Annotated in this window: 50 protein-coding genes (1 of these 50 running past the window's edge); 14 read left to right on the forward strand and 36 right to left on the reverse strand. The window is 67.8% G+C overall.

Features of this window, described 5'->3' with window-relative positions; translation table 11 throughout:
- The 3 genes from ACQKLX_RS08210 to ACQKLX_RS08220 form a co-directional block, all read right to left on the reverse strand.
- Nucleotides 1-255: the 5' portion of an ABC transporter permease gene (locus ACQKLX_RS08210; RefSeq protein WP_427361080.1), read on the reverse strand. It extends 843 nt beyond the left edge of the window; 255 of the gene's 1,098 nt are visible here — the first part of the coding sequence; its start codon is at nt 253-255; its stop codon lies beyond the left edge, outside the window.
- Nucleotides 252-1,784, reverse strand: coding sequence for an ABC transporter ATP-binding protein (locus ACQKLX_RS08215; protein ID WP_427361081.1), 1,533 nt, complete (start codon nt 1,782-1,784; stop codon nt 252-254). The genes ACQKLX_RS08210 and ACQKLX_RS08215 overlap by 4 nt, the downstream gene beginning before the upstream one ends.
- A 63-nt stretch (nt 1,785-1,847) precedes the next feature.
- Nucleotides 1,848-2,822, reverse strand: coding sequence for a BMP family protein (locus ACQKLX_RS08220; RefSeq protein ID WP_427361082.1), 975 nt, complete (start codon nt 2,820-2,822; stop codon nt 1,848-1,850).
- Nucleotides 2,823-3,127: 305 nt separating this feature from the next.
- Between ACQKLX_RS08220 and ACQKLX_RS08225 the strand changes: the two genes are divergently transcribed.
- A complete protein-coding gene (locus ACQKLX_RS08225; protein WP_427361083.1) occupies nt 3,128-3,790 on the forward strand; it encodes an FMN-dependent NADH-azoreductase in 663 nt (220 codons plus the stop codon).
- Between the two features lie 20 nt (nt 3,791-3,810).
- Nucleotides 3,811-4,698, forward strand: coding sequence for a polysaccharide deacetylase family protein (locus tag ACQKLX_RS08230; protein WP_427361084.1), 888 nt, complete (start codon nt 3,811-3,813; stop codon nt 4,696-4,698).
- Here ACQKLX_RS08230 and ACQKLX_RS08235 read toward each other — a convergent pair.
- Nucleotides 4,676-5,608 (reverse strand): LysR substrate-binding domain-containing protein, encoded by a 933-nt coding sequence (locus ACQKLX_RS08235; protein ID WP_427361085.1) that lies wholly within the window; start codon nt 5,606-5,608, stop codon nt 4,676-4,678. The genes ACQKLX_RS08230 and ACQKLX_RS08235 overlap by 23 nt on opposite strands.
- Before the next feature lie 13 nt (nt 5,609-5,621).
- On the reverse strand, nt 5,622-6,236 hold the full coding sequence (locus ACQKLX_RS08240; RefSeq protein ID WP_427361086.1) for a DUF1989 domain-containing protein: 615 nt from the start codon (nt 6,234-6,236) through the stop codon (nt 5,622-5,624).
- A gap of 109 nt (nt 6,237-6,345) precedes the next feature.
- Here ACQKLX_RS08240 and ACQKLX_RS08245 point away from each other — a divergent pair, with 109 nt between their 5' ends.
- Nucleotides 6,346-7,221: a LysR substrate-binding domain-containing protein gene (locus tag ACQKLX_RS08245; protein WP_427361087.1), complete on the forward strand. Its 876-nt coding sequence runs from the start codon at nt 6,346-6,348 to the stop codon at nt 7,219-7,221.
- Nucleotides 7,222-7,246: 25 nt separating this feature from the next.
- Here ACQKLX_RS08245 and ACQKLX_RS08250 read toward each other — a convergent pair whose 3' ends face one another.
- From ACQKLX_RS08250 to ACQKLX_RS08285, 8 genes are read right to left on the reverse strand one after another with little or no spacing between them, the layout of a single operon-like run.
- Nucleotides 7,247-7,939, reverse strand: a complete 693-nt coding sequence (locus ACQKLX_RS08250; protein WP_427361088.1) for an RraA family protein — start codon at nt 7,937-7,939, stop codon at nt 7,247-7,249.
- Nucleotides 7,940-7,953: 14 nt separating this feature from the next.
- Entirely contained in the window at nt 7,954-8,739 is a 786-nt protein-coding gene (locus ACQKLX_RS08255; RefSeq protein ID WP_427361089.1) for an SDR family oxidoreductase, read from the reverse strand.
- Between the two features lie 24 nt (nt 8,740-8,763).
- Entirely contained in the window at nt 8,764-9,597 is an 834-nt protein-coding gene (locus ACQKLX_RS08260) for an aspartate dehydrogenase (RefSeq protein WP_427361090.1), read from the reverse strand.
- Nucleotides 9,598-9,618: 21 nt separating this feature from the next.
- The gene (locus tag ACQKLX_RS08265) at nt 9,619-10,506 is read right to left on the reverse strand and encodes a polysaccharide deacetylase family protein (protein WP_427361091.1); all 888 of its coding nucleotides are present in this window, start codon (nt 10,504-10,506) and stop codon (nt 9,619-9,621) included.
- Nucleotides 10,507-10,519: 13 nt separating this feature from the next.
- Nucleotides 10,520-11,476 (reverse strand): TMAO reductase system protein TorT, encoded by a 957-nt coding sequence (locus tag ACQKLX_RS08270; protein ID WP_427361092.1) that lies wholly within the window; start codon nt 11,474-11,476, stop codon nt 10,520-10,522.
- Complete coding sequence (locus tag ACQKLX_RS08275) at nt 11,473-12,438, reverse strand: ABC transporter permease (RefSeq protein ID WP_427361093.1); 966 nt, start codon at nt 12,436-12,438, stop codon at nt 11,473-11,475. Before ACQKLX_RS08275 ends, ACQKLX_RS08270 begins: the two co-directional genes overlap by 4 nt.
- Nucleotides 12,435-13,436, reverse strand: coding sequence for an ABC transporter permease (locus ACQKLX_RS08280; protein WP_427361094.1), 1,002 nt, complete (start codon nt 13,434-13,436; stop codon nt 12,435-12,437). The genes ACQKLX_RS08275 and ACQKLX_RS08280 overlap by 4 nt, the downstream gene beginning before the upstream one ends.
- Nucleotides 13,433-14,935 carry a sugar ABC transporter ATP-binding protein gene (locus ACQKLX_RS08285; RefSeq protein ID WP_427361095.1) on the reverse strand — a complete coding sequence of 501 codons (1,503 nt, stop codon included), beginning with the start codon at nt 14,933-14,935 and terminating at the stop codon, nt 13,433-13,435. Before ACQKLX_RS08285 ends, ACQKLX_RS08280 begins: the two co-directional genes overlap by 4 nt.
- 139 nt (nt 14,936-15,074) lie before the next feature.
- Here ACQKLX_RS08285 and ACQKLX_RS08290 point away from each other — a divergent pair, with 139 nt between their 5' ends.
- Together ACQKLX_RS08290 and ACQKLX_RS08295 are read left to right on the forward strand one after the other, a co-directional pair.
- Nucleotides 15,075-16,058, forward strand: coding sequence for a LysR substrate-binding domain-containing protein (locus ACQKLX_RS08290; RefSeq protein WP_427361096.1), 984 nt, complete (start codon nt 15,075-15,077; stop codon nt 16,056-16,058).
- A gap of 77 nt (nt 16,059-16,135) precedes the next feature.
- A complete protein-coding gene (locus tag ACQKLX_RS08295) occupies nt 16,136-16,642 on the forward strand; it encodes a RidA family protein (protein ID WP_427361097.1) in 507 nt (168 codons plus the stop codon).
- 121 nt (nt 16,643-16,763) lie between these two features.
- Here ACQKLX_RS08295 and ACQKLX_RS08300 read toward each other — a convergent pair whose 3' ends face one another.
- The 5 genes from ACQKLX_RS08300 to ACQKLX_RS08320 all read right to left on the reverse strand — a co-directional run bounded on the left by ACQKLX_RS08300 (nt 16,764) and on the right by ACQKLX_RS08320 (nt 21,985).
- Nucleotides 16,764-17,219, reverse strand: coding sequence for a MaoC family dehydratase (locus ACQKLX_RS08300; RefSeq protein ID WP_427361098.1), 456 nt, complete (start codon nt 17,217-17,219; stop codon nt 16,764-16,766).
- 28 nt (nt 17,220-17,247) lie between these two features.
- A complete protein-coding gene (locus tag ACQKLX_RS08305; RefSeq protein WP_427361099.1) occupies nt 17,248-18,021 on the reverse strand; it encodes an enoyl-CoA hydratase/isomerase family protein in 774 nt (257 codons plus the stop codon).
- 17 nt (nt 18,022-18,038) lie between these two features.
- Complete coding sequence (locus ACQKLX_RS08310; RefSeq protein WP_427361100.1) at nt 18,039-19,229, reverse strand: CaiB/BaiF CoA transferase family protein; 1,191 nt, start codon at nt 19,227-19,229, stop codon at nt 18,039-18,041.
- Nucleotides 19,230-19,299: 70 nt separating this feature from the next.
- Entirely contained in the window at nt 19,300-20,274 is a 975-nt protein-coding gene (locus tag ACQKLX_RS08315) for a Bug family tripartite tricarboxylate transporter substrate binding protein (RefSeq protein ID WP_427361101.1), read from the reverse strand.
- Between the two features lie 40 nt (nt 20,275-20,314).
- Complete coding sequence (locus tag ACQKLX_RS08320; protein WP_427361102.1) at nt 20,315-21,985, reverse strand: flavin-containing monooxygenase; 1,671 nt, start codon at nt 21,983-21,985, stop codon at nt 20,315-20,317.
- A 140-nt stretch (nt 21,986-22,125) separates the two neighbouring features.
- Between ACQKLX_RS08320 and ACQKLX_RS08325 the strand changes: the two genes are divergently transcribed.
- Nucleotides 22,126-22,995, forward strand: a complete 870-nt coding sequence (locus ACQKLX_RS08325) for an HpcH/HpaI aldolase/citrate lyase family protein (protein WP_427361103.1) — start codon at nt 22,126-22,128, stop codon at nt 22,993-22,995.
- Nucleotides 22,996-23,004: 9 nt separating this feature from the next.
- On the opposite strand, the gene ACQKLX_RS08330 is transcribed toward ACQKLX_RS08325, so the two are convergent.
- The 5 genes from ACQKLX_RS08330 to ACQKLX_RS08350 all read right to left on the reverse strand — a co-directional run bounded on the left by ACQKLX_RS08330 (nt 23,005) and on the right by ACQKLX_RS08350 (nt 28,844).
- Entirely contained in the window at nt 23,005-23,751 is a 747-nt protein-coding gene (locus ACQKLX_RS08330; protein ID WP_427361104.1) for a FadR/GntR family transcriptional regulator, read from the reverse strand.
- A gap of 82 nt (nt 23,752-23,833) precedes the next feature.
- The gene (locus ACQKLX_RS08335; protein WP_427361105.1) at nt 23,834-25,006 is read right to left on the reverse strand and encodes a CaiB/BaiF CoA transferase family protein; all 1,173 of its coding nucleotides are present in this window, start codon (nt 25,004-25,006) and stop codon (nt 23,834-23,836) included.
- Nucleotides 25,003-26,025: an NADP-dependent oxidoreductase gene (locus ACQKLX_RS08340; protein ID WP_427361106.1), complete on the reverse strand. Its 1,023-nt coding sequence runs from the start codon at nt 26,023-26,025 to the stop codon at nt 25,003-25,005. The genes ACQKLX_RS08335 and ACQKLX_RS08340 overlap by 4 nt, the downstream gene beginning before the upstream one ends.
- Nucleotides 26,026-26,092: 67 nt before the next feature.
- A complete protein-coding gene (locus tag ACQKLX_RS08345) occupies nt 26,093-27,217 on the reverse strand; it encodes an ABC transporter substrate-binding protein (protein ID WP_427361107.1) in 1,125 nt (374 codons plus the stop codon).
- Between the two features lie 187 nt (nt 27,218-27,404).
- Complete coding sequence (locus ACQKLX_RS08350) at nt 27,405-28,844, reverse strand: NAD-dependent succinate-semialdehyde dehydrogenase (RefSeq protein WP_427361138.1); 1,440 nt, start codon at nt 28,842-28,844, stop codon at nt 27,405-27,407.
- A gap of 186 nt (nt 28,845-29,030) precedes the next feature.
- On the opposite strand from ACQKLX_RS08350, the gene ACQKLX_RS08355 reads away from it, so the two are divergent.
- From ACQKLX_RS08355 to ACQKLX_RS08370, 4 genes are read left to right on the forward strand one after another with little or no spacing between them, the layout of a single operon-like run.
- Nucleotides 29,031-30,080 (forward strand): alcohol dehydrogenase, encoded by a 1,050-nt coding sequence (locus tag ACQKLX_RS08355; RefSeq protein ID WP_427361139.1) that lies wholly within the window; start codon nt 29,031-29,033, stop codon nt 30,078-30,080.
- Nucleotides 30,081-30,090: 10 nt separating this feature from the next.
- On the forward strand, nt 30,091-31,020 hold the full coding sequence (locus ACQKLX_RS08360; protein ID WP_427361108.1) for an alpha/beta hydrolase: 930 nt from the start codon (nt 30,091-30,093) through the stop codon (nt 31,018-31,020).
- Between the two features lie 4 nt (nt 31,021-31,024).
- On the forward strand, nt 31,025-31,957 hold the full coding sequence (gene kce, locus ACQKLX_RS08365) for a 3,5-dioxohexanoate:acetyl-CoA acetone transferase (protein ID WP_427361109.1): 933 nt from the start codon (nt 31,025-31,027) through the stop codon (nt 31,955-31,957).
- Between the two features lie 20 nt (nt 31,958-31,977).
- The gene (locus ACQKLX_RS08370) at nt 31,978-33,141 is read left to right on the forward strand and encodes an acyl-CoA dehydrogenase family protein (protein WP_427361110.1); all 1,164 of its coding nucleotides are present in this window, start codon (nt 31,978-31,980) and stop codon (nt 33,139-33,141) included.
- An 84-nt stretch (nt 33,142-33,225) separates the two neighbouring features.
- On the opposite strand, the gene ACQKLX_RS08375 is transcribed toward ACQKLX_RS08370, so the two are convergent.
- From ACQKLX_RS08375 to ACQKLX_RS08415, 9 genes are all read right to left on the reverse strand, one after another.
- Nucleotides 33,226-34,122 carry a polyphosphate kinase 2 family protein gene (locus ACQKLX_RS08375; protein WP_427361111.1) on the reverse strand — a complete coding sequence of 299 codons (897 nt, stop codon included), beginning with the start codon at nt 34,120-34,122 and terminating at the stop codon, nt 33,226-33,228.
- Nucleotides 34,123-34,198: 76 nt separating this feature from the next.
- The gene (locus ACQKLX_RS08380) at nt 34,199-35,191 is read right to left on the reverse strand and encodes a hypothetical protein (protein WP_427361112.1); all 993 of its coding nucleotides are present in this window, start codon (nt 35,189-35,191) and stop codon (nt 34,199-34,201) included.
- Nucleotides 35,192-35,196: 5 nt separating this feature from the next.
- Entirely contained in the window at nt 35,197-36,312 is a 1,116-nt protein-coding gene (locus ACQKLX_RS08385; protein ID WP_427361113.1) for a GNAT family N-acetyltransferase, read from the reverse strand.
- Nucleotides 36,309-37,529, reverse strand: a complete 1,221-nt coding sequence (locus tag ACQKLX_RS08390) for a hypothetical protein (RefSeq protein ID WP_427361114.1) — start codon at nt 37,527-37,529, stop codon at nt 36,309-36,311. The genes ACQKLX_RS08385 and ACQKLX_RS08390 overlap by 4 nt, the downstream gene beginning before the upstream one ends.
- The gene (locus ACQKLX_RS08395) at nt 37,526-38,407 is read right to left on the reverse strand and encodes a HesA/MoeB/ThiF family protein (protein WP_427361115.1); all 882 of its coding nucleotides are present in this window, start codon (nt 38,405-38,407) and stop codon (nt 37,526-37,528) included. Before ACQKLX_RS08395 ends, ACQKLX_RS08390 begins: the two co-directional genes overlap by 4 nt.
- The gene (locus ACQKLX_RS08400; RefSeq protein WP_427361116.1) at nt 38,404-39,366 is read right to left on the reverse strand and encodes a hypothetical protein; all 963 of its coding nucleotides are present in this window, start codon (nt 39,364-39,366) and stop codon (nt 38,404-38,406) included. The genes ACQKLX_RS08395 and ACQKLX_RS08400 overlap by 4 nt, the downstream gene beginning before the upstream one ends.
- Nucleotides 39,366-42,773 carry an acyl-[ACP]--phospholipid O-acyltransferase gene (locus ACQKLX_RS08405; RefSeq protein ID WP_427361117.1) on the reverse strand — a complete coding sequence of 1,136 codons (3,408 nt, stop codon included), beginning with the start codon at nt 42,771-42,773 and terminating at the stop codon, nt 39,366-39,368. Before ACQKLX_RS08405 ends, ACQKLX_RS08400 begins: the two co-directional genes overlap by 1 nt.
- 115 nt (nt 42,774-42,888) lie before the next feature.
- A complete protein-coding gene (locus ACQKLX_RS08410; protein ID WP_427361118.1) occupies nt 42,889-43,167 on the reverse strand; it encodes a YiaA/YiaB family inner membrane protein in 279 nt (92 codons plus the stop codon).
- A 38-nt stretch (nt 43,168-43,205) separates the two neighbouring features.
- Nucleotides 43,206-43,898 (reverse strand): PspA/IM30 family protein, encoded by a 693-nt coding sequence (locus ACQKLX_RS08415; protein ID WP_427361119.1) that lies wholly within the window; start codon nt 43,896-43,898, stop codon nt 43,206-43,208.
- 107 nt (nt 43,899-44,005) lie between these two features.
- On the opposite strand from ACQKLX_RS08415, the gene ACQKLX_RS08420 reads away from it, so the two are divergent.
- Together ACQKLX_RS08420 and ACQKLX_RS08425 are read left to right on the forward strand one after the other, a co-directional pair.
- Nucleotides 44,006-44,623 (forward strand): TetR/AcrR family transcriptional regulator, encoded by a 618-nt coding sequence (locus ACQKLX_RS08420; RefSeq protein WP_427361120.1) that lies wholly within the window; start codon nt 44,006-44,008, stop codon nt 44,621-44,623.
- Nucleotides 44,592-45,200 carry an ECF-type sigma factor gene (locus ACQKLX_RS08425; RefSeq protein WP_427361121.1) on the forward strand — a complete coding sequence of 203 codons (609 nt, stop codon included), beginning with the start codon at nt 44,592-44,594 and terminating at the stop codon, nt 45,198-45,200. Before ACQKLX_RS08420 ends, ACQKLX_RS08425 begins: the two co-directional genes overlap by 32 nt.
- Here the strand turns inward: ACQKLX_RS08425 and ACQKLX_RS08430 are convergent.
- Genes ACQKLX_RS08430 through ACQKLX_RS08445 form a run of 4 tightly spaced genes read right to left on the reverse strand, consistent with a single transcriptional unit; the run spans nt 45,191 to nt 49,910 of the window.
- Nucleotides 45,191-47,659 (reverse strand): serine/threonine-protein kinase, encoded by a 2,469-nt coding sequence (locus ACQKLX_RS08430; RefSeq protein ID WP_427361122.1) that lies wholly within the window; start codon nt 47,657-47,659, stop codon nt 45,191-45,193. The genes ACQKLX_RS08425 and ACQKLX_RS08430 overlap by 10 nt on opposite strands.
- 12 nt (nt 47,660-47,671) lie before the next feature.
- Nucleotides 47,672-48,013 (reverse strand): hypothetical protein, encoded by a 342-nt coding sequence (locus ACQKLX_RS08435; RefSeq protein ID WP_427361123.1) that lies wholly within the window; start codon nt 48,011-48,013, stop codon nt 47,672-47,674.
- A 9-nt stretch (nt 48,014-48,022) separates the two neighbouring features.
- Complete coding sequence (locus ACQKLX_RS08440) at nt 48,023-48,592, reverse strand: LemA family protein (RefSeq protein ID WP_427361124.1); 570 nt, start codon at nt 48,590-48,592, stop codon at nt 48,023-48,025.
- 4 nt (nt 48,593-48,596) lie between these two features.
- Nucleotides 48,597-49,910, reverse strand: a complete 1,314-nt coding sequence (locus tag ACQKLX_RS08445) for a DUF3137 domain-containing protein (protein ID WP_427361125.1) — start codon at nt 49,908-49,910, stop codon at nt 48,597-48,599.
- Nucleotides 49,911-50,348: 438 nt separating this feature from the next.
- On the opposite strand from ACQKLX_RS08445, the gene ACQKLX_RS08450 reads away from it, so the two are divergent.
- Together ACQKLX_RS08450 and copM are read left to right on the forward strand one after the other, a co-directional pair.
- Nucleotides 50,349-50,954 carry a helix-turn-helix transcriptional regulator gene (locus ACQKLX_RS08450; protein WP_427361126.1) on the forward strand — a complete coding sequence of 202 codons (606 nt, stop codon included), beginning with the start codon at nt 50,349-50,351 and terminating at the stop codon, nt 50,952-50,954.
- A gap of 82 nt (nt 50,955-51,036) precedes the next feature.
- Nucleotides 51,037-51,417, forward strand: a complete 381-nt coding sequence (gene copM / locus ACQKLX_RS08455) for a CopM family metallochaperone (protein WP_427361127.1) — start codon at nt 51,037-51,039, stop codon at nt 51,415-51,417.
- The last annotated feature ends 169 nt before the right edge of the window (nt 51,418-51,586 follow it).

Here is a 51,586-nt window from a genome sequence, read left to right on the forward strand (position 1 = left end):
GCCTTCACCGCCGATGTTGTAGAGCCCGGCCCGGTAAGGCAGGCAGACGGCAAGCGCCGCGAGCACGATCGGGCTGGCCTTCACCAGAGTGTTCGCGAAGCCCCAATAGTCGGCGAAGCCCTCGCGGAAGAGGACTGCATAGGCGGTGAGCGGGTCGTGTCCGGCAAGCCCGATCAGCATGGCACCGAGCAGCAATGCGATGAGCGTCGCCCAGAGGCTGCGCAGGCGGATGGCGATATCGAGAAGCGTGCTCATGCCGCGTGCTCCGCAGCGATGCCGGCGATCAGCAGCCCGACGCGCTCGGCGCTGACTTCCTGTGGCGTCAATTCGCCGGTGATGCGGCCGGCGCAGATCACGCCGATACGGTCGGCGACCTCCATGACATGCTCCAATTCGGTCGAGATGTAGAGGATGGCGACGCCTTTCTCGCGCTGCGCCAGGATCTGGCGCTGGACGAAGGCGATGGCGCCGAGATCAAGCCCCTTGGTCGCCTGGGCGATGACGAGGATGCGCGGCGCCGCCTCGATCTCCCGCGCCAGGATGATCTTCTGCTGGTTGCCGCCGGAGAGGTCCCGCGCCGGCTGCCGCTGCGAGCGCAGGCGGATGTCGTATTCGGTCGCCAGCCGCTTGCCGGTCGCTGCTATCGTCGCGCGGTCGAGCAGGCCGCGCCGCGAAACGGGCGGCAGATCGAAGGAGCGCAAGACGAGATTGGTCTCGACCGAATGGTCGAGCACAAGGCCGGTGCCGTGACGATCCTCGGGCACGAAGCCGATCCTGGCCTCGCGCTGGCGGTCGCGGACATCGAGCGGACGAAGATCGCGGCCGTCGGCCGTCATCTCGCCAGAGATCAGCGGCCGCAGCCCGGTGATCGCCTCGGCGAGCTCGCGCTGGCCGTTGCCGTCGATGCCGACGAGGCCGACCACCTCGCCGGCGCGAACGGTGAGCGAGAACCGGTCCAGTGCCCGGGCACCGCGATCATTGTCGGCGACGAGATCACGCAGCGCCAGGCGGTTCGCGCCCGGGCTTGTGCTGCGGGTGGCCGGCTCGACCGAGAGCTCGCGTCCGATCATCAGGTGCGACAATTCCCGCGGCGAGGTCTCCGCTATCCGGCTGCGCGCAACGACCTTGCCGGCGCGCATCACCGAAGCCTCGTCGGCAACCGCCATCACCTCCTCAAGCTTGTGGGTGACGAAGAGGATGGTCGTGCCGTCGGCGCGCAGGCGCCGCAGGCTGGCGAGGAAGCCGTCGATCTCGCTCGGCGCCAGCACCGAGGTCGGCTCGTCGAGGACGAGGATGTCGGCGCCGCGATAAAGCGCCTTCAGGATCTCGACGCGTTGGCGCATTCCCATCGGCAGGCGCCAGATTTCGGCGGTGGGATCGACCTCGAAGCCGATCTGCCGGCTCATCTCGGCAATGCGCGTCGCGTGCTCGGCCAGCCGCAGCCGCGCCAGCGGCCGGCCGAGGCCGAGGACGATATTCTCGGTGACGCTCAGCGCCTCGGCGAGATGGAAATGCTGGTGGATCATGCCGATGCGGTGGCGGATCGCATCGGCCGGTGAATGGAGGGTGATGGGCTGCCCGGCGATGCGGATCTCGCCCTCATCCGGCCGATAGAGGCCGTAGAGCACGTTCATCAGGCTGGTCTTGCCGGCGCCGTTCTCGCCGAGCACAGCATGGATGCTGGCCTTGGCGACCGCGAGGTCGACACCGTCCAGCGCCCGGAAGCGCCCGAACGCCTTCGAAACGCCGTCAACGACGAGATAGTCGTGCTGGGGTACAGCCATGCGATCCTCCCGCGCAGGCCGGCCCGCTCTTGCGGCGCGCCCGGCCTCAAGCTGGCTTTTGGTTCAGACGGGTTGGACAGCGAGCTGGCCGGACTTCATCCGCTCGATCAGCGCCGTGATCTCGGCGACGGTCTCGGGCGGGACCTTCGGCCCGAAGCTGCCGAGGCGGACAGCCTGCGGCATGGTGATGTCGAACTTGTAGTTTCGGCCGGCGAGGCCTTCGGCCTTGGCTTTGGCCAGCATGTCGAAGAGCAGGCCGCGCACATCGAGAATGGCCGATTGCAGCGTGATGTCAGGCCATTTGGTGATGGCGTCGTAATAGAGCCCGAAGGCCATCGCGCCCTTCTCGCGCACCGCCTGCAGACTGCCGGCGGTGGCGCTGTCCATGGTCGGCCAGACGATGTCGACGCCCTGGGCGAGCTGGTTGACGGCGGCTTCCTTGCCCTTGGCGACATCGTCCCAGTCGCCGGTCCAGGTGGTGACGACCTGGCCGTCGTTGCGGGCGGCGCGGAAGCCGGCTTCGAAACCGGCGACGCTGTCATTGGTGAACTTGAACTTCTGCGCCGCGATGATGCCGACCTTGCCGGTCTTGCTGATCCGCGCCGCCAGGAAGCCGAGCAGATAGGCCGGCTGCGAGAAGTAGAAGTCGGCCGTCGCCACATTGGCCGACGGACGCAGCCCGTTGGTGACGAGGAAGCTCGTCTTGGGGAAGCGCGCGGCGACGCGGTCGACCGCATCCTGGAATTCGCCGCCATGGCCGATCACCAGATTGTAGCCGCGCCGGGCATAGTCGGAGAGCACCTCGACCTGCTGCGGCTGATGCACCTTCTCGCTATAGGCGGTCTCGGCCTGCAGCTCGGTGCGGGCCTGGCTCAGCACCTCGAAGGCCGACTGGCTCCAGCCGCCATCGGCGATGCTGCCCGGCAATGCGATCGCCACCTTGAGCGGCCCGCCGGCGGCGCGCACCATTCGCGGCAGCGCTGTAAGGCCAACGCTCGCCGCGAGCGCCGCGGCCATGTCTCGCCTGGTCAGAGTCATGCTGATCTCCCGTGCTGGAATGAGGATTGGGCTCCCCTCGGATCGTTTTCGGCCCATCCCGCACGAGGGCAGCAGCATGCCCCGGCCTCGGAAAGTGAGATTTGCTCAACCCGGCTTGAGAGATTCTTGGAATGGCCGGGAAAGCCACAAAACAGCGCCCAGACAAGCGGTTAGCGTCGCCGGGACGCGTGATGAAAATCTCTTCAGGGCCCTGAAGAAAAACTCGTTGGTGCGACCACGAGCGGCAACCCATCTTCGTTGCAACCGACGGGCCTGGTGGTCCGCCGCCTCAATGAGGACCTGCCATGACGACGCTTCTTCATCTCGACGCCAGCGCCCGCGGAGGCCGCTCGCTCAGCCGTGCCCTGTCCAAGGCCTTCGTCGAGGCCTGGCTTGCCCGCGAGCCCGATGCGAACGTGATTGCCCGCGATGTCGGACGTAATCCACCGCCTTTCCTCAACGAGGCCTGGGTCGCGGCCGCGTTCACGCCCGAGGAGGCCCGCACGCCAGAACACAAGGCGGAGCTCGCATTATCCGATGAACTGATCGCCGAGCTCGCCGCGGCCGATGTCATCGTGATGGGCACGCCGATGTACAATTACGGCATGCCGGCGCAGCTCAAGTCCTGGTTCGACAAGATCATCCGGATCGGCAAGACCTTCAGCTTCGACCTGGCCCGCGGCGATTTTCCGCTCGAGCCGATCCTCAGCGGCAAGACGCTGGTGGTGCTGAGCTCGCGCGGCGAGTTCGGCTTCGGGCCGGGCGGCGTGCGCGCCGACATGAACCAGCTCGACCCGCATATCCGGACCTGCTCGCACTATCTCGGCGTCGAGTCGATCCATACGATCGCGATCGACTATCAGGAGTTCGGCGACGCCCGGCATAAGCGCTCGATCGCCGAGGCGCATGCAGCGGTGCCGGGGCTGGTGGACGAGCTCATTGCCGACCGCCATGCCGAAGCGGCCTAAGGGTGGGGAGGCAAAGCACCTTGATCCAGAATCCGATACCGTGGCCGAACGGCGCACGCTGCGCCTGTGCCATCACCTTCGACGTCGACGCCGACAGCCTGATCCATATCGCCAGGCCGAAGAACAGCTGGAACCGGCTCTACCCGATCACCATGGGGCGCTATGGGCCGACCGTCGGCGTGCCGCGCATCCTCGAGACCTATCGCCGGCTCGGACTGAAGCAGTCCTTCTTCATCCCGGGCTGGACGATGGAGCACTACCCTGAAGCCGTCGAGGCGATCCTGACCGGCGGCCACGAGATCGGCCATCACGGCTATCTGCATGAGGACCCGACCGAGATCTCGCCGGAGGCCGAGCGCCGCGCCTTCGAGAAGGCGCTTGCCATCCATCGGCGAATGACGGGCCGCACGCCGCGCGGCTATCGCGCACCGGTCTACAATGCGACGCAGGCGACGATCGACCTCCTGATCGAGCACGGCTTTTCCTATGATTCCTCGCTGATGGCCGACGACATCCCCTACCGGATGCGTTCGGGCGGCAAATATCTCTACGAGGTGCCGCCGCATTGGGGTTCGGACGACTGGCCGCCCTTCGCGCACTATGCCGAGATCGGCTACATGATGCCGGTGCAGCCGCCGGAGCAGGGGCTCGCGGCCTCCTTCGCCGAGTTCGAGGCGCAATACGAGGCCGGCGGCTTCTGGATGGGGATCTGGCACCCGTTCCTGACCGGACGTTTGGCGCGCTGGGCGGTGGTCGAGCGCTGGCTCGAGCAGGTGCTGGCGACGCGCAAGGTCTGGTTCGCGCCGCTGGAGGAGATCGTCGCCCATGTCGAGCGGCTGGTCGCGGCCGGCAAATACCAGGTCCGGACCGAGGAATTGCCCTATTTCACGCAGCCCGTGACAGGCTGAGTTCGGGCGCCTCGCGCCGGCGGAAGGCAGCGGCCTCGGCGCGCAGCCAGTCGCGGAACAGCACGGTCGAGCGCTTGCGCGGCGTCGCCCCCTCGACCAAGCGGAAGGCGAAGCCAGGCAGGCTGCCGCCGTCGAGGCGCACCAGGCTGCCATCACGCAGCGCATCGTCGACCAGGACATCGCTGCACAGCAGTGGGCCGAGGCCGCGATCGGCGGCGTGCAGCGCCAGAGTCTCCTCGCTGAACCAGGACTGGCGGAAATCAGGCGCTGTTCCCGGCAATGCCTGCGCCAGCCAGGCCGGCCAGTCCGGCGCCTCGAGCGTCCGGTTCTTCCAGCGATAGCCAATCAAGGGGCGGCTGAGCATGTCGGCGATGCCCGTACTGCGACCGGCCAGGCAAAGGCTGCCGGAGGCGACGGCGATGTAGCTGTCCTCCAGCAGCACATTCTGGCGCTGATCGGCCGGAACCGCGCCATAGCGGATGGCAAGGTCTATGCCCTCGGCGCGCAGGTCCATCACCTCTTCGGAGGCATCGATATGGACGGTGATCGCCGGGTGTGCCGCGTGGAAGGCCGGCAGGCGGGGCATCAGCCAGCGCTCCGCAAAGGCGCGCGTGGTCGAGACGGTGACGGCGTCGGCGGAGCGTGAATCGTCGAGCAAGGCGAAGGCGCCGGCCAGCCGGTCGAAACCGTCGCGCAGCAACGGGAACAGCGTCTCGCCGGTTGCGGTCAGCGCGAGCGCCCGCGCCTGGCGCTCGAACAGCTTCAGACCGAGCACGGCTTCGAGATGGCGGACCTGATGGCTCACCGCCGTCACCGTGACGCAGAGCTCGTTGGCAGCCTGGGTGAAGCTGAGATGGCGCGCCGTCGCCTCGAAGGCACGCACGGCGTTGAGCGAGGGCAGCTTGCGCATGATGAGCCTCCCGTCAGGCGATCTGGTAGTGTGCGTCGGTCGGGTGCATGGCGTTGACCGGCACCATGTCCTGCGGGCAAGCCGAGAAGACGACGATCAGGTCCATCTCGGCGCGCAGGGCGATATGCTGGCCGGGCTCGCTGACCGGCGCCTCGAAGGCGAGGCTGCCATCGGCCCGCACCGGCACATTCATGAACAGGTTGAGCGGGCTCGGCGTCAACGGCACGGCGATGCCGAGCGCGGCGAGCGCCGCCTTGAGGTTGTCGGTGCAGCTGTCGTGATGACCGTGCGCGCCGAGCTGGCGATAACGATGCTCGTCGCAGGCGGCGATCAGCATGTCGTGGATGCCGGGGGTGGTGTCCTCAACCACGGTCAGCATCGGGTTGCGGCGATTGCTGGTCAGCGTGTCGCCGACCGCCGGCATCAGCTTCAGGATGGCGGCCCGGCTGTGCTCCATCGAGAGATGCTCATCGACATCGGCGGCGCTGAAGGCCCAGGTGTCGACCACCTGCTTGCCATGGGTGTTGACGACGCGGACGCTCTGGCCGCGCTTGACCTTCGCTGCGACGCCGCTGCGGGCCGGGATCAGTTCGAGCGCCGGCTGGAGTGCTCCGACCTGCTTGTTCATGGCGATCTCCTCGCTGGCTCATTCGCTATGCCGGCAAGGAAACGCTCAAGCGTTATGCAAATCCAATAATTTGATTTGGCTTCATTATCAGAAAATCATATGAAGCAGCATGCGCCTGCGCCAGCTCGAATGCTTCCGCGCCCTGATGATCCACGGCACGATGACGCGCGTCGCCGAGCTGCTGGGGATTTCGCAGCCCGGCGTCAGCACGATGATCGCGGCGCTGGAGCATGATTTCGGCGTGCCCTTGTTCGTGCGGCGCGGCACGCGGCTGCAGCCGACACCCGAGGCGCATCTGATCTATGCCGAGGCGAGCCGGGCGCTCGAAGCGGTCGAGAATACTGCGCGGGTCGCGGGCGAAATCCGGGCCGGCAAGCGCGGCCATCTCGCCATCACCGCCTATCCGAGCATCTCGATCGCCCTGTTGCCGCGGCTGCTCTCGGTCTTCGCCGCTGAGCGGCCCGGACTGCAGATGAAGATCATCACGCGGGCATCGCAGAGCGTGAAGGAGCTGATGTCGACGCGGACTTTCGACTTCGCCATCGCCGAGCTGCCGCTCGACTATCCGACCGCGCAGATGGAGGTCTTCAGCTACCAGTGCCAGTGCATGCTGCCGCTCGGCCATCCCCTTGCCGAGCGCGAGGAGATCACCCCTGCCGATCTTGACGGCGTACCCTTCATCACCCTGTTCCGGGGCGATCCGGTCTACCAGAAACTCGCCGCCGCCTTCTCGGAATATGGCGCGCGCTGGAATGTGGTCGCCGAGACGGAGTTCTTCTCCTCGGCCTGCGAGCTCGTCGCGGCCGGCGTCGGCGTGGGGATCGTCGATCCCGTGGTCAGCGCGCCGTTCACGGCCGACGTCGTGCGCCGGCCGTTCCGGCCGGCGATCTCCTACGAGATCGCCATCCTGCACCCTCTGCACGAGGAGCTGTCGCAGCTCGCGCGCGCGTTCATGGTCCCGCTGCGCGAGGCTTTGACAGCCTGACCTCCAGCCATGGTCGAGCGCCCGCTCAGACGTGGCCGTACTTCGCCAGGGCGTCGGCGAGCGAGAGCCCGCGCGACAGCTCCTGCCGGATCTTGACCTCGACAGCGGTCAGCCGCTCGGCCTCCACCAGCACCTCCTCGAGCCGCTCGGCTGGGATGACGATGGCGCCGTCCTCGTCGGCGAGGATGAAGTCGCCCGGCTTGATCTCGACATAGCGGTTGGTCGCGCCGCGCATCAGCACCGGAACCTGGCTGGCATTGACCTTCCAGCGGCCGATCGACTGCACCGGCGTGCGATAGCGCGCATAGACCGGGAAAGCCTGCTCGCCGATCCAGCGGATGTCGCGGATACCGCCGTCGACGAGCGCGCCGACGCAGCCCTTCTCCTTCATGCCGATCGCGATCAGCTCGCCGAAATAGCAGATCCCTTCGCCATCGCCGCTCCAGACCGTGACCTCGCCGGGCGAGACGCCCTCGCAGGCCTTCATCTTCTCGGCGTCGCCGCCGAGCGGGAACGGCGTCATCTGGCCGCGGATCGTATAGGCGAAGCCGGCGAGCCGGCCGGTCGTGGCCGGATAGGGCGCAAATTGCGGCGCCAGCCCCTGGTCCGGCAGGCCGAGCGTATCGAGCACGTCGGCCACGTTGGAGGTGTCGACCGCAAGGAAGCGGCGGCGGATGTCCTCGCGCCAGGTGGCGTCGCGCTGGGGCAGTTCGGTCATGACCTTCAGTCCTTTCAGATGCTCTGGAGATAGCCGCCATCGACCCGGATGACCGAGCCGGTGATGTAGGCGGCGCGGGCGCTGGCGAGGAAGGCGACGGCGTCGGCGTATTCCTCGGGCGTGCCGTAGCGGCCGAGCGGGATCGAGCCCGTGCTCTCGGCGACGATGTCGGCGAGCGGACGGCCTTCGCGCCTGGCCTTCTGCTCGTCGAGGAAGCGGATACGGTCGGTGGCGATCCGCCCCGGCAGGATGATGTTGCAGGTGATGCCGGCCGCCGCGACCTCGCGCGCGAGCGTCTTCGACCAGCCGACCAGCGACAGGCGCAAGGCGTTCGAGATCGCAAGGTTCGGGATCGGCGCGACCACACCCGAGGAGGTCGAGGTGACGATCCGCCCGAAGCCGCGCTCGCGCATCCCCGGCAGCACCTTGTCGGTGAGCGCAATGACGGAGAGCACCATCGCCTGGAACTGCGCCGTCCAGGTTTCCGCTGGCACGCCGGCGGCGAGGCTGGGCGGCGGACCGCCGGTGTTGTTGACGAGGATGTCGACCGGCCCGAGCGCCTCGCCGATCGCGGCAAGGTGGCCGTCGGTCTCGTCGAGACGGCCGATGTCCCAGCGCCGCGCCAGATGCGGCGCACCGAGGGCGGCGAGGTCCGCGGCCGTGGCGGCGAGCGCGGTCTCATCGATGTCAGCGAGCGCGACCTTGACGCCTTCCCTGGCGAGCGTCCTGGCGATGGCGCGGCCGAGCCCGCCGCCGGCACCCAGTACGAGCGCCGTGCGTCCAGCAATTCCCAGATCCATGATGGGTTCCTTGTGGGTTTTGGCTTACGAGCCGATGCGCAGGGGCGCGTCGAGCTTGCGCAGATAGGAGATGACCGAGAGCGCGGTGATGCGGCCGGTCTTCGGGTTGTCGCTCGGCACGTTCTCGATCGTCATCGAGAAGCTGGCGGAGTCGGAGTCGACCTCGATGGTGTGGGTGTTGCGGGTCAGTGCCGGGTCGGCCCAGATCTCCAGCGTCGTCCGGTCCGGCCCGATGCCGGCGAGCGAGAGCGCGACGGCGACGTTGAGATTGGCCGGGAAGCCGATCGCGGCCTCGCGCGGCGTGCCGCTGAACACCCGTGTCGGCTCCCTGACGTCGTCGAGCGCGATGTTGTTCTCGATCAGATAGGGCGCGCCGACGAGGCCGCGCACCGGCTTGCGGGTGATCATCCGGACCGAGCGGATCACGCCCTCGGCCGCGGCGGTGACGGCGTCGAGGCCAAGCAAGGCGCCGGTCGGCACGACGATCTGGCCGCCATGCTGACGGGCGATCTCGATCAGCCCCTCATGCGAGAGGATGGCACCGGAGCTCAGCACGATCACCGTCTTGCTCGCACGCAGGAAGGGCTCGGCAATAGCCGGCAGCAGGGCTGCCGGCGCGCATTCGACGACGATGTCGGCGAGGGCTTCAAGCTCCTCGATGGCGACGACCGGGATCGGCCGGGAGAGATGCGCGAGGCGCTCGCGCGCCTTGTCGCGGTCATTGGCGGAGACGGCGGTAAGCTCGCAGCCGGGCACGCCCTGGTCGAGCACGCTGGCGATCTTGAGGCCGACGGCGCCGAGACCGGCGATGGCGACCCGCCGGCGCGGATGCGCGCCGGGTGCGGAAGAGGAGGTCATGGGCGTTTCCTTGTCTTGTCGTCAGCCGGCCGATGGTGCCGGGAACAGGCTGGCGTAATGGCGCGCGCAGGCGCCGGCCGTGGTGAACCAGATGCGGTCCTGGTGCTTGTTGAGATGGTCGAGCACCCGGCGGAACTGCCGGATGCGGAAGGGCTGGCCGACGATGAAGGTGTGGATCGTCATGCCGTAGACCAGCGCCTGCTGCTCGGACTGGCCGAGCATCTCGTCGAGATTGTCGATCGCCATGTCGGCGAAGGCCTGGGCCGTGCCGTCATGCAGCACGACCATCGGCACGTCGTTGACCTCGTGCGGATAAGGCATCGCCAGCAGGGGGCCGCCCTTGGTCCTGAGCCAGACCGGCTGGTCGTCCATCGGCCAGTCCATGGTGTAGCCGTAGCCGGCCTCGGTCAGTAGGTCTTCGGTGTTGGCGCTGGGATGGGCGCCGGGGCTCATCCAGCCGGCAGGCATAGCGCCCTCATGGCTCGCGATTGCCTGCGTCGCCTCGGCGATCAGCCGCCGCTCGGCCTCGACCTCCATGCCGTTCTGGTGCTCGGAATTAGTGCGGCCATGGGCGACGATCTCGTCGCCGCGGCGGCGATGGGCCGCGACCAGTTCCGGGCAGTGCGCATAGCATTCGGTGTTGAGCAGTACCGAGAGCGGCAGGCGGTATTCGTCGAAGAGCTCGATCAGCCGCCAGCCGCCGACGCGGTTGCCGTATTCGCGCCAGGCCCAGTTATAGGTGTTGGGGTGCTGGAGCCCGGGCGAATAGGGCAGGCCGAGTCCCGAGCCATAGGCGAAGTGCTCGACGCAGAGCGCGACATAGACGGCGAGCCGCTTGCCGCCCGGCCAGGTGAAGTCCGGCCGGTCGACGATGGGCGAGTAGGGGAAGCGTCCGGGGTTAGGCAGCATGAGCGTGCGTCCGTCAGGGGCGATAATCGGCCGGGGCGACGACCGAGGAGAGGTCGACGGTCGCGACGTTCTCGCGCGTCACCAGCAGGGCCGGCAGCACGACGCGCGCCTCGACCGGCTGCTTGGCAGAGGCCTTCAGCGCCTGCGCCATCGCGGCCTTGCCCTGGGCGACGACCTGCTGGATCGAGGTGCAGGCGATATCGCCGTCCTTCAGCATCTGCTGGGCGGTCGGGCTGAAATTCGAAGCCGAGACCTTGACCGGTTTGCTCGCCGACTTGAAGGCCGAGACGACGCCGGCGGCCATGTCGTCGGTCGCGGCATAGATGCCGGCGAGGTCGGGGAAGCGCTGCGTCCAGTCCTCGGCGGTGCCGAGCGCGGCGTTGCGATTGTCGGCGAGGCGCGATTCCGCGACGATCTTGACGTCGGGCGCCGCCTTGGCGAGTGCCTCGCGGAAGCCCTTGGCGCGCAGGTCCGACCAGGCCTGGCCGGCGGGGCCTGCCATCATCGCGACCGTACCCTTGCCGCCGACCGCCTTGGCGAGGCATTCGGCCTGGAGCTTGCCCATGTCGGCATGGTCGGCGCTGACCAGCGAGGCGAGCTTCGGCGTATTTGGCGGCGAGGAGATGCCGACCACCGGGATGCCGGCCTCGATCGCGCGCTCGACGATCGGCTTGACCGCATCGCCATTGGTGGCACCGATCACGATCCCGGAGACCTTGCGCTGGATCAGGTCCTGCACCTGGGCGATCTGCTGCGAGGCATTGGCGTCGCCGCCGGCATTGAGCTTCAGCACCTTGGCGCCGCCCGCCTTCGCCTCGTTCTCCATGCCGTAGACGGCCGAGATCCAGAAGGAAGAGGCGAGGTTGGGAACGGCGATGCCGATCGTCTTCTCCTGGGCGAGGGCCGGCTGCGCCAGCGCGGCGGCAGCGATCGAGGCGAGCAGGAGGCGACGGCGGGACAGGGATGTCATGGCGATATGTCCTTGGGCTGGCGGTTGCGGGACAGAAGCGAGCGGAGGGCGGTGTCCATCAGGCCGGAGCCGAGGATGACGAGGCCGACGGTGACCTGCGCCAGGAAGGGCGAGACGCCGGTGAGGTTGAGCCCGGTCAGCACGACCTGGACGAAGAAGGCGCCGGCAGCGACCGCGATGGCATTGGCGACGCCGCCGGACAGGGCCGTTCCGCCGATGATCGCGGCGGCGATCGCCTGCAATTCCATGCCGGCGCCTTCGGTCGGCAGGCCGGCGCCGGCCCGCGCCGTCATCAGCGCGCCGGCGAGCCCGGCGAAGAGGCCGCAGAGCTGGTAGGCGCGGATCTGGAGCGCGCCGGCATCGGCGCCTACCAGGCTGACCGCTTCGGGATTGGCGCCGAGCATCAGGATGCGCTTGCCGAGCGTGGCATGGCTCAGGAGGAACTGGGCACCGAGGACGCAGGCAAGGGCAAGCCAGGCGAGCGGCGGCAGGCCGAGCACAGGGTCGAAGGCGAGGCTGGTCGCATGCCCGGCCTCGGTGAGCGGCACGGCCTGGCCGTCATCGCTGACCAGCAGGGCAACGCCTTTCAGTGCGACCAGCGAGCCGAGCGTCGCGACGATCGGCTGCAGCGCGAGGCGGCCGACCAGCCAGCCGTTCAGCGTGCCGCAGGCGAGGCCGACCAGCGGGGCGACGATCAGACCCGCCAGTCCGAAGCTGTTGGCGGCCATGGCAGCGAGCGTTCCGGCGAGCGCCGCGATGGCGCCGACCGAGATGTCGAAACCGCGGGCGGCGAGGGCGAACATCTGCCCGGTCGCGAGCAGGACGAGGACCCAGGCCTGGCCGGCGATGCTGGCGGCGTTGCCGAGCGAGAGGAAGCCGGGGGCGATCGCGGCGAAGACGAGGCTGGCGGCGATGATGCCTGCGGGAGCGACCAGCAGACGGGGAGCGATGACTTGGTTCATCCGCGCGTCCCGTTGGTCAGCACGCGGACTGCATTGCCGAGGAAGGCCCAGTCGCGCTGGAGCAGCACGGCGGCGACGATGAGCGTGCCGAGCAGGATGAGCTGGTAGGCGGTCGGCAGGTTCAGCAGCACCACGATGTTGTTGAGCATGGCGACGATCAGCACGCCGCAGGCAACCTGCAGGACATTGCCGCGTCCGCCGCCGAGCGGCAGCCCGCCGACGGCGCAGGCGGCGATGGTCTCGAAGGGCAGGTTCGGCGCGAGCATGGGCTGGCCCGAAGCGACGCGGCTGGTCAGGATGACGGCGCCGAGCGCGCAGAACAGGCCGGCCACGGCATAGCCGGAGAAGATGAGACGGGGCACAGAGAGGCCGGCGAGCCTGGCGGCCGTCGCATTGGCGCCGACCAGATACCAGCCGCGTCCGAGCCGGGTCTTCGCCAACAGCAGATGCAGCGCGGCGAAGGCAGCGGCAGCGCAGAGGACCGGCACGGGGATGCCGAAGACGCGGCCGCGGGCCGGGAAGGAGAAGGCCTCCGAGGGCGGCGCATCGATCGGCAGGCCGCCGGCCAGCCAGGCAGCGAGGCCAGACGCGATCATCAGCATGCCGAGCGTTGCGATAACCGGCGGCACGGAAAAGCGGGCGACGAGCAGGCCGTTGACCATGCCGACGCCCAGGATCAGCAAGCTACCGAGGAGAAAGGCTCCGGTCACACCAGTTGTCGGCAGGGCCATGACGATGACGACGCTCGCCAGAGCTGCCGAGGCGCCGAAGGAGAATTCGATGCCGGCAAGGATGACGACGATGGCCTGGCCGCAGGCGACGATGCCGAGGATGGCGGCGATGCGCAGCACATTCTCGACATTGCCGAGCGTGCCGAAGCGCGGCACCGCCAGGGCGGCCAGTCCGAAGAGCAGCGACGTCACGACGAGGATGGCGGGCGGGCGCAGGAAGGCGGGCATGCTGGAGGAGCCTCGATCGCCGATTGGAAAGCTCGTCATGCCGCGGCCTTTCCGGCGAGTGCGGCCATGATCGCCTCCGTCGAGGCGCCGCTGGGCAGTTCCTGCGCGATCACCCCGTCGCGGACCACGAGATAGCGGTCGCAGAGCGCTGTCAGCTCGTCGAGATCGCTCGACGCGACCAGGACGGCGATGCCGTTGCTGGCCATCTCGATGACGGCGCGATGGATCATGGCACGGGCGGCGACATCGACCCCGCGTGTCGGCTCGAGCAGGACCAGCGCCCGCAGGTTCGGTAGAGCAAGGCAGCGCGCGATCAGCAGCTTCTGCTGGTTGCCGCCGCTGAAGCTCGCGGCCTCGGCATTGGGACGGGCTGGGTGCAAATGCAGGCGGCGTAGCAGCGGCTCGATCGCGTCGCGCTCGCGTGCCTTGCCGAGGAGGCCGCAGGTGGAGAAGCGCCCGAGCGAGCTGGCCGAGGCATTGCCGATCGCGCTGACCGGCGGGAACAGCCCCTCGGCATGGCGGTCGGCGGGTACATAGGCGACGCCGAGGCGGACGGCTTCGCGCCGGTCTCCAAGGGCGAAGCGCTGCTCGCCAATGGCGATCTCGCCCTGGCCAGGCGCTGCGCCGGCCATTGTCGCGGCGATGGCGAGCGCTCCGGAGCCGACCAGACCGGCAAGCCCGACGATTTCGCCGGCGCGTACCGAGAGGTCGAGCCTATGGCCAGTCGCCATGCGGACATTGGCTGTAGTCAGGACGGGTTCCGTCCGGGCGCTGCCGGAACGGTGCTCGTGCTCCACCTGCATGCCCAGCATCGCCTTGACCAGCGTGGCGCGGTCGTGCCGGCCGATCGGGGCGGCATCGATCACGGTCGCGCCGTCGCGCAGCACGGTGACCTCATCGGCAAGGCGTTCGATCTCGTCGAATTTGTGCGAGATGAAGAGCGCGGCCGTGCCGCCGGCGCAGAGATCGCGCACCACGGCGAAGAGCCGATCGGCCTCCGTCTCGTTCAGCGCCGCCGTGGGCTCGTCGAGGACCAGGATGCGGCAATTGCGGCCGACGCCGCGGGCGATCTCGAGCAATTGGCGCTCGCCGAGCGAGAGCGATGAAACCGGACGGTCAAGATCGAGGTCGAGCCCGACCCGGGCGAGCCATGCCTTGGCCTCGTCGCGCGGCACCAGTGCCTTGCGGCTGAGGCCGGCCCGGCCGGCGGCGAGCTGGAAGGCGGAGAGATTGTCGAGGACGGAGAGCTCAGGAAACAGGCTGAGATGCTGGTAGATCGGCACGATCCCCGCGGCGATCGCCTCGGCGACCGAGCGGAAGGCGGCCGGCTTGCCGGCAAGGGCGACGCTGCCGCTGTCGGGCTTCACCGCGCCGACGATGATCTTCACCAGGGTCGACTTGCCGGCGCCGTTCTCGCCGAGCAAGGCGTGGACGCGGCCGCCGTGCAAGGTGAGGTCGGCGCTGCGCAGTGCGCAGGTCGCGCCATAGCGCTTGGCGATGTCGCGCATGGCTAGCGCGATCGCTGGCTCGATCGTCATCGGCAGTTCCCCATTCACCTGATGCGGGCCTCGCGGCAGCAGCGGTGTTGATGGGAGGATGGAGCCGCCGATCGGTCGTCACAAACGAATTGTTCGGCGCTCATGCATGATCTAGTCTCATGCATACGAGAGGTGCTGCATGCGAAAGAGGCGTCTGCCGCCATTGAATGCGCTGCGCGGCTTCGACGCTGCGGCCCGCCACCTGTCCTTCACCAAAGCGGCCGAGGAGCTGAACCTGACGCAGGGTGCGGTGAGCCGTCAGGTCAAGGAGCTCGAGCTCCATCTTGGGCAGGAGCTGTTCCACCGTTTCACCCGCAGGATCGAGCTCACCGCCGAGGGCGAGCAGTTCTTCCACAGCGTCGAGAGCATGCTCGACGAGCTCGAGCGCGCCGCCGGCCGCTTCACCCGGCGCCGCGACCGGGCAGTGCTGACGGTGTCCGTGCTGCCGACGATCGCCTCGGTCTGGCTGATGCCGCGGCTCCATCACTTCACCAGCCAGCACCCGGAGATCGAGCTGCGGGTCGTCTCCTCGATCGAGCCCGCCGACCTGCTCGCGCATGACGCGGATGTCGCGATCCGCGTCGGCCGGCTGCCCGGCCGGCACTACGAACGCAACCAGCCGCGCATCGAATTGTCGATGCTCACGCGCTGGGACGGAGTCCATGCAGACGAACTCTTTCCGGATCGGCTGGTGCCGGTCTGCTCACCTGACCTGATCGGCGAAACGGGCATCACTCCGGCCGATCTGGCGCGCTGGCCGCTCATCCATACCTCGACGCGCCGCCATGCCTGGCCGGACTGGCTCAAGGCCCATGGCGTCCGCGCGGCGATCGAGATCGAGCAGGCCCTGCAGTTCGGGCACTTCTTCATGTCACTGGATGCGGCACGGCAGGGCCGCGGCATCGCGCTCGTTCCCGACATCGTGCTGGCGCACCAGGACGGGATGCGTGAGCTCGTGATGCCCGTTGCGGGCGGTCTCGACAGTGCCGGCGAGTACTATCTGCTGATCCACGAGACGCGTCTGGACGAGCGCCACGTTCAGCAATTCCGCTCCTGGGCGCTCTCCGAGGCTTTTCGAGCTCGGGATGCGCTGCCCGAGGTCACGCATGAGCCAGTCTCATAGATAGACGGCTATTTTTTCGATTGTGAACCGGCCCCGCTTCAATGCTGCTTCAAGGCACCGAAACGAGGGGGACAACCATGCCGGGCTTCAAGGCTTTCGCCATCGTATGGCTGTTGACGGGAACACAGGCTGCCATGAGTGCCGACATCGAACGTTTCCGCCTGGATGACGCATCGCCGTACAAGAACCAGTTCCTGGAATCGCTGCTGGTTCCCTCCGGGACCGACCTTCTGATGCTGAGCGGAGTGACGCCACCGGTCATCGACGCGACGGTTCCAGATGACACCGTCGCCGCCTATGGCGACACCGAGACGCAGACGCGTGGAATCCTCAAAGCCATCGCGGCAACGCTCGCCAAGCGCGGGTTCTCGATGAATGACATCGTCAAGATGCAGGCTTTCCTCGTCGGCGATCCCGCCAAAGGCGGCAAGGCCGACTTCCAGGCCTTCTCCAAGGCGTATCTGGAGTTCTTCGGCACATCCCAGACCCCGAATATTCCGGTCCGCACCCGGGCTCAGGTCACCAGCCTCGTCTGGCCGGGCTGGCTGGTGGAAGTTGAGGTCATCGCAGCAAGGCGGCGCTGATTTTGCTGGAGGAAAAAATGCTGAATGCCCCGGACGGCCTTGCGCCCGAGATCGCGGTCGGACTGCAAACTGAACGAGAGACTTCAACTGCCGCACGTGCTTGTCGTCGCCTTTGCCTCGATCAAGCTGCCCGCCGCTTCTGAAGTCCGGAACGCCGGCATTGGGCAACGAGGTCGCCATGCTGGTTATAGGCACGGTGCAGGAAGGTGACGATACCGGCCTGCGGTCGTGACCGACTCTCACGCAACTCGACGACCTCGGTCTCGACCCTGATCGTATCGCCATGGAAGAGCGGCTTGGGAAAGCGCACCTCGTCCCAGCCGAGATTGGCGACCGCCGTTCCGAGCGTGGTGTCGCCGACCGAGATGCCGACCATCAGCCCGAGTGTGAAGGCGCTGTTGACGATGCGCTGGCCGAACTCGGTCTCGGTGCGGCAATACTCCTCGTCGAGATGCAGATAGGCCGGATTGTGGGTCAGCGCGCTGAACCAGACATTGTCCGCTTCCGTGATGGTGCGGCGGATCTCGTGGCGGAAGATCTGCCCGACGGAGAGCTCGTCGAAGTAAAGGCCAGCCATTGTCGCTCCTCGACTGAAATGCTGCGGGTCAGGCCCCGGTGTAACGGGGCGGCCGCTTCTCGCTGAAGGCTAAGGCGCCCTCGCTTGCGTCGGCGCTGGTCTGGAGCAGACGCAGCATCAACTGCTCCAGCCGAAGGCCGCTGGCGAGGTCGACATCGCGGCTGCGCAGCGCCAGCTCCTTCGCCGCCTGAACGGCCAGCGGCGCGTTCTCGGCAATGCGGTCGGCATAATCCAGCGCCGCCGGCATGAGTTCATCGGGCTCGACGACCCGATTGACCAGCCCCCAGCGCTCGGCCGTCGCGGCGTCGATGCTGTCGCCGGTGAGGAGAAGCTCCATCGCGATCGCATGCGGCAATTGCTGGATCAGGCGCTGCGTACCGCCATTGGCGGGAAAGAGCCCACGCTTGACTTCGGAGACCGAGAACGTCGCGTGCCTTGCCGCGACGCGGATATCGGTCGAGAGCAGCAAGGTCGTGCCGCCGCCGAGGCAGACGCCATTCACGGCCGCGATCACTGGCTTCCAGATCTCCAGCCCGCGATTGAGGAGCTGGCCCTGCTGGGTGAGCATCAGCTCGGCGAGCGGTGCGGGAGCGGCGGTGAAGCTCTTGAGGTCGGCACCGGCGCTGAAGGCCTTGTCACCGGCGCCGGTGATGATCGCTGCGCGGATCGCCGGGTTGTCCCGCACTTCGGTCCAGGCCCTGGAGAGTCCGGCATAATGCTCGGCGTCCATGGCGTTGCGCCGCTCCGGGCGGTTGATGGTGATGATCGCGACGGCACCATTCCGGTCGAGGTCGATGGACATGAGCCTCGTTCACCTCTTCAGGCAACCGCGCGCAGTTCGCGCAGCGCCGCGATCTCGTTCTGGGAGAGGCCGATCTCGGCCAGCACCGCATCCGTATCCTGCCCGAGTAGCGGCGGCGGCAGGCCGGGCTTCACCGGTTCGCCATCGAAGCGCACCGGCTGGGCGATGCCCTTGAGACCGCCAGCCGCAGGATGCTCGTAGTCGAGCACCATCCCGCTCGCGGCGGTATGCGGATGGGCCAGGAGTTGCACCAGCGAATTGATCGGCGAACAGGGAATGCCGACCCGCGACAATGTCTCGTGCCAATGCGCTACCGTGCCGCCCGCCAGCGCGGCCTGAACCCGCGCCAGTGTCTGCGCCCGGTTGCGGACGCGATCGGCATTGCTGCGGAAATCCGGGTGGTCGACGATCTCCTGCAAGCCGGTGGCGGCACAGAATTTCCGCCAGAGATTGTCGTTGGCGACGCCGATCATGATCGGCCCGTCCTGCGCCTCGAAGGCCTGGTAGGGGCAGAGCGACTCGTGGCTCGAGCCGCATTTGGCCGGCTGCACACCCTTCTCCCAGAAGGTCTGGAGATTGTAGCCGAGCAGGCCCATCGCGGTGTCGTAGAGCGAGACGTTGACCGTGCCGCCCTGCCCGGTCACCGCACGCTGATAGAGCAGGGCGAGAATGCCGCTCAGCGCATGCGTGCCGGTCATCTGGTCGATCGGCGAGATCGGGCTGCGGATATGGCCGCCGCTCTCGTCGCCGGTCAGCGCCATCACGCCGCAGAAGGCCTGCAGGATGACGTCGTAGCCGGGCGCATCGCGCATCGGGCCGGCGCGGCCGAAACCCGAAATGCTGCAATAGATCAGCCGCGGATTGAGCCCGCGCAACGTCGTAGCATCGATGCCGAGGCGCTCGACCACCCCGGTGCCGAAGCTTTCGATCGCGATGTCGCAGCTCCTGGCGAGGCGATGCACGACTGCCCGCCCCTGCTCGGTCTTGAGATCGACCGCGATGCTGCGCTTGTTGCGATTGGCGCTGAGGAAGACGGCGCCGAGCCCGGGCGCGCGGAAGGGGGGCCAGCCGCGGGTCTCGTCGCCGGTGCCGACCGCCTCGACCTTGATGACGTCGGCTCCCATCTCGCCGAGATATTGCGCGCAGAGCGGACCGGCGAGGACCTTGGTCAGGTCGAGGACTTTCACACCTTGAAGCGGCTTGGCCACGATCGATCTCCCGCGCCCTCGACCGGGCGCTTCACTCTGTCTGATGGGAATGGGCAGGGCCCGGCCGCGATCACTTGCGCTCGATCTTGGCGATCTCGACCAGGTCGACCCAGCGCTTCGCATCCTCCTCGACGAAGGCGCCGAGCTCCGCCGGACTGGTCGAGAGCACCTCCGAGCCGATCTGGTTGATGAAGGCGATCATCTCGGGATCACGCAGCAGCGTGTTGAGCGCGGTGTTGAGCTTCTGCACGATCGGCTGCGGCGTGCCGGCCGGCGCGAAGGCGGCGACCCAGGCGACGATGTTGAAGTCGCGAACGCCGAGCTCCATCAGGGTCGGCAGTTCCGGCAGGCTCGCGATCCGCTTCGGCCCGGTCACTGCCAGCACCTTGAACTTCTTCTCCCGGATCATGCCGAGCGCGCTGGCGGGATCCGGGAAGAAGACGTCGATGCGACCGCCGATCAGGTCGGTCATCGCCTGCGGCGTGCCGCGATAGGGCACATTGACCATGTCGAAGCCGAGCAGGGATTTCAGCAATTCGCCGGAAGCCCGCCCGCCGGTATTGCCGCTGCCATAGGAGAGCGGCGGCTTCGCCGCCTTGGCCGCCTTGACGAAGCCGCCGAAATCCTCGGCCGGGAAGTCCGAGCGAACCGCCAGCATGTAGGGGATGCGGATGACGCCGCCGATCGGGGCGAAGTCCTTTTTCGGATCGTAGGGCAGGTGCTGGTAGATGCTGGGATTGGCAGAGTGCGTGGTGTTGGTGGTGATCAGCAGGGTGTACCCGTCCGGGGTCGCACTCGCGACCTGGCGTGCGGCGATGATGCCGTCGGCACCGGCCTTGTTCTCGACGATGAAGCCCTGCCCGAGCTGCTTCTGCAGGCCCTCGCCGACCTTTCGCGCTACGGCATCGGTGGCGCTGCCCGCCGGGAACGGCACGATCAGCGTGACTGGCCGCTGCGGATAGCTCTCCGCTTGTGCCTGCGCGGCTCCAGCCCCAGCCGCCAGCGCGGCTGCGACCAGCAGCGCTCTCCTCGTCAAACCCGTCATCCGCAATCTCCCTGGAAATGACCGCCCGGCACGTCTGCCACTAAAGCGCTGCGCATGGCTCGGGCTTGATCCCGAGCGCCGGCGCGGCGGCGAGACGAAAGCCGCGATAGCCCTCGGCGGCGACCTCGTCGCAGATGCGCCGGTAGACGTTCACGCCGCCGATATAGGGCATGAACACCCGCGTCTTTCCGGGAACATTGGCGCCCATGTACCAGGAGTTGGCCTGCGGATAGAGCGTGCGGTGCGCGACCTCGTTGACATGGGCGACCCAGTCGTCCTGCGCCGCCTGTTCGGGCTCGATCGTCCGGACCCCGTGCCGGTGCAGATGCACCAGGCAGTCGGCGATCCAGTCGACATGCTGCTCGATCGAGACGATGACATTGCTCAGCACCGAAGGGCTGCCCGGCCCGGTGACGCTGAACAGGTTGGGGAAGCCGGCGATCATCAGGCCAAGATAGCTCCGCGGACCGGCCGACCAGGCCTCCTTGAGCGTCGCGCCACCGCGGCCGCTGATGGCGATGGCATCAAGCGCGCCGGTCATCGCATCGAAGCCGGTGGCGAAGATGATCGCGTCGAAGGCGTAGTCGCGCCCGCCGATGCGCAGGCCGTCCTGCGTCAGCCGCTCGATCGGCGCCCGGCGGACATCGACCAACGTGACGTTGTCGCGGTTGAAGGTCTCGTAATAATCGGTGTCGACGCAGATGCGCTTGGCTCCGAGCGGGTGGCCATGTGGCAGCAGCGCCTCCGCGGTCTGCGGATCGGCGACGGTTGCGCGAATCTTGCCGCGGACGAACTCGGCGGCGGTGTCATTGGCCGCCTTGTCGACCAGGATGTCGTTGTAGGCGTGCATGAAATTGGCACCGCCCTGCTGCCAGCGCCGCTCGTATTCGCGCCGGCGCGTCTCCGCATCGACGGCGAGCGCGCCCTTGTCGCTGAACTCGTAGATCGTGCCTGAGCGCGTCTCCTCGCGAGCGCGCCGGCGCAACGCGGCATAGTCCCGCTTCCAGGATTGCTCATAGGCGTCGGTCATCGCCCAGTTGCGGGCCGGCACGCTGAAATTCGGTGTGCGCTGGAAGACGGTGAGGTGCCCTGCCTGCGCCGCGATCGGCGGGATCGCCTGGATCGCGGACGAGCCCGTGCCGATGACGCCGACGCTCAGCCCGCTGAAGTCGACACCCTCATGCGGCCAATGCCCGGTGTGGAAGACGCTGCCACGATAATCCGCCATGCCGGGGAAATCGGGGATACGCGCGGCCGACAGGCAGCCCGTCGCCATGATGCAGAAGCGTGCGGCGATCCGGGCGCCCGCCTGCGTCGTCAGCGTCCATTCGGCCGCGTCCTCGTCATAAGTCGCGGACGCGATGCGCGTATCTAGGCTGATGTCGCGGCGCAAGTCGAAGCGATCGGCGACATGGTTGATGTAGCTGAGGATCTCGGGCTGGGTGGCAAAGCGCTCACTCCAGCGCCAGTCCTGCTGCAGCGCCTCGTCGAAGGAGTAGGAGTACTGCATGCTTTCGACGTCGCAGCGCGCGCCGGGATAGCGGTTCCAAAACCAGGTGCCGCCGACATCCGAGCCGGCCTCGCAGACGCGGACGGAAAAGCCGAGGCCGCGCAGCCTGTGCAGCATGTAGAGCCCGGAAAAGCCGGCACCGACGATCACGACATCGAAGCGGCTTTCGCCGACCGGCACAGCCTTGGCCTCCGTCGTCATGAGCTGCGCCCTCCTGTCCGGCCGTCACGTGCTGCCGATCTTTGACACTAGGCTAGCGCAAATTATAAAATGGTCAAACCATTTGACGATTATCGAGCCAGCACGCTAATCCTGTCATCACGACACAGGGAGGCGCCCCCATGCGACTGCGTTCACTGCTCTTCGTTCCGGCCGACAGCGAGCGGAAATTCGCCAAGGCCCAGGCCAGCGGCGCCGACGGGCTGATCCTCGATCTCGAGGACGCGGTCGCGCCGACGCGCAAGCCGCTGGCGCGCGAGATGGTCCAGGAGATGCTCGCAGCGGACGCATCGCGGAACTGGGGCTTCTGGGTTCGCGTCAACGCGCTCGACACCGGGCTGACGCTGGAGGACCTCTCGGCCGTGGTCCGGCCCGGGCTCGACGGGATCATGGTGCCGAAAGCCAATGGCGCAGCCGACATCGTCCGGATCGGCCATTATCTCGATGCACTGGAGACGCGCAGCGGCATGGCGCGCGGCACGGTCAAAGTCATCGTCGTGTCGACCGAGACCGCGGTCGCGATGTTCAACCTCGGCAGCTACGCCCCGGCGCATGAACGGCTCGCCGGCCTGACCTGGGGCGCGGAGGATTTGGGCGCCGTCGTCGGCTCCAGCACCAACAAGCAGCCGGATGGCGACTGGACCCAGCCCTATCGCGTCGTGCGCAGCATGTGCCTGTTTGCGGCAGCCGCCGCCGAAGTCGCACGCATCGACACGCTCTATGCCGATTTCCGCGACCCGCTAGGGCTGGAGGAAAGCTGCCGCATCTCGCAGCGCGACGGCTTCACTGGGCGCATCGCGATCCATCCCGATCAGGTCGAGACGATCAATCGCTGCTTCTCACCTTCGGCGGAGGACCTGGCGCAGGCCAGGCGGATTGTCGCCGCCTTCGACGCCGATCCCGGCATCGGCACGGTTGGCATCGACGGCAAGATGTACGACATCCCGCATCTCAAGCTGGCGCGCGCCATCGTCGCGTCGGCGGAAGACTGAGCGCAGAGCCTATTCCGGCAGGTCGGTTTCCTCGCGTGCCCTGGTCTTGGCGCGCGTCGCCTTGACGTGGCGCTCCATGCGCCGGAAGGCGGCATCACCGTCGCCTGCCTCGATCGCCGCGATGATGCGCTCATGCGCCTTCACCACCTCCTGGCGCAGGCTGGAGGTGTCGTATTCCTCGCTGACGGTCGAGACCACGACGTCATAGGAGATCGAGTAGAGGAAGGCTGCCAGCAGATCGTTGCGGCTCGCCGTCGCGATCGCGTTGTGCCAAGCAATATTGATCTCGGCGAAGCGATCCCGATCGCCCAGAGCCTGCGCCATCTCGGTATTCAGATCGCGCAGGCGGACGATATCGTCCGTGCTCCGGTGCTCGGCGGCAAGCCTGGCGAGACCGGGCTCCAGCGTCTCGCGGGTCTGCTGCAGCGTCCGCAGCGACAGCCGCCGCCCCCGAACGAACTGGGTGACGAAATGCGCCATCGAGTCGTTGCCGGGCCGGCTGACGATATTGCCGCCGAGACGGCCGAGCTTGGTCTTCACCAGCCCTTCGACCTCGAGCTTGCGCAGGGCTTCGCGCACCGAACCGCGGCTCAGGCCGGTCTGGCTGACGAGTTCGCGCTCGGTCGGCAGGTGCGTGCCTTCTTCCAGCGAGCCGTCGAGGATAGTCTGGCGCAGTCTGTCGGCCAGCACCTCATAGGACTTCTGGACGGAGATCCGTCCCAGCATCGGCTCCGGAGAATCGCCCCGTTTCGTCATCTCGCTCGATTCCGCAGACGGCAAACCATATCATACACAGCAAAAGATATAATGGTAAGAGCAAAGACAGGCTAGAGCGCAGCTAGTCCCAGCCACCTTGGTCAAGCACCGAGCGCGTATGTTCTCCGAGATGCGGCGGTGCTCGTCGCAGGGCCGGCCGCCAATTGCTCCAGTCGCCGACCGGGCCGAACAGCCGCAGTCTCTCGCCGTCCGGACAGGTCGTGTCCTGGAAAAAGCCGGTGGCCTGCAAATGCGGATCGTCGCAGAGCTCTTCCAGCGAGCGCATCGCGACCGCAGTGAGTCCAGCCTCCCGCAAGGTCGCGACCCAATGAGCAGTGGAATGCTCGCGGGTGATCGCTCCGACCATCTCGAACAGGGCATCGCTGTGAATGGTCCGCGCCGTCATGTCGGTGAGCCGGGTATCGCGTGACAGGTCGGGGTCGCGGCCGACCACCTTCAGGAAGCTGCGCCACTGCGCGTCCGTGTAGATCATGCAGCAGATGTGCCCGTCCCTGGTCGGGAACGGACCGCGGTCGCGCACCATCAGGCGCGGATAGCCGATCGGAGCGGAAGCCGGCTTGAAAGTCTCGCCGAAGAGATGATCGCCGAAGAGCAGGCTCGCCAGCGTCTCGAACATCGGGATGCCGAGCTCGCAACCAGTGCCGGTTCGCTCGCGCTGGTACAGCGCCGCGCTCATCAGGCCGAAGGCGTAGAGCCCGACCGTGCGATCAGCCAGATTGGCGGGAACATAGCGCGGCTGGCCGCCGCTGGTGCGGCCGAGCAGATCGGCAAGGCCGGAGATCGCCTGGATCAGGTCGTCGAAGGCACCCTGCTCTGCATAGGGACCACGCTGTCCAAACCCGAACAGCCCGGCATAGATCAGGCCCGGATTGAGCGCCGAGAGCGCCTCATAACCAAGCCCGAGGCGGGCCATGGCCTGCGGGCGCATCGAGTGCACGAACAGGTCGGCATCGGCGGCGAGCCGCAGCAGCGCCGCGCGTCCGTCCGGGCTCTTCAGGTCGAGCACGACGCTGCGCTTGTTGCGGTTGAGGTGGACGAACAGCGGCCCGCGATCCGAGCCCGGCGGCGCGCCGGCCTTGCGCAGGATGTCGCCTTCCGGCGGCTCGATCTTGATCACGTCGGCGCCGAGATCGGCGAGCAGTTGCGTCGCCAATGGCCCCATGACGATCGCCGTCAGGTCGACAACACGGACGCCGGCCAGCGGCGCAAGGTTCGGTGCAGGGGATTCGCTCACGCCTTCAGTCGTACGAGCTGCTTGCCGAAATTGCGACCCGTCATCATGCGCAGGAACGCCTCGGGCATGCGCTCGAAGCCGTCGAGGACATCCTCTTTGGTCTGGATCCTGCCCTCGCGATGCCAGGCCGCAAGCCGCGCCATCGCCTCGCCCCGCCGATGCCACCAGTCGAAGGCGATGAAGCCTTGCACCAGCGCCCGCGTCACGATCAGGCGCGAGGAAGCGCGCAGCCCGATATCCTCCTGCTCGAAATCATTGGCGAGCGCTATGCGGCCGCAGATGGCGACGCGCGCCCCGACGGCGAGATTGCGCAGCACCGCGTCATGGATCGGCCCGCCGGTATTGTCGAAGAAGACATCGATGCCGCCGGGCGCGAGCGCCGCCAGGGCAGCGCTGAGGTCATTCGTCGTCTTGTAGTTGAGCGTTTCGTCGAAGCCGACGGAGCGGCACCAGGCCAGCTTCTCGTCGGAGCCGGCGATGCCGATCACGCGCGCGCCGCAGAGCTTGCCGATCTGCCCGACGAGTTGGCCAACCGCACCCGAGGCGGCGGAGACGACAAGCGTGTCGCCAGGCTTAGGCCGGCCGATCTCGAACAGCCCGATATAAGCGGTCAAGCCGGGCATGCCGAGCCAGGAGAGCGTCGCCTGCGGCGGGCCGAGCGCCGAATCGACCTTGTTGGCCTTGGCCGCTCCGGGCAGATCCGGCGTCAGCACCGCATATTCCTGCCAGCCGAAGCCCATCGCCTCAGCGATGTCGCCGGGCTTCCAGTCCGGATGATTGGAGGCGACGACCTCGCCGACGCCCCCACCCTGCATCAGCTCGCCGATGCCGACGCCCTTGGCATAATTCGTCGAGGAGCTGATGCGGCCACGCATATAGGGGTCGAGCGAGAGCCATTGCGTCCGGACCAGGATCTGGCCTGGCCCGGGTTCCGGCATCGGTGCCTCGTGCAGACTCCAGGTCTCGAGCGTCGGCATACCCTGCGGATGCGAGGCAAGACGCCATTGGTGGTTCGTCATCGTCGTCTCCTCGCTCGCACCCGCAGGCCCGACCCTGGCACGAAGCCAGGGCCGCCTGGAAGGCGCCTCAGCCCTTGGCCAGCGGACAGGCGGCCGGGTCGGCCTTCTGGAAGGCCTCCTCGCCCGGGATCGTCGCCAGCGTCTCGTAGAGGTCCCATTCCCCCTTCGAGGCCGCCGGTGTCTTCACACGAAAAATGTACATGTCGCGGACGACGCGACCATCGGCGCGGATCTTGCCGTTCTTGGTCATGAAGTCGTTGACCGGCGTCTCCTTCATCCTGGCCGCGACCTTGATGGCGTCGTCCTCGCCGACCGCCTTGACCGCGTTGAGATAGTGCATGACCGCGCCATAGGCGCTGGCCTGGACCATGTTCGGCATCTTCTTGAAACGCTCGAAATAGCGCTTGGCGAAGGCCCGGGTCTCATCGTTCTGGTCCCAGTAGAACGGCGAGGTCACCAAGAGACCCTGCGCCGTCGGCAGGCCCATCGCCTTGACGTCATGCAGCGTCAGGCTGAGCGCAGCGAGCTTCTGCTTGGGGCGGACGCCGAACTCGTCGGCCTGCTTGACGATGCTGGCGACATGGGCGGTCGTCGTCGCGAGCGCGATCACATTGGCGCCGGAGGTCTGTCCCTTCAGCAGGTCGGAGGAGAAATCCTTGGTATCGAAGGGATGGCGGGAAGCGCCGACGACCTTGCCGCCACCGGCTTCGATCATCGCCGTGGTGTCGCGCTGGACGTTGACGCCATAGGCGTAGTCCACCGTCATGAAATACCAGTTCTTCTCGCCGGCCTGCGTGTAGAACTTCGTGACGCCGAGCGCCTGGCTGTAGTTGTTGTAGGTCCAGTGGATGCCGTTCGGGCTGCAGTTCTTGCCGGTGAGATCACTGGAGGCCGAGCTGAGATAGATCGCCAGCCTGTTCTTGTCCCGAGCGAGCTCCTGCACGCCGAGGGCGACCGAGGTGATGCCGACATCGAAGATCGCGCTGACGCCCTCGTCATACCATTTGCGCGCTGCGGTGATGCCGACATCCGGCTTGTTGAGATGGTCGGCCTCGAGCACCTGGATCGGCCGGCCGAGCACCGTTCCGCCGAAATCCTCGACCGCGAGCCTCATCGCGGTGACCGTGCCCGGTCCCGACAGGTCGACGACGATGCCCGACATGTCGCTGAGCGCGCCGATCTTGAAGGGCACCGGCTGTTGCGCACGAAGTTCCGCACCGGTCAGAGCAAAGGCGATGGGCAGGGCTGCAAGGCCAAATAGCCATCGGCAGCGGGACGCTGGAGGCTGATCGAAGGCATTTGGTGACATGGCTGCTCCTCCCTGAGTGCTGTTTTATTGGCCGCCGCCGGCGTGAAGGCCGGCTCGGCGGGTGATGCCGTCAGCTGTGGTGGACGTATTTCTGGTGCAGGAAGCCGGCGAGCCCTTCGCTGCCGCCCTCGTAGCCGTAGCCGCTCTGCTTCACGCCGCTGAACGGCGCCTCGGTGTGCGAGACCGCGAAGGAGTTCAGGCCGAGGACGCCGACCTCGAGCTCTTCGCTGAGCTTGACGGCGGCCGAGGCCGAACGCGTGAAGGCATAGCCGGCGAGACCGACCTTGCTGCGGTTGGCACGGGCGATGGCCTCGTCGAGCTCGTCGAATGCACTCACCAAAGCGAGCGGGCCAAAGGGCTCCTCGGACATCGCCGCCGCATCGTCAGGCACATTGGCGAGCAAGGTCGGACGCCAGAAGAAGCCGCGCCCCCCTGCCCGCTCGCCGCCGGTCACGACCTCGCCCTGATGCCGCTTGGCATCGGCGACCAGCCGCTCCATCGCCTCAGGACGGCGCGCATTGGCCAGCGGCCCCATGCCAGTGCCCGGATCGAGGCCATCGCCAAGCCTGATGCCTGCGAGCGCCTGGCCAAAACGCTCTACGAACCGCTCATAGGCCGGCCGCTGCACATAGAAGCGCGTCGGCGAGGTGCAGACCTGGCCGGCATTGCGCGTCTTGCCGATTGCCGACATCGCCGCAGCCGCGTCGATGCCGGCATCGTCGAGGATGATGACCGGCGCATGCCCGCCCAGCTCCAGCGTGCACGGCTTGATCTGCTCGGCCGCCAGGACCGCGAGGCTCCGGCCGACGGGGACGGAACCGGTGAAGGTGACCTTTCGGATCACCGGGGAGGCGATGAGATGCCGTGAGATCTCGGCGGGGTCTCCGAAGACGATGTTGAGCACGCCGGCCGGCAGGCCGGCATCGGACAGGGCGCGGCCGAGCGCGAGCGCCGAGGCCGGCGTCTCCTCCGCCGGCTTCAGGATGCAGCTGCAGCCGGCAGCCAGCGCCGGCGCGACCTTGCGAGCGGCCAGCAGCGCCGGGAAGTTCCAACGCGTGAAGGCCGCGACCGGGCCGATCGGCTCCGGCAGCACCATCTGTCGCGCGCACTGGCCGCGTGCCGGGATGATACGGCCGTAGGCGCGCCCGGCCTCGGCCGCATACCAGTCGAAGGTCTCGGCGCAGAGGCTGATCTCGAGCTCGGACTGCGCCAGCAGCTTGCCCTGCTCGAGCGTCATCAGCCGGGCGATCGCCCTGGTTCGCTCACGCAGCAGCTGCGCGGCTCGGGCAAGGACCGTCGCGCGGCCGGTCGCCGGCGTCCGCCGCCAAAGCTCGAACCCGGCCTCGGCGCCGGCGAGCGCCGCATCGAGATCATCGCGTGACGCGCCTGTCGGCTCGGCGAGCACGGCACCCGTGGCTGGATTGGTGATACGCAGCGTCGGGCCGCTGCCCTTCCGCCACACTCCGCCGATCAGCAATTGCAGTGCGTCCACGGCGTAGTCGCCGGCCATCGCATAGGCGATCGGCGTCGCGAGCCCTTCCATTCCATCCTCCCAGTTGGCTTGTTGATAACAATGGACCATTAAATGGTCAAACCATTTGACGATTTAATTACCGAGAGCTACCCATGTGCCAAGGCAGGCGTGGCCACCGAGGCGAAAAACGCGGCTGGGAGGAGAAGACCGATGCGAGCGATGATGCGCTGCTATCAGTTGACCGGGTTCGGACAGGCCCTCGCCGCCGGCGAGCAGCCGCGCCCGGAACCGACCGGCACCGAGGTCCTGCTCAAAGTGCGCGGCGCCGGCGTCTGCCATAGCGACGTGCATCTCTGGGAGGGCCATTATGATCTCGGCGGCGAGCGCAAGCTCTCCTTCGCCGACAGGCTGAAGCTGCCGCTGACGCTCGGCCATGAGAGCGCCGGCGAGGTCGTCGCGCTCGGCCCGGAGGCGAAGGGTATCGCGATCGGCGCGAGCTGCCTCGCCTGCTCCTGGATCGGCTGCCTCGAATGCGCCGCCTGCTCTGTCGGCGACGAGCATCTCTGCGCCGCGCCGCGCTTCCTCGGTGTCAACCGCGACGGCGGCTATGCCGACTACGTGCTGGTGCCGCATCCGCGCTATCTGGTCGAGATCGGCGATCTCGATCCCGTCGCCGCCGCCCCGCTCGTCTGCTCGGGCCTCACCACCTACAGCGCGCTGAAGAAATTCGGACCGCTGCTCCAGCGTCAGCCGCTGGCGATCATCGGAGCCGGCGGGCTCGGGCTGATCGCCATCGGCCTCTTGAAGCAGCTTGGCGGCAAGGGCGCAGTCGTGCTCGAACTCGATCCGCGCAAGCGCGAGGCGGCAATGACCGCCGGCGCCCTCGCCACCGTCGATCCCCGAGCCCCCGATGCCGCCGCACAATTGCGCAAGACGCTTGGCGGCAGCGTCCTCGGCGTGCTCGACCTCGTCGGCAGCGGCGAGACCGCGACGCTCGCGGTCGAAACCTTGGACAAGGGTGGCCGGCTCGTGATCGTCGGCCTTTTCGGCGGAGCGATGACCCTCGCCGTACCGCTGGTGCCAATGAAGGCGCTGACGATCCAGGGCAGCTATATCGGCAGCCCGGCCGAACTGCGCGAGCTGGTGGCGCTGGTGCGCGAGCATGGCCTGCCGGCGACGCCGCTCGACCGTCGCCCTCTGACCGCTGCCCCCGCCGCACTCGACGATCTGCGCCGCGGGCAGGTCCTCGGCCGCGTCGTGCTGGCACCCTGAGGACCGGGCGATGCCGCTGCACCCGTTCTTCCAGATGATGATGGAGAGCTTCGCCGCAGCCGGCCGTCCGGCCTTGTCGGATGGAACGCCGGAGCAGAGCCGCGCGCTCGTCGCCGCAGGGCGTGCAGCACTCGGCCCTGGAGCCGAAGTCGGATCGATCAACGATCTCTCGATCCCGACACGCAGTGGCGCGATCCCGGCGCGGCTCGTGCTGCCGAAGACGGCTCCCATCGGGCTCGTCGTCTATCTCCATGGCGGCGGCTGGGTGATCGGCGAGCTCGACGATTACGAGGTGCTGGCGCGCCATCTCGCAACGTTGAGCGGCTGTGCCGTGCTGCTGCCGGACTACCGGCTCGCGCCGGAGCACAAGTTCCCGGCGGGACTGGAGGATTGCGAGGATGCTCTGCTCTTCGCCGCCGAGAAGGCGAGCGAACTCTGCAGCGCAAACGTCCCTCTGGTGGTGGCCGGAGACAGCGCCGGCGCCAATCTCGGCACGGTCGCAGCGCGCAGGCTGCGCGGACGCGTCGACCTGGCGTTGCAGGCCTTGCTCTACCCGGTCACCGACTGCGACGTCGACCGGCCGAGCTACCTCGCGCATGGCGAAGGCCTGCCGCTGACGCGCAAGGACATGCTCTGGTTCTTCGACCACTACGCACGGCGGGTGCAGCATGGCCATTCCGACATCTCACCGCTCAGGGCGCCCGATCTCTCCGGCCTGCCGCCGGCCCTGATCGTCACCGCCGAATACGACGTGCTCCGTGACGAAGGCAAAGCCTATGCGGACCGGCTCGCCGAGGCCGGCGTGCCGGTGACGCATCGCTGCGCCGCTGGCCTGCCCCACGGCTTCGCCCGCCTGCACAACCATGTCGCTGCGGTCGATGCCGAGATCCGCACTGTTGCGGCCGCGATCGCCGCCGCCTGCAACCGAGCCAGAGCCTGACCCCATGAAGCGTCTCGACAAGGTCATCATCAGCTGCGCCGTCACGGGCTCGATCCACACTCCGTCCATGTCCGAGGCGCTGCCGGTCAATGCCGATCAGATCGCCGAGCAGGCGATCGATGCCGCCAGGGCGGGAGCCGCGATCCTGCACCTGCATGCCCGCAACGAGGCCGACGGCTCGCCCTCCTCGGCGCCCGAGGACTATATGCGCTTCCTGCCGCGCATCAGGCAGGGCTGCGACGCGGTGGTGAACATCACCACCGGCGGCGGGCTCGGCATGAGCCTAGACCAGCGCCTGTTGGCAGCGAACACGCTGAAGCCCGAGCTGGCCTCGATGAACATGGGCTCGCTGAACTTCGGACTGTTCCCGGCGGCCGAGAAGATCAAGGCCTACAAGCGGCCCTGGGAGCAGGGCTACCTTGAGATGACGCGCGATTTCATCCTCTCCAACACCTTCGCGCAGATCGAGCGCGGCATCGGCGAGCTCAGCGCCCACGGCACCCGGTTCGAGTTCGAGTGCTATGATGTCGGCCATCTCTACAACCTGGCGTGGGCAGTCGAGCGCAAGCTCGTCCAGCCGCCTTTCCTGGTCCAGTGCATCTTCGGCGTGCTCGGCGGCATCGGCCCCGACACCGAGAACCTGATGCACATGAAGCGCGTCGCCGACTCCCTGTTCGGCGACGACTACATCCTCTCCGTGCTCGGCGCCGGTCGCCACCAGATGAGCCTCGTCACCATGGGTGCGATCCTCGGTGGCTGCGTGCGTGTCGGGCTGGAGGATTCGCTTTATCTCGGCAAGGGCGTGCTGGCGCGCTCGAATGCCGAGCAGGTCGCCAAGATCAGGCGCATCCTCGGCGAGCTCTCGCTGGAGATCGCGAGCCCCGCCGACGCCCGTACCATGCTCGGCCTCAAGGGCGCCGACAAGACGGCCTTCTAGATCAAGCGAGAGTTCCCGAGATGATCGAGCTGAACGACGACCAGCGAGCGCTCTGCGACGGTGTCGCCGCAGTGTGCAGGCGCTTCGACGACGAGTACTGGGCCGCTTGCGAGCGCGACGCCCGTTTCCCGCGCGAGTTCCACCAGGCGATGGCAGCCGATGGCTGGCTCGGCGTCACCATGCCGGAGGAATTTGGTGGAGCCGGGCTCGGCGTCACCGAGGCGGCACTCGTCATGCACACCGTCGCCGGCTGCGGCGGCGCGATGGCGGCGGCCTCCTCGATCCACATCAACATGTTCGGCCCGCACCCGATCGTCGTACACGGCTCGCCCGGGCAGAAGCAGCGCTGGCTGCCGCGGCTGGTCTCGGGCGAGGATCAGGTCTGCTTCGGCGTGACCGAGCCCAATGCCGGGCTCGACACCACCAACATCACCACCTTCGCGACCAAAGTGGAGGGCGGCTACCGCGTCTCCGGCCGCAAGATCTGGACCTCGACCGCGCAGGTCGCCAGCAAGATCCTGCTGCTCACCCGCACCACCGCGCGCAAGGACGCAAAGCGTCCGACCGAGGGCATGACGATCTTCTACACCGACCTCGACCGCTCGACATTCGAGGTGAAGAGTATCGCCAAGCACGGCCGCGCCGCGGTCGATTCCAACATGGTCTTCATCGATGACGTCTTCATCCCGGATGAGGACCGCATCGGCGAGGAAGGCAAGGGCTTCAGCTACCTGCTCGACAGCCTGAACCCCGAGCGCGTCCTGATCGCGGTCGAGGCGATCGCGATCGGCCAGGACGCGCTCGGCCGAGCCGCACGCTATGCCCGGGAGCGCAATGTCTTCGGCCGGCCGATCGGCCAGAACCAGGGCATCCAGCATCCGCTGGCCGAGCGCTGGATCGCGCTCGAAGCCGCTTGGCTGATGGCGATGAAGGCAGCCGCGCTCTACGACGCCGGCAAACCCTGCGGCGCCGAAGCGAACGGCGCCAAGTTCCTCGGCGCCCGCGCCGGCTACGACGCCTGCCTGCAAGCGGTGATGACCCATGGCGGCATGGGCTACGCCAAGGAGTACCAGGTCGAGCGGCTCCTGCGTGAGGTGCTGGTGACGCGGCTCGCGCCGATCAGCGAGCAACTGATCCTCTCCTTCATCGCGGAGAAGGTGCTGGGGCAGCCCAAATCATACTGACTCGGCTTCCTTGGTGCCGAGTTACCTCACGCTTGCAGTTTCTCGGCTTCCCAAGCGTTTGTACCAGTTGCCCAGCGGCGTCGATCAGCGCTTGCGACCGCCATCCTCGGCCAGCAGTTCTTTCCGCGCCTTCGCCATGACCTTGCGGGCCTCGTCGTCGACCGCAGGGAACTGGGGATCGAGCTTTTCCAGGCGGTCGACGATCGTCGCCGCCACGATCAGCCGGGTGAACCATTTGTTGTCGGCCGGCACGACGTGCCAGGGCGCATGCTTGGTCGCGGTGCTGGCGATCGCGTCCTGATAGGCCGCCTGGTAATCATTCCAGTGTCGGCGCTCGGCGAGATCGCCCGCATCGAACTTCCAGTTCTTGTCGGCCTCGTCGATCCGCGCCAGCAGGCGCCGGCGCTGCTCGTCCTTCGAGAGGTTGAGGAAGAACTTCAGGACCACCGTGCCGTTGCGCACCAGATGCTTTTCGAAATCGCGGATACTCTCGAAGCGATTGCGCCAGACATGCTTGTCGATGAGCTTCGGCGGCAGACCCTGCTTGCGCAGCAGCTCCTCATGGACGCGGACGACCAGCACCTCCTCGTAATAGGAGCGATTGAAGATGCCGATCTCGCCCCGTTCCGGCAGCGCGCAGGTGGTGCGCCAGAGGAAGTCGTGACGCAGCTCCAGCGAGCTCGGCGCCTTGAAGGAGGTGACCTCGCAGCCCTGCGGATTGACGCCGGACATGACGTGCTCGATCGTCCCGTCCTTGCCGGCGGTGTCGATCGCCTGCAGCACGATCAGCACCGACCAGCGGCGCTCGGCGAAAAGCCGCTCCTGCAAATCGCGCAGACGTTTGACGCCGGTCTGCAGCAATTCCCGCGCCCCATCCTTGTCGAGATCGAGATCGCAGGTCTCGCCGGGGTCGAAGCGCTTCAGCTTGAAATCGTCGCCATCGGTGACCCTGAAGCGCTTGACCATCTCGTCGGGCAGCATGCCTGGCGTCTCCTTGCTGAAAGAGCTGTGTTCAATCTGTCGTGCTGTCGCGGAATGTCCAGCCCCGCGGGTGCCATCAGATGATCAGCTCCGCCACCGGCAATCGTGCCCTGCTTCCAGGCGGCGTGCCATCGGGCTGCCCGAGCCTGAAGACATTGACCAGGCGGCGGCCGGCAGGAACGCCGTATCGCTCGACCAGTTGCCGGTTGCTCGCCGGCCAGTCGGCCAGCACCGAGACCGGGCAGGCGGCGAGGCCCTGCGCGGTCAGCATCAGCCAGGTGCGATGGAAGGCGCGCCCGGTGACGAGCGGGTCTTCGCCTGCGGGGCGATGGAAGAGCGCGACGGCGCCGTTCGCGAACTTGCCGCGCTCGCTCGTCAGCGTCGCGGCAAGCCCAAGACGGCGCAGCAGAGGAAACAGCGGGCCGAGCACCAGCCTAGTCCCAAGGGCGACAACTCCCGGCATCGCCATCGCCTCGGCGCTGAGCCCGTCGCGCTGATACGCCGGTTCGGATCGCGACAGCCGCATCCAGCCCAGCAATTCGGCACGATGGGCTCCGTCGCAGAGGAAATGGAAGCCAGCCTCGTCGGCGAGCTGCGCGATCGCGTCGATGGTTTCCGGGCCCCGAAGCAGCTGCACATCGCCGGCCATGGCAGAGAACATGTAGAGCGCAGCCTCTCCAGCCTGATCGAACAGCCGGAAACCGCCGCGCCAGCTCGTCCGGGCAGCGACGAAATCCGCCAGACCATCAAGCTCGCCGCCCGCTGCGATGGTGATGCGTGCGACAGGCTGCAAACCGTTCGATGCGGTGGCGTCGGTCAGCAGCTCGACGTCCGCGATCCTAAGCCCGCGCCGGCCGAGCCCCAGCGACAGCCCTTCTATCGCTGCGCCATGCGAGAGTCTGACATCGTGCCCCGAGGGATCGGCTGCCGGCAGGCGCCGCGCAACGTCTTCCAGCAGGAGCAGCGTATCGCTACCGATGAGCCGCCAGCGCGTCGGCTGGATGTTGTGGACGCTCGGTGCCAACCGGACCTCGGCGAGCAATTCTTCGAGCAAGGCGCGATCGAGCATCGTCGTCAGCCCCGCAGGCTCTTGGCAAAGAGATGCAGCCGGTGCAGCGGCTTCGCCCCCGCCTTCTGCGCCTGCCTGAGACTCGGTCCGTTGACGTCGGCGATCCAGGTGCCGCCGAGCTCGTCATAGCCGGCCGCCTTCAGCGCGCTCGTCACCTTGAAGAGCATGGCGCCGTTGAGCCCGCGATTATGAAAGGCGCGGCTGACCGACTGGTAGACGATGACGGCGCGCCGGTTGGTCCAGCGATGCCAGAGGAAGCGGAAAGGGAAGCTCGGGCCGATGCGCCCACCGGCCGCCTTCACCAGCGGGTTGAGATCGGGGATAGCGATGATCGCGCCGACCGGCTCGCCCTTGTGGTGCACCACGGTCGAGATGCGCTTGTCGATCACCCACATCATGTCGCCGGCCTGGAAGCGGTATTCCTCGGCCGTCGGCGGCACGAACATCGGATTGGCGTCGAAGCCGTCATTGAGGATGAGGCGCGACTCTTCCAGGCGCTGCGTGAAATGCCGGCGGTCGATCGGCATCCAGCGATAATCGGGATCGGCGAGGATCGCGCGTTGCTTGTCGCCGAGCAGCCCTGAAGGGTCGACATCGCCGAGCGCGATCCGGAAGGTCGTCATCGGGAAGGTCGAGGCATAGCCGTTGGCCTCGAGCAATCGCGCGATATGCGGCGGGCTGAAAAGCATGTCGGTGAAGGGCGCGTTCTCGAAGCCGCCGGTGACGACGCCGGCCTGCTGCATCGCCGTCAGGTTGAAGTTGCCGACGAGCTCCGCCATGCCGCGCTCGCGCGCCCAGCTCTCGACAGCGGCGAGCAGGGTCGAAGCGACCTCGGGATCATCGGCGCAGTCGAAATAGCCGAACTGGGCCCGGGCCGTGCCGTGGCGCACATTCGAGGCGTCGTGGATGGCGGCGACGATGCGACCGAGCGGGCGCCCGTCCCTCAGCGCCGTGAACAATTCGAAGCGGCCAAGTCCGTCCCTGACCAGCGGATTGCGCGCGGGATCGAGCATGCGGTCGAAATCGGACCACATCGGCGGCACGTACGGGCTATCCGCCGGATAGACCTCTGCCGTGACGGCGAAGGCGGCCTTGCGATCGTTGCTGCTGATCTCGATCATGCCGGAGCCTTGCTCGGTGCGGTCGCCAGCAATCGGCGCACCAGCGCCAGTGCTGTCTCGGTGGCGGGATCGGCCGAGACCACCGGCACGGTGACCAGCAGCAGGTCGAGCGGCTCGTCGCCGAGCACCAGCAGATGGGTGGCGGAATGGGCCGCCAGCAAGGCCGCGAGCCGTTCCGCGGCCGGGTCGGTCGGCGGCCAGGGCCAGCTTCGCCCGGAGGCATGGAGCACGCCGATCTCGCGCAGCGCCGGCTTCAGGATCGCTGGATCGTAGTCGCCGAGCTCCGCCTCGCCGAGTCGGCGGGCGTTGCTGAACAGCGGGTGCCCGGCGAGCTGGGCGATCAGCGCCTCCCGCGTCTCGGCGCGCGAGCGGGCGAGCGAGCCGAGCACACCGGGCGCCGCCGCATCGAAGGAACTCGACAGCGCATCGACGCAAAGCGCGATCGCGAGCACGCCCGCGAGCGCCACGGCGCAGAGCCTGACGCCATGGGCAAGATCGGCGCCGGGCGTGACATGCGCGGCCGCGACACCAAGCAGCAACGCCGCGACAACGCGCAGGCCGAGCAGAAAGAAGCCCTGTCGCCGCGTCGGCGCCGCGCCACCGGTCACGAGCACGATCGACACCAGCAATAGCGCCCCGACGCCGCCGAGCCGGACCGGCATGTCGGGCATCAGCCCCCGGAAATCGCTGAGGGCGAAAGGCAGGATCAGGAAGGCGCAGAGTCCGAGCCGCCAGACGCTGGTATTCTCGGACTCGGTCAGCGAGGCCGGGTCGCGCCGGAACAGCAGCACGCCACAGAAGGCGATCGTCAGGAACTGAAACCCGGCCAGTGCCAGATCATAGGCCCAGGGATAATCGGCGAGGCCGAAGAGGCTGCCCAGCACGAGCAGGCCCGAGCCGATGAGCACGGCGATCTTGCCGGCGCGCGGCGCATGCCGGCGCAGCATGCCCTCGGTGACGATCAGCGCCCCCAGCGGGAACAGCGCGGCGCAGGACAGCGCCAGCCGCTCCAGCAGGACGCTGCCGCTCCACCAGCTCAGGCCGCGCAGCAGGAAGAGCGCGGCGACGAGCCCCATCGCCACGAGGAAACGCGTCGTCAGCGCCCCGCGCGGATCGCGCCGGCGCAAGGTCAGCATCGCGACGGCAAGGCCGAGCGCGCCGCAGATATCGACGATGGAATCGGCGACCAAAGCCGGGTTGGCGAAGCCGCCGTTCATGGCCCGGCCACCATCTTGGCCAGCGCCCGCACGACGAAGGGCTTGAGCAACGCCGCGACCGGCGCCGGCAAAGGCCGCTCCACTGCCGGCCGGTAGGGGTTGAAGAACCAGCCGCGGCAATCGGTGCCGGTGCGCTTGCCCAGCGCCAACGCAATCGCCTCATAGGCCATCATCATGCCGGTGGTGATCACCATCGGCGCGAAGGACATGCGGCTGCGCCGGCCGGCCGCGACCTCGCCGGCGATGGTAAGGTCGACATGATGGCGCGAACGCGAATGCAGCATGACATGCGTCACCTCGCACAGCATCGCCGCGCGCTTGTCGTCCTCGGTGAGGGTCCGCCAGTCCTTGCCGAGTGTCGGGAAACCGAGCCGCTCCTCCGGGCGCGGATCCTCCGGCCGGACCACGATCACCGAGGGGAGCGGGGCCATATAGGCGTCGATCACGCTGGCGCCGGCCGCTTTCGCCGTGCGGTAGAGATGCAAGCCGGCGGCGATGTCGTCCATGCCGTTGACGATGACCTTGCAGCGCCCCGCGATCTCCGGCAGACGCTCCGCCCATTCGGCGCCCAGCACCTCGATCTCGATCTCCGGATTGATCGCGCGCGCTGCCTCGGCGGCAGCTTCAGCCTTGGGCCGGCCGACCGTGCCGGCATTGGCGAAGACCTGCCGGTTCAGGTTCGAAACCTCGAAGACGTCGATGTCGGCGATGACGAAGCGGCCGATTCCGGCCCGGACCAGCGCCATGAAAGCGGCCCCGCCCATGCCGCCGACGCCGCAGACGAAGACCGTGGCATCACGCAGCTTTGCCTGCTCGACCTCCGTGACGAACCCGATATTGCGGGTGGTGAAGAGCTCGTAGCGGAATCCGGGAATCATGGCTTCGTCCTCGCGGCGCGTGGACGCAATGTGCCGAAACGCCGGGTGTCGTCGAGCCAGTGCAGCAAGGGCAGCACCAGCCTCTGCAGCAGGAGGAAGGCGGAAGCGCCGATCAGCCCGGGTAGCGAGGCGCGCGGCACCTGGCCAAGCAGATAACCTCGCGCCGCGGCCAGATCCATGCGGCCGAGCTGGAGCACGTCGTCGCCGCGCTCGTAGTCTAGCGTCTCCCGGCAGAACGCGTTGTAGCGGGCCTCGCGATGCTGCGTCGCCTGCTCGAAGCTCTTCTTCAGATCGTCGGAGCCGCCGGTATAGGCGTCAGTGATCACCGAACGGGCTTCCTCGAAGCCGGCTTCCTCGCCCACGCCGAAGACATGGCGATGCCCCCGCATGATCTGCCGGGCGAGCGACAAATGCGCGAAGCTCTGGCGGCTGCCGGCGTCAGGCGAGGGATAGACGTCGGAGAAGGTCTCGCAGACCATGCCGACCACGCTCGGCACCTGCGTCACGTTCGAGATCCAGCGCGGCCTCAGGCCCCCGCGCACGAACAGCACCAGCACCGTCAGGCCATAGAGCACCCAGGAGAGCCCGCGCCCCCGCGCCTCGGGATCGACCATGACGAGGCCGAGATGCGTGACCTGCTCGGGCTCGCCGTTCAGCGAGAGCTGCATTTGCGCCAGGGCGTTGAAGGCGACCGGCTTGCCAGTCGCCGTCTCGCTGATCAGGGTGACGATGCTCTGGCTCAGGCGCTCGCGCTCTCCGGAGAAGACGCCATAGGTCAGCGCGCCCTGCGCCAGCGTCCGCCCCGCCACAGTCCGCAACTGCTCGACCAGAGCCGCGAGCTCGGCATCGTCGAGCACCACGCCGGGCCGTTCGATGATCCGCGTCGTCAGGCCGGGCGCGGTCGCGAGCGACAGGTCGAGTGTCGGCCGCCGCAGCGCCCTCAGCCAGAAGCCGAGCATCAGGCCACCACCGCGGCAGGGGCCTGGGTACGCTCCTTCACCAGCCGGGAGATGCCGGCGAAATCGAGCTTGCCGGAGCCGAGCACCGGCACGGCCGGCACCACCATCACCTCGGCCGGGATCATCAGGTCCGCGGCGCCCTTGCTCTTGGCGAAGGCCTGGAAGGCGGCGCGCGTCGCGTCCTTCTGCTGCGTCACCAGCACCAGCCGCTCGCCCTTGCGGGCATCGGGCAGGCTGGCGACGCCGGAGAGCGCGCCCGGCCAGCATTCGGCGGCAAGCGCCTCGACCGCGGCGAGCGAGACCATCTCGCCGGCGATCTTGGCGAAGCGCTTGGCGCGGCCCTTGATGGTGACGAAGCCGTCCTTGTCGATCACGACGATGTCGCCGGTGTCGTGCCAGCCCTCGGGCGGCGGCTCCAGCACGCCGGGGTTCTCGGACTTCAGATAGCCCAGCATGATGTTCGGGCCGCTCACATGCAGCCGGCCGCCCTCCTCGACGCCAGGCATCGGCTCCAGCCTGGCTTCCATGCCGGGCATGATCCGGCCGACCGTGCCGAAGCGGTTGAACATCGGCGTGTTCAGCGCCAGCACCGGGGCGGTCTCGGTCACGCCATAGCCTTCGAGGATGCGCAGGCCGAACTTCTCGGCATAGGTCCGCCGGGTCGTGTCCTTCACCGGCTCGGCGCCGGCCACGATGTAGCGCAGCGAGCGCAGATCATAGGGGTGCGCGGCGCGGGCATAGCCCGTGAGGAAAGTGTCGGTGCCGAACAGGATGGTGGCGTTGCAGCCATAGACCAGCTCCGGCACCATCCGGTAGTGCAGCGGCGACGGGTAGAGATAGACCGGCACGCCCGAGACCAGCGGCAGGACGAGCCCCGCCGTCAGGCCGAAGGAATGGAACACCGGCAGCACATTGAAGACTTTGTCGCGCCGGCCGAAATCGATCCGCGCCGCGGCCTGCGCCGCGTTGGCCAGCATATTCCGGTGCGAGAGCACCACACCCTTGGGAGCGCCTTCCGAACCCGAGGTGAACAGGATCGCGGCGCGATCCGAACCCTTGGCCTCCTCGATCGGTTTGCCATGGCGCCAGAGCGCCCAAAGCTTGTCGCCGGTCGAGACCGTGGCGCGAACGTCTTCGAGATAGACGATCTTGATCTCGCTTTGCAGCGCTTCGATCAGCGGCCCCATCCGGCCCTTCTCGACGAAGGCGCGCGAGGTGACGATCGTCCTCACCTGCGCCGCTTTGCAGGCCGCGGCGATGTTGCTCGCGCCGGCAGTGAAGTTGATCATCGCCGGCACGCGCGCCGCCGACATCAGGCCGAGCAGCGTCACCGCCGCGCCATTGGCGTTGGGCAGCATCACACCGATCGCCTCGCCCTTGCCGGCCAGCGGCATGAGCTTGCGGCCGAGCACCTCGGCGCCGATCAGCAGACGCTTATAGGTCAGACTTCCGGTGATCGGGTCCTCGACCGCGACGCGGCCCTTGCCGTTGATCACGGCCGCTTCCGCCACCGCCGCAAAGACGCTGCGGTCGATATCCGTCGTCTTGAAGATCAGGTCGGACATGATCTGGTAGAGCGCCGCGCCCGCCGCCTGGCGCCGCGGCTTGCCCTTGAGCTCGTTGGGCACAGTCAGCGAGACCGGCTCCAGCACGGTGACGCGCACCTTGGGGAACCAGCGCCGGCGCACCTGCTCGCGGGTCAGCCGCGAGAAGATCGTCGCCTCCAGCCCCTCGATGCGCACCGGCACGACCTTGGCGCCCGACTTCTCGGCGATCATGCCGACGCCGTCATAGACCTTCATCAGGCTGCCGGTGACGGTGAGACGCCCCTCCGGGAAGATCACCAGGCTCTCGCCGTTCTTCACGGCGTTGATCAGCGAGCGCGTCGCCAGCGGCCGCGACGGATCGAGCGGCATGGCGCGGGTCAGCTTCAGGAAGGGCTTCACCCACCAGCGCTGGGCGATGCCGTGGTCGATGGCGAAGACCGGCTCCTTGTCGAGGATCGAGAGCGCCAGCGCCGCATCGAGGAAGGAGACGTGGTTCAGCGCGATGATGGCGTTGTCGCCGGCCTTGGCGATGTTCTCGCGGCCGCTGACCTCTACCCGGTAGAAGGCGCGGAACAGGATCGAGAGGAAATCGCTGAGCGGGTTGGTCGGCAGCGTCCGCAGGATCCAGACCGAGGCTGCGATGGTGAGGACGCCGATCAGCAGGAAGAGATGGCTGAGCGTCAGGCCCGCCGCCTGCAGCAGCGCGACCACGACGGCCCCGGCGACCATGAAGGCGGCCGAGAGCACGTTGACGGCGGCGACGATGCGGGCGCGCTTCTCGGCCGGGGCCCAGGCCTGCGCCGCTGCGAAGGACGGCACGACAAAGACGCCGCCGGCGATGGCGAGGCCGGCGAGGTCGATGCCGACGCGCCAGGCGGAGGAGCCGGCGAAAAAGGCGCCGATGTCCTGCGCCGGCTGATGCGCGACGATGCCCGAGACGGCCCAGCCGAGATCGAGCGCGAACAGGCCCATCACCACGCCGGCGACCGGCACCGGCAGCAGCACGATGCGCCCGCTCGACAGGAAGGAGCCGATGCCGGAGCCGACCGCGATCGCGATGGCGAAGACGGCGAGATAGGCCGAGACGACCATTTCGGTGCCGCCCATGCCGTTCTTCACCAGCGAGGGCAGCAGCGACATCACCACCGCGCCGATCAGCCAGAACAGCGAGACCATGACGCCGGTGCGCCAGAGCCGGGCATCGCCCCAGAGATCCCTCAGCAGGTCCCGGGTCGAGCGCAGAATGTTGCGGTCGACGACGAGATCGGGCGCAGCCGGCCCGGTCTTCGGGATGAACAGGGTCGCGACCCAGCAGGCCAGCGCGAAGACCAGGATCAGCAGGCTGAGCTGCGCGGCATCGCCACCTTCGCGCGCCGTCAGGCCGCCGGCGATGGTGCCGAGCAGGATGGCGATGAAGGTCGCCCCCTCGATCAGCGCATTGCCGGCCGGCAATTCCTCGCGCTTCAGATGGTCGGGCAGGATGCCGTATTTGATCGGCCCGAACAGCGCCGCGATCACGCCGAACAGGAAGAGTGCGACGAACAGCACCGGCACGGAGTGAAGCGTGAAGCCGAGCACCGCGACCGCCGCCGCGCCGATCTCGGCGAGCTTCAGCCGCTGCGCCATCACCGCCTTGTCGAAGCGGTCGGCCATCTGGCCGCCGACCCCTGAGAGCAGGAAGAACGGCGCGATGAAGAGCCCGCCTGCCAGGGTCACCAGCGCTTCGCCATGCGAGCCCGCGAGCTTGTACAGGATGATGAAGACCAGCGCGTTCTTGAGGAAATTGTCGTTGAAGGCGGAGAAGAACTGCGCCCAGAACAGCGGGGCGAAACGCCCCTTCAGCATCAATGTGTCGATCATGGCGATCTCACGGGAAGGGACAGTGAGGTTGCATCGGCCGGGCTTTAGCAACTCTTGCCTGCGCCGGCCGATGTGGAGATGCGGTTAAGCGGGACTTGCAGGCTCTGCGCCAAGGTCACGCAATCGGCTTGCCTGCGTCCATCAGCAGGCGCTCGGTGCGGGCGTCCTCGATCCGGTTCACCAGCTTGGAAGCCTCGTGCATGTCGCGCACCGTCTTGGTCATGGTGATGCAGGACTGGACGAGCATCACGCAGCCCATGGCGAGATAGCCCTTCGCCCACCAGTCGAGCGGCAGGAACAGGACGCCGGCGCCGACCATGGCCGCGGCGGCGAAGAAGGAGGCGTAGGTAAAGCTGACCCAGGCGCCGCTATGGGGCTGTGCATTCTGGTTCATCGTTTTCTCCCGTCGGGTGCGTTTGCAGAGAAAAGAGGTCAATTCGCCTGGAGCTGCCGGCTGCGCAGCCGCTCCAGCACGTCGTCGGCGGTGCTCCGCAGCCGCGGGCCGAAGCCCTTGGCGGCAAGCTTCTCGGTGACCGAGGCAGCGGCCGCGCCGTCGAGCTCGTCAAGCGCGGTCTCGGCTGCCTCAACCTCAACCTGGCGCTCACGCAGGCGCTTCAGCGTCTGCTCAGCCTCAGCGAGCGTCGATTCATGCGCGGGGCCGGTCTCGATCCGGCCCTGGCGCATCTGGCGCACCGCCTCCGAGGCGCGGGCGAGGCGCCGGCCGCGGTCGAGTTCGGCGATGCGCGCCTGAGCCTGGCCGACATGGCGACGCAGACGGACGATCTCGGCGGCGAACAGTGCCTGCGCGCCTGCCGCCGCATCGCGATCGGCCTCCAGCGCGGCGATCGCCTCGGCGCCCTCGCGGGCGAGGGTGTCGTCGCTGGCGGTGAGCGCCGCTGCGACGCGGTTCTCCAGATCGACGATGCGGGCATGGCTGGCGGCGAGCCGCTCGCTTTCCTGCCGATCCTGAGCGATCGCCACCGCGAGCGCCTTCTTGGCGCGCTCGAAAGCGCCGGCGGCATCGCGCATTTGCTGGTCGAGGATGAGGAGCGCGTTGCGATCGGCGAAGCGCTCCTCGGCAATGGCGGCGCTGCCGCGGACGAAGGTGAGAAACATCTTGAGCATTGGCTGTTCCCTGCTATGAACAATGTTCACGAAGAGATGCATAACCCACTTATGAACGTCGTTCAAGAGAAATTTGAACATCGTTCACAAAATTTGAGACCGACAGAATGACCACCACGGCAGAGCGCCGCGAGCGGCAGCGAACCCAGCTGATCGATGCAGCCGAACGGGCGATCGCCGAGAAGGGCCTGGCCGGCTTGAAGGCGCGAGAATTGGCGCAGGAGATCGGCTGCGCGCTCGGCGCGATCTACAATCTCGTCGCGGATATGGACGAGCTCGTCCTGCGCGTCGGCTCGCGCACGCTGACGCGGCTCGATGTGGCGTTGAGCGCGGCCGAAGGCCAGAATGTGCCCTGCTCCGCGAATGAGGCCGCCGACAGGCTGGTCGCCGTCGCCCTCGCCTATTGCGCCTTCGCCCGCGACAATCTGCAGCTCTGGCGCGTGCTGTTCGAGCACCGCATGGCGGAAGGCGCGGTGGTGCCCGACTGGGCGGTGAGCGAGCAGATGACGATGTTCCGGCACATCCTCGAGCCGCTCAGCCTGCTGGTTCCGGGCCGAAGCGAGCCAGAGCGCATGCTGATGAGCCGGACCTTGTTCTCCGCCGTCCACGGCGTCGTCGCGATCGGCCTGGAAGAAAAGCTGATCGCCGTGCCACGCCAAGATCTCGATCGCCAGATCGAAGGCCTGGTTCGTCTTGTCTGCAGGGGGTTGGCCGATCCCGGTTGACTGGTCTGTCACCACCATCGCGTTGCGGCACCCGACCCGCATCGCTATCGTCGCCACGATGACGGCCGCCGACCCCAGCCTCTCGCTCGATGCCTTGACCGATGCGCTCTATCAGGAGCTCCGCAGAATCGCGCATCGCGAGCGCCTGCGCGCCGGCCGCCCCCTGACGCTGCAGACCACGGCTTTGGTCAGCGAGAGCTATCTCAAGCTGCGCCAGAGCACGGGCTGGACCAGCGAGGCGCATTTCCTGGCCAGCGCCGCGACCGCCATGCGGCACGCTTTGGTCGACGCCGCCCGCGCCCGGCTCAGCCAGAAGCGCGGTGAAGGCCAGCGTCCCGTGCCTCTCGACGACCAGCACGATCTCCCGGCCGCCGGCGACGACGAGGTCGTCCGGATCAGCGAGGCGCTTGCCGCGCTCGAAGCGATCGACCCGCGCCTCGTCAAGGTCGTCGAATGCCGCTTTTTCGCCGGCTATAGCGAGGAGGAGACCGGGCGCATCCTGGGTATCAGCGACCGCACCGTCAGGCGCGATTGGCTGCAGGCCCGGGCCTGGCTCTATCGCGAGCTTCAGGGCTGACGCGGAGACTTGCCGCGCAGGGCGTCCTCGATCAGCGTGCGCATCGGGGCGAGTTCGGCGAGGTGCGGCGCGCCGGCGGCGCCGGCTTCGCGCAGGACGCCTTCGGCCTGGTCGAGCGCCTGCATCGCCGCAGCCGGATCGCCCCGCGCCAGCAGGATCTGCGACCGCGCCCCGAGCCCGATCCCGACATAAGGGTGGCGCTCACCGAAGGCGGCCCGCGCCGCCCGCAGCGCCTGGTCGATCTCGCCTTGGGCGTCGGCGAGCCGGTTCTGCACCATCAGCCCGGTGGCGCGGCTCTGGCGCAGCATGATGGTCACAGCATTGCTCTCGCCGGCGAGCGGAGCCGCGATGCCCAGCGCGCCTTCCAGGATCGGCATCGCCTCGGAAAAGCGACTGCCGGCCATGATCAGCCGGCCGAGATTGAGCTCGATCGCCGCCAGGGCGAGCGAGGGCCCATAGTCGCGCCGCTGCCGCTCGACCGCTTGGCGCCAGAGCCGCTCGGCACCGGCCGCATCCCCCTGGCGCAGCGTCAGCGCGGCCCGCAGATTGAGCACACCGATCGCGATCACCGAGCGGCCGCGTCCCGATGCCGCCAGCACGCGCTCGGCCTCGTCGAGCGCCTGCGTCGCCGCATCGATCTGCCCGGCCTCCAGCGCGTGCAGCGCGAGATTGTGCTGCAGCGTCGCGATCTCCCCATTGTCGCGGCCGAACAGGGCCGTGAGCTCGGCGATCGCGGTGCGCAACCGCGTCATCGCCTCGGGACGCTTGCCGGCTTCGCGCAGCAGCCCGGCTTCGACCCCGGCGAGCTCCGCTAGCTGCTTGGGATGGCGCGCCGGCTCGGTCTGGAAGAACCGCTTCGCTTCCAACAACGCTTCCTGCGCCTTGTCGCGCTCGCCGAGCTGAAAGCGGTATCCGGCCAGCGCCAGTTGCGCTTCGGCCAGCCGCCCGGCGCTGCCGCGCACCTGCTCGGCATAACGCTCCATCAAGCGCACGGCCGTGCGCGGATCGCCGATCTCGCCATAAAGCTCGGCCAGGGTCCGCAGCAGCAGCGGCGCATTGGCGTCGCCCTCGCGCTGCAATTGCGCCGCGGCGGCATCGAGCACCTGCCGCGCCGAGGCGAAACCGGGCCCGCCGCTCTGGGACGCCGCGCGCAGCATCAGCATGAAGCCGTCTCGCAACGCCGTGGCCCGCTCGTTTTCGGCCGTGCCGGCGAGCCTGGCGATCTCGGTCCGGCGCATCTGCATGACGATACCGGTCACGCCGGCTCCGAGCGCTGCCAGCAGCAGCCCGGCGGCGATCAGCGGTGTCCGGTTGCGACGCAGGAAGCGGCGGATGCGGTAGAGCCGCTCGCCGCGTCTCGCCGCGATCGGCTCCAGCCGGCGAAAGCGCCCAAGGTCCTCGGCAAAGTCGTTGACGTTCTGATAGCGCTCGCCTGCTTCGTACCGCATCGCCTTTTGCACGATGACGTCGAGATCGCCGCGCAGCTGCTCCGGCGGAACCGGGGCGTCCGCGCGTTCCGTCGCTGCCCGGCTCGGCAGCGGTGGCTGGTCCTGCATCACGCGCATCGCCCCGGCGAAGGCCGAGTTCGCCAATTGCCAGGGCGGCCGGCCGGTGAGCAACTCGAACAGGATCGCGCCGAGCGCGTAGACATCGGTCGCGGTGGTCGGGTTGCGCCCCTCGAACTGCTCCGGCGCTGCATAGTCCGGCGTGAACACCACTTGTGTCATCAGCGTCTGGCCGGGCGCCTCCAGCGCATGGGCGACGCCGAAATCGAGCAGCTTCACCTGCCCCTCGGGCGTGACCAGCACATTGGACGGCTTGAGGTCGCGATGGACGACCAGGTTGCGATGCGCATAGGCGACGGCCTCGCAGACTTGCTCGAACAGATCGAGCCGGGCCGCAAGCGGCAGTCCGGCCTCAGCGCAGTGCCGCGTGATCGCTGTGCCGGCGACGAACTCCATGGCGAGATAGGGCCGCCCGTCCGGCGCCTTGCCGCCATCGACCAGGCGGGCAATGCCGGGATGCTCGAAGCCGGCGAGAACCTGGCGTTCATATTCGAAGCGGGAGAACTGCTCGTCCGCCTCCGGCCGCAGCAGCTTGAGCGCGACGGCCTGTTCGAAGCCGCCCTGCCAGCGTTCGGCCTGGTAGACCTCGCCCTGCCCGCCCCGACCGATCAGCGCCACGATCGAGAAGGCGCCGACTCGCACTCCCGTCGCCAGCGACTGATACTGAACCTCGGCTGCCGGCGCGCCCGTGAGCCGGCCCGCATCGACCTCCATGAACGCGCCGGCGCCGTCGGCAGCCGCGAGCAGGGCTTTGGCTTCAGCAATCACCGAGGCCGGCTGTCGGCTCTGCGCCAGGATGAACTCGCGCTCTGCCGGCGAAGCTTCGGCGAGCGCGTCGAACAGGTCGCGGATCGCGGCCCATTGCTCCCGATCGAGATCGACGCGCTGGTTCACGAGACCGTCCGTTCAATCCTTGCGCAGACGGACGGAGCGCACGATGGGGCGCTCCTCACCCTCGGTCATCACGTCGATCACCGTCGCCTTGCGGCGCCAGACGAAGACGCATTGGCCGAGCCCCGTGCCGGCGCAGACATACATCTCCGGCCGTCCGGCGCAGCGCTTGTCTCCGGCCATGCATTGATCGGCATCAGGCAGCGCGACCGGCTGCCAATCCTGCCGCAGCAGGGCCGCACGCGCCTTGCCATAGTCCTGACCGGCGAGCTTTGGCAGCGCCTCGGCGGCTCCGGCGACGCCCGCTGCCGACAGGTTGGCCGCGAAGCCTGCGGCGATGATCACGGATATCCGCATCGTGCCCCTCTAGAGATGGTCGCCCGCCTTGACCGGCTGGCGCGCCGCCTCGCTCGCCTCGTAGAAGGGCGGCAAATCGCGCACGCCCGCAAGCCCGGCGAGCAGCATGCCGGGGAATATCTGAACCGCGTTGCGCAGGTCGCTGACCGCCGTGTTGTAGAAGCGGCGGGCGGCAGCGATATTGACTTCGACCTCGTCATAGCTGCGCTGCGCCTCGACCATCGGCGCCGAGGAGGTCAGCTGCGGATAGTTCTCGGCGACGGCGAAGAGCCGCGTCATGTCAGCTGAAATCGCCTCTTCCGTCCGGAACTTCTCGGCGATGCCGGCGAAGTCGCGTTCGCCCAGCTTCGGCATCGCCCTCGCCCGCAGCGCAGTCAGCTCCTCCAGCAATCCGCGCTCGTGCTCGAGGAAGCGGCGGGCGATGGCGAGCACGTTGGGGATCAGATCGTGGCGCTGCTGAAGCTGGGCGTCGATCGAGCCGAGCGTCTCTCCGACGGCGTTGCGGCGCTTCACGATCGCCGCATACCAGAGATACAGCGCGCCGCCGAGGCCGAGCAGGAGGATCAGGATAGCGGTCACGGCGTCAGCTCCTGTGAGTTGGGGGAGCGGCCGGCCGCTCGGAGAAAGATGTGCCGGGGGGCATGACGCCGCCCGGCTTGACCGCGACATGCATGGCGATCATCGCGTCGACCAGGCGGAATACCAGGGCAAGTTCGTCTTCGAGATGCTGCAATTGCGCGGCGGCATCGTGCGCCTGCAGGCTCGGCGGCTCGAAGAGCAGGCGCGTGCCGGTCTGGGCGACGGCGAAGGTGATGCTGTCGCGCTCGACCAGGCAGGATGGCGGGAAGAAGTCACCGCCATCGGCCATCGACAGCAGCCGCTCCATCACTGCCGGCGTCAGCACGGTGCGCGCCTCGACCTGGTCGTTTCCGTAGACGTCGTAGATCGAGGCGAAGCGCGGGTCTTCCAACCGGACCGGCATCAGCCCGGACGGGGCCGCGCGGCTCTGGTCGAGCACGATGGTCGTGCCGAGGAAGGGGCTATCGACCGCGAGCGTGAGCAGCAGCCCCTGAAACACGGTCGTGTCGTTCTTGCCGCCCTCGCGTTCGAGCTCGATCTCGCTCAGGCGCAATTCATAGCCGGCATAGCGGCCGGCGATGGCATCGTCGATCGCCGCCCGGTCATGCCGCGGCAGCAAGCCCCTGGCGGCGAGATCACCGACCGCCGGGACGGCACCCTCGACATAGCGCAGTTCGCCACGATGCCGCAGCAGCAGTGGCATCAGTTCGCGCTTGAACGTCTTGGCATAGCGGCCCGATGGAATGCTCAGCGCGATCAGCCAGGGCACGGTGACGGCAAAGCCGATCAGGAAAAGGGCGAACAACCCTTGCGCGAGCATGCCAGACTTGCCGACACCCCGGCCGGGCATGACGAGGAAGGCGATCGCCAGCGCCAGGCCCATCGGTACATAGAGCATCACGCGGCGGCGCGTGTCCTTCGCGGCCTCCAGCCGCAGCGCGTCGAGCCGCGCGAGCTCGGCAGCGAAGCGAGCGCCGGCATCGGGCGACGCCGTCGCCACCGGCAGGTGGTAATGCCGGTAGATGGCATAGACCATCGCAGCGACGACCGCGCTCGGGATCAGCAGCGCCAGCGAGGTCTGGAGCAGAGTGTAGAAGTAGCCGAAGAGCACGGCGACCATGACCAGCAACGCGCCTGCGACCGGACCGAGGAAGAGCGCCGACATCATGATCGCGACGATCAGGAGCGGCACGCCGAACAGCGCCATCATCAGGCAGCCGCCATAGCGGCCGACCTTGCGTTGCGCCTGGCGCATCTCGACAGCGGTGTAGCGCCGCGGCCTGACCTTCTGTCCGGTTGACGAGGCTGGATCGGTCATGACGGGTTCAACCGAATGCGTCGCGCGACGGCCGAACCCGACCAGCTCGGATATACGGATGGATGGCGGCGGGCGTGCCAGGCATGGTCGTCAGCTCCCCAATTCGGCACAGAGTCCCGTCCGAGCCCCGTCGCGTCGATCGCCGGACGCTCGCTTCGCCACCCAGGAAAAGCCGCCCGCAGGCATCCGGCGCCCTTCGTGAGAAGGGGGGCCGGATGCCCGGCGCACATCGCCGGCTGGCGGCGTTAACGGCGCGCGCGCCTGGAGGGACCGAGATACGGCCTTGACCCATTGGTTACCGGGTCGTGGAGATCGCCGCGTCCTTCAAATCGAGGAGCTGACGCGACCTGTGCGGAAAATATTGCGGTGCCGCGTGTCCGGTTTGCCCGCGCGCTTCCGTTTCCGTCGCTGAGACCATCAGCGCCGGAGCAGATTTTGATGTCGATCGCCGAGACCTTCAGCAGCAACACCCCCCACCCCACCTACCGGCTGCCGCAGCAGCGGGAGCATGCGACATTGGCGGCCGGCGCGATCTGCGTGTTCACGCTCGATGCCGAACTGCACGTCGAGCGGATGAACGCCGGAGCGCTGGCGCTGACCCGGGCGGGCATCGTCTCCGCGCTGCGTTTCGCCACCCGGGACCGCGAGCTGAACAGCCGCCTGCAGCGCTGGTGCCGGCTCGCGACGCCGGAGGCGGAATTGCGCCTGTCCTATCGCGACGCCGGCAGCAGCTTGGCACTCGCCATCTCGCTGGCGGAGGATTGCAACGATGCGGCCGAACCCGTCCGCTTCGTCGTCGTGATGCAGGAGCAGGCCGGCGCGATCGACCGCAAGCTCGCCGATGTCGCCCGCGACCACGGCCTGACCGGCGCGGAGGCGCGCGTGGCCGAGCGTCTCCTCCTGGGAGAGAACACGATCCAGGTGGCGCGCAAGCTCGGCGTCGCGCCGACGACGGTACGCACGCATCTGCAACGCATCCTCGCCAAGACCGATACGCACCGGCAGAGCGAGTTCGCCTGCCTCGTCGCCCGCTACAGCAACTGAGCCAGGCGCGTGCCGCGCTGATGACATGATCGGCGCGGAGGCTTCGGGCACGCCGGAACCGGCTTCCCGAAAGGATATCCGAATGACCATTACCCGCAGCCTCCTGGCGGGCGCCGCCCTCATCGCCACGCTCGGCCTCGCCGGCTTCGCGCTCGCGCAGGGACATCAGGGCCATGGCAGCCACGGCGCAACCCCTGCCGCCTCCGACACGACCGCGACGCAGGCCTACAAGGCCGCCAACGACAAGATGCACAAGGAGATGGGCATCGCCTTCAGCGGGGACGCTGATGTCGATTTCGCCCGCGGCATGATCCCGCATCATCAGGGTGCGGTCGACATGGCCAAGGTCGTGCTCGCCCATGGCAAGGACCCCGAATTGCGCAGGCTCGCCGAGGGCGTGATCACCGAGCAGGAGAAGGAGATCGCCTTCCTGCGCGACTGGCTGAAGAAGCAAAGCAAGTAATCTTTGCCACACCGCCCCGGATTCGCAGCGATCCGGGGGGCATTTCGCGCCCGCCGCTTGCCCTGCCGGGCCGGCTTTGGCAGAGAGACGCTTCAGAGTCTGTTTGACACCTCAGCCCTCATCCTGAGGAGCCGCGCAGCGGCGTCTCGAAGGATGCTCCAGATGGTTC

The organism is Allobosea sp. NPDC003192 (assembly GCF_050275675.1).
Taxonomy (GTDB): domain Bacteria; phylum Pseudomonadota; class Alphaproteobacteria; order Rhizobiales; family Beijerinckiaceae; genus Allobosea.

Bases quoted from the DNA above. Each gene is read 5' to 3' on its own strand.
- ACQKLX_RS08215 (WP_427361081.1), bottom strand. From the start codon at position 1,784: ATGGCTGTACCCCAGCACGACTATCTCGTCGTTGACGGCGTTTCGAAG.
- ACQKLX_RS08220 (WP_427361082.1), bottom strand. From the start codon at position 2,822: ATGACTCTGACCAGGCGAGACATGGCCGCGGCGCTCGCGGCGAGCGTT.
- ACQKLX_RS08225 (WP_427361083.1), top strand. From the start codon at position 3,128: ATGACGACGCTTCTTCATCTCGACGCCAGCGCCCGCGGAGGCCGCTCG.
- ACQKLX_RS08235 (WP_427361085.1), bottom strand. From the start codon at position 5,608: ATGCGCAAGCTGCCCTCGCTCAACGCCGTGCGTGCCTTCGAGGCGACG.
- ACQKLX_RS08240 (WP_427361086.1), bottom strand. From the start codon at position 6,236: ATGAACAAGCAGGTCGGAGCACTCCAGCCGGCGCTCGAACTGATCCCG.
- ACQKLX_RS08245 (WP_427361087.1), top strand. From the start codon at position 6,346: ATGCGCCTGCGCCAGCTCGAATGCTTCCGCGCCCTGATGATCCACGGC.
- ACQKLX_RS08250 (WP_427361088.1), bottom strand. From the start codon at position 7,939: ATGACCGAACTGCCCCAGCGCGACGCCACCTGGCGCGAGGACATCCGC.
- ACQKLX_RS08255 (WP_427361089.1), bottom strand. From the start codon at position 8,739: ATGGATCTGGGAATTGCTGGACGCACGGCGCTCGTACTGGGTGCCGGC.
- ACQKLX_RS08260 (WP_427361090.1), bottom strand. From the start codon at position 9,597: ATGACCTCCTCTTCCGCACCCGGCGCGCATCCGCGCCGGCGGGTCGCC.
- ACQKLX_RS08265 (WP_427361091.1), bottom strand. From the start codon at position 10,506: ATGCTGCCTAACCCCGGACGCTTCCCCTACTCGCCCATCGTCGACCGG.
- ACQKLX_RS08270 (WP_427361092.1), bottom strand. From the start codon at position 11,476: ATGACATCCCTGTCCCGCCGTCGCCTCCTGCTCGCCTCGATCGCTGCC.
- ACQKLX_RS08275 (WP_427361093.1), bottom strand. From the start codon at position 12,438: ATGAACCAAGTCATCGCTCCCCGTCTGCTGGTCGCTCCCGCAGGCATC.
- ACQKLX_RS08280 (WP_427361094.1), bottom strand. From the start codon at position 13,436: ATGACGAGCTTTCCAATCGGCGATCGAGGCTCCTCCAGCATGCCCGCC.
- ACQKLX_RS08285 (WP_427361095.1), bottom strand. From the start codon at position 14,935: ATGACGATCGAGCCAGCGATCGCGCTAGCCATGCGCGACATCGCCAAG.
- ACQKLX_RS08290 (WP_427361096.1), top strand. From the start codon at position 15,075: ATGCGAAAGAGGCGTCTGCCGCCATTGAATGCGCTGCGCGGCTTCGAC.
- ACQKLX_RS08295 (WP_427361097.1), top strand. From the start codon at position 16,136: ATGCCGGGCTTCAAGGCTTTCGCCATCGTATGGCTGTTGACGGGAACA.
- ACQKLX_RS08300 (WP_427361098.1), bottom strand. From the start codon at position 17,219: ATGGCTGGCCTTTACTTCGACGAGCTCTCCGTCGGGCAGATCTTCCGC.
- ACQKLX_RS08305 (WP_427361099.1), bottom strand. From the start codon at position 18,021: ATGTCCATCGACCTCGACCGGAATGGTGCCGTCGCGATCATCACCATC.
- ACQKLX_RS08315 (WP_427361101.1), bottom strand. From the start codon at position 20,274: ATGACGGGTTTGACGAGGAGAGCGCTGCTGGTCGCAGCCGCGCTGGCG.
- ACQKLX_RS08320 (WP_427361102.1), bottom strand. From the start codon at position 21,985: ATGACGACGGAGGCCAAGGCTGTGCCGGTCGGCGAAAGCCGCTTCGAT.
- ACQKLX_RS08325 (WP_427361103.1), top strand. From the start codon at position 22,126: ATGCGACTGCGTTCACTGCTCTTCGTTCCGGCCGACAGCGAGCGGAAA.
- ACQKLX_RS08330 (WP_427361104.1), bottom strand. From the start codon at position 23,751: ATGACGAAACGGGGCGATTCTCCGGAGCCGATGCTGGGACGGATCTCC.
- ACQKLX_RS08340 (WP_427361106.1), bottom strand. From the start codon at position 26,025: ATGACGAACCACCAATGGCGTCTTGCCTCGCATCCGCAGGGTATGCCG.
- ACQKLX_RS08350 (WP_427361138.1), bottom strand. From the start codon at position 28,844: ATGGCCGGCGACTACGCCGTGGACGCACTGCAATTGCTGATCGGCGGA.
- ACQKLX_RS08355 (WP_427361139.1), top strand. From the start codon at position 29,031: ATGCGCTGCTATCAGTTGACCGGGTTCGGACAGGCCCTCGCCGCCGGC.
- ACQKLX_RS08360 (WP_427361108.1), top strand. From the start codon at position 30,091: ATGCCGCTGCACCCGTTCTTCCAGATGATGATGGAGAGCTTCGCCGCA.
- kce (WP_427361109.1), top strand. From the start codon at position 31,025: ATGAAGCGTCTCGACAAGGTCATCATCAGCTGCGCCGTCACGGGCTCG.
- ACQKLX_RS08370 (WP_427361110.1), top strand. From the start codon at position 31,978: ATGATCGAGCTGAACGACGACCAGCGAGCGCTCTGCGACGGTGTCGCC.
- ACQKLX_RS08375 (WP_427361111.1), bottom strand. From the start codon at position 34,122: ATGCTGCCCGACGAGATGGTCAAGCGCTTCAGGGTCACCGATGGCGAC.
- ACQKLX_RS08380 (WP_427361112.1), bottom strand. From the start codon at position 35,191: ATGCTCGATCGCGCCTTGCTCGAAGAATTGCTCGCCGAGGTCCGGTTG.
- ACQKLX_RS08385 (WP_427361113.1), bottom strand. From the start codon at position 36,312: ATGATCGAGATCAGCAGCAACGATCGCAAGGCCGCCTTCGCCGTCACG.
- ACQKLX_RS08390 (WP_427361114.1), bottom strand. From the start codon at position 37,529: ATGAACGGCGGCTTCGCCAACCCGGCTTTGGTCGCCGATTCCATCGTC.
- ACQKLX_RS08395 (WP_427361115.1), bottom strand. From the start codon at position 38,407: ATGATTCCCGGATTCCGCTACGAGCTCTTCACCACCCGCAATATCGGG.
- ACQKLX_RS08400 (WP_427361116.1), bottom strand. From the start codon at position 39,366: ATGCTCGGCTTCTGGCTGAGGGCGCTGCGGCGGCCGACACTCGACCTG.
- ACQKLX_RS08405 (WP_427361117.1), bottom strand. From the start codon at position 42,773: ATGATCGACACATTGATGCTGAAGGGGCGTTTCGCCCCGCTGTTCTGG.
- ACQKLX_RS08410 (WP_427361118.1), bottom strand. From the start codon at position 43,167: ATGAACCAGAATGCACAGCCCCATAGCGGCGCCTGGGTCAGCTTTACC.
- ACQKLX_RS08415 (WP_427361119.1), bottom strand. From the start codon at position 43,898: ATGCTCAAGATGTTTCTCACCTTCGTCCGCGGCAGCGCCGCCATTGCC.
- ACQKLX_RS08420 (WP_427361120.1), top strand. From the start codon at position 44,006: ATGACCACCACGGCAGAGCGCCGCGAGCGGCAGCGAACCCAGCTGATC.
- ACQKLX_RS08435 (WP_427361123.1), bottom strand. From the start codon at position 48,013: ATGCGGATATCCGTGATCATCGCCGCAGGCTTCGCGGCCAACCTGTCG.
- ACQKLX_RS08445 (WP_427361125.1), bottom strand. From the start codon at position 49,910: ATGACCGATCCAGCCTCGTCAACCGGACAGAAGGTCAGGCCGCGGCGC.
- ACQKLX_RS08450 (WP_427361126.1), top strand. From the start codon at position 50,349: ATGTCGATCGCCGAGACCTTCAGCAGCAACACCCCCCACCCCACCTAC.
- copM (WP_427361127.1), top strand. From the start codon at position 51,037: ATGACCATTACCCGCAGCCTCCTGGCGGGCGCCGCCCTCATCGCCACG.